This is a genomic window from Arthrobacter sulfonylureivorans (assembly GCF_047607445.1).
Taxonomy (GTDB): domain Bacteria; phylum Actinomycetota; class Actinomycetes; order Actinomycetales; family Micrococcaceae; genus Crystallibacter; species Crystallibacter sulfonylureivorans_A.
Genome location: NZ_JBLKRT010000001.1, coordinates 114,601 through 170,679, shown reverse-complemented (window position 1 = coordinate 170,679; position 56,079 = coordinate 114,601). Strand labels below are relative to the sequence as shown.

Annotated in this window: 55 protein-coding genes and 1 other RNA gene (2 of these 56 cut by a window edge); 17 read left to right on the top strand and 39 right to left on the bottom strand. The window is 67.5% G+C overall.

Annotated elements, in window-relative coordinates; translation table 11 throughout:
- Positions 1–39, bottom strand: partial view of a mycothiol system anti-sigma-R factor gene (gene rsrA / locus ACMX2H_RS00775; protein ID WP_136784606.1) — the 5' end (the start) only. 225 nt of this gene lie to the left of the window's left edge; 39 of the gene's 264 nt are visible here — the first part of the coding sequence; it begins with the start codon at positions 37–39; the stop codon falls past the left edge of the window.
- Entirely contained in the window at positions 36–740 is a 705-nt protein-coding gene (locus ACMX2H_RS00770) for a sigma-70 family RNA polymerase sigma factor (RefSeq protein WP_414958507.1), read from the bottom strand. The genes rsrA and ACMX2H_RS00770 overlap by 4 nt, the downstream gene beginning before the upstream one ends.
- Positions 741–1,071: 331 nt before the next feature.
- Here ACMX2H_RS00770 and ACMX2H_RS00765 point away from each other — a divergent pair, with 331 nt between their 5' ends.
- The 10 genes from ACMX2H_RS00765 to ACMX2H_RS00720 all read left to right on the top strand — a co-directional run bounded on the left by ACMX2H_RS00765 (position 1,072) and on the right by ACMX2H_RS00720 (position 10,532).
- On the top strand, positions 1,072–1,653 hold the full coding sequence (locus ACMX2H_RS00765) for a DoxX family protein (protein ID WP_414958506.1): 582 nt from the start codon (positions 1,072–1,074) through the stop codon (positions 1,651–1,653).
- Between the two features lie 11 nt (positions 1,654–1,664).
- A complete protein-coding gene (aroA, locus tag ACMX2H_RS00760) occupies positions 1,665–2,978 on the top strand; it encodes a 3-phosphoshikimate 1-carboxyvinyltransferase (RefSeq protein ID WP_414958505.1) in 1,314 nt (437 codons plus the stop codon).
- A 2-nt stretch (positions 2,979–2,980) separates the two neighbouring features.
- Positions 2,981–4,084 (top strand): ribosome small subunit-dependent GTPase A, encoded by a 1,104-nt coding sequence (gene rsgA, locus ACMX2H_RS00755; protein WP_414958504.1) that lies wholly within the window; start codon positions 2,981–2,983, stop codon positions 4,082–4,084.
- Positions 4,085–4,150: 66 nt separating this feature from the next.
- Positions 4,151–5,035 carry a histidinol-phosphatase gene (gene hisN / locus ACMX2H_RS00750; RefSeq protein ID WP_414958503.1) on the top strand — a complete coding sequence of 295 codons (885 nt, stop codon included), beginning with the start codon at positions 4,151–4,153 and terminating at the stop codon, positions 5,033–5,035.
- A gap of 25 nt (positions 5,036–5,060) precedes the next feature.
- Positions 5,061–5,819, top strand: coding sequence for a class I SAM-dependent methyltransferase (locus tag ACMX2H_RS00745; RefSeq protein WP_414958502.1), 759 nt, complete (start codon positions 5,061–5,063; stop codon positions 5,817–5,819).
- Between the two features lie 90 nt (positions 5,820–5,909).
- A complete protein-coding gene (locus ACMX2H_RS00740; protein WP_414958501.1) occupies positions 5,910–6,824 on the top strand; it encodes a metal ABC transporter substrate-binding protein in 915 nt (304 codons plus the stop codon).
- On the top strand, positions 6,821–7,600 hold the full coding sequence (locus ACMX2H_RS00735; protein WP_414958500.1) for a metal ABC transporter ATP-binding protein: 780 nt from the start codon (positions 6,821–6,823) through the stop codon (positions 7,598–7,600). The genes ACMX2H_RS00740 and ACMX2H_RS00735 overlap by 4 nt, the downstream gene beginning before the upstream one ends.
- A complete protein-coding gene (locus ACMX2H_RS00730; protein ID WP_414958499.1) occupies positions 7,587–8,483 on the top strand; it encodes a metal ABC transporter permease in 897 nt (298 codons plus the stop codon). The genes ACMX2H_RS00735 and ACMX2H_RS00730 overlap by 14 nt, the downstream gene beginning before the upstream one ends.
- Before the next feature lie 44 nt (positions 8,484–8,527).
- Complete coding sequence (locus ACMX2H_RS00725; RefSeq protein WP_414958498.1) at positions 8,528–9,253, top strand: metal-dependent transcriptional regulator; 726 nt, start codon at positions 8,528–8,530, stop codon at positions 9,251–9,253.
- A gap of 178 nt (positions 9,254–9,431) precedes the next feature.
- A complete protein-coding gene (locus ACMX2H_RS00720; RefSeq protein ID WP_414958497.1) occupies positions 9,432–10,532 on the top strand; it encodes a carboxylate-amine ligase in 1,101 nt (366 codons plus the stop codon).
- A 19-nt stretch (positions 10,533–10,551) separates the two neighbouring features.
- Here ACMX2H_RS00720 and ACMX2H_RS00715 read toward each other — a convergent pair whose 3' ends face one another.
- Positions 10,552–11,046: an AfsR/SARP family transcriptional regulator gene (locus ACMX2H_RS00715; protein WP_414958496.1), complete on the bottom strand. Its 495-nt coding sequence runs from the start codon at positions 11,044–11,046 to the stop codon at positions 10,552–10,554.
- A 536-nt stretch (positions 11,047–11,582) separates the two neighbouring features.
- Here ACMX2H_RS00715 and ACMX2H_RS00710 point away from each other — a divergent pair.
- Positions 11,583–11,954, top strand: a complete 372-nt coding sequence (locus ACMX2H_RS00710; RefSeq protein WP_414958495.1) for a hypothetical protein — start codon at positions 11,583–11,585, stop codon at positions 11,952–11,954.
- Positions 11,955–12,020: 66 nt separating this feature from the next.
- Here the strand turns inward: ACMX2H_RS00710 and ssrA are convergent.
- Positions 12,021–12,390: a transfer-messenger RNA gene (gene ssrA, locus ACMX2H_RS00705) on the bottom strand.
- A gap of 132 nt (positions 12,391–12,522) precedes the next feature.
- Between ssrA and ACMX2H_RS00700 the strand changes: the two genes are divergently transcribed.
- Positions 12,523–13,662 carry a carboxylate-amine ligase gene (locus ACMX2H_RS00700; RefSeq protein ID WP_414958494.1) on the top strand — a complete coding sequence of 380 codons (1,140 nt, stop codon included), beginning with the start codon at positions 12,523–12,525 and terminating at the stop codon, positions 13,660–13,662.
- Positions 13,663–13,735: 73 nt separating this feature from the next.
- On the opposite strand, the gene smpB is transcribed toward ACMX2H_RS00700, so the two are convergent.
- The 14 genes from smpB to prfB form a co-directional block, all read right to left on the bottom strand.
- Complete coding sequence (gene smpB, locus ACMX2H_RS00695; RefSeq protein ID WP_414958493.1) at positions 13,736–14,209, bottom strand: SsrA-binding protein SmpB; 474 nt, start codon at positions 14,207–14,209, stop codon at positions 13,736–13,738.
- A gap of 91 nt (positions 14,210–14,300) precedes the next feature.
- Positions 14,301–15,680 (bottom strand): peptidoglycan DD-metalloendopeptidase family protein, encoded by a 1,380-nt coding sequence (locus ACMX2H_RS00690; protein WP_414958492.1) that lies wholly within the window; start codon positions 15,678–15,680, stop codon positions 14,301–14,303.
- A 100-nt stretch (positions 15,681–15,780) separates the two neighbouring features.
- Positions 15,781–16,695, bottom strand: a complete 915-nt coding sequence (gene ftsX / locus ACMX2H_RS00685; protein WP_414958491.1) for a permease-like cell division protein FtsX — start codon at positions 16,693–16,695, stop codon at positions 15,781–15,783.
- Entirely contained in the window at positions 16,692–17,393 is a 702-nt protein-coding gene (ftsE, locus tag ACMX2H_RS00680) for a cell division ATP-binding protein FtsE (RefSeq protein ID WP_414958490.1), read from the bottom strand. Before ftsE ends, ftsX begins: the two co-directional genes overlap by 4 nt.
- Before the next feature lie 118 nt (positions 17,394–17,511).
- Positions 17,512–18,417, bottom strand: a complete 906-nt coding sequence (locus tag ACMX2H_RS00675; RefSeq protein ID WP_414958489.1) for an alpha/beta fold hydrolase — start codon at positions 18,415–18,417, stop codon at positions 17,512–17,514.
- Positions 18,414–19,166: a 3-hydroxybutyrate dehydrogenase gene (locus tag ACMX2H_RS00670; RefSeq protein ID WP_136784621.1), complete on the bottom strand. Its 753-nt coding sequence runs from the start codon at positions 19,164–19,166 to the stop codon at positions 18,414–18,416. The genes ACMX2H_RS00675 and ACMX2H_RS00670 overlap by 4 nt, the downstream gene beginning before the upstream one ends.
- A complete protein-coding gene (locus ACMX2H_RS00665; protein WP_414958488.1) occupies positions 19,159–19,803 on the bottom strand; it encodes a TetR/AcrR family transcriptional regulator in 645 nt (214 codons plus the stop codon). The genes ACMX2H_RS00670 and ACMX2H_RS00665 overlap by 8 nt, the downstream gene beginning before the upstream one ends.
- Positions 19,800–21,407, bottom strand: coding sequence for a class I adenylate-forming enzyme family protein (locus ACMX2H_RS00660; protein WP_414958487.1), 1,608 nt, complete (start codon positions 21,405–21,407; stop codon positions 19,800–19,802). The genes ACMX2H_RS00665 and ACMX2H_RS00660 overlap by 4 nt, the downstream gene beginning before the upstream one ends.
- Positions 21,404–22,633 (bottom strand): branched-chain amino acid ABC transporter permease, encoded by a 1,230-nt coding sequence (locus ACMX2H_RS00655; RefSeq protein ID WP_414958486.1) that lies wholly within the window; start codon positions 22,631–22,633, stop codon positions 21,404–21,406. The genes ACMX2H_RS00660 and ACMX2H_RS00655 overlap by 4 nt, the downstream gene beginning before the upstream one ends.
- Entirely contained in the window at positions 22,630–23,505 is an 876-nt protein-coding gene (locus ACMX2H_RS00650) for a branched-chain amino acid ABC transporter permease (protein ID WP_414958485.1), read from the bottom strand. Before ACMX2H_RS00650 ends, ACMX2H_RS00655 begins: the two co-directional genes overlap by 4 nt.
- Positions 23,502–24,389, bottom strand: coding sequence for an ABC transporter ATP-binding protein (locus ACMX2H_RS00645; RefSeq protein WP_414958484.1), 888 nt, complete (start codon positions 24,387–24,389; stop codon positions 23,502–23,504). Before ACMX2H_RS00645 ends, ACMX2H_RS00650 begins: the two co-directional genes overlap by 4 nt.
- A complete protein-coding gene (locus ACMX2H_RS00640; RefSeq protein ID WP_136784625.1) occupies positions 24,386–25,150 on the bottom strand; it encodes an ABC transporter ATP-binding protein in 765 nt (254 codons plus the stop codon). The genes ACMX2H_RS00645 and ACMX2H_RS00640 overlap by 4 nt, the downstream gene beginning before the upstream one ends.
- Positions 25,151–25,280: 130 nt before the next feature.
- Positions 25,281–26,486, bottom strand: coding sequence for a substrate-binding domain-containing protein (locus ACMX2H_RS00635; protein ID WP_414958483.1), 1,206 nt, complete (start codon positions 26,484–26,486; stop codon positions 25,281–25,283).
- A 419-nt stretch (positions 26,487–26,905) separates the two neighbouring features.
- On the bottom strand, positions 26,906–28,021 hold the full coding sequence (gene prfB / locus ACMX2H_RS00630) for a peptide chain release factor 2 (RefSeq protein ID WP_414958482.1): 1,116 nt from the start codon (positions 28,019–28,021) through the stop codon (positions 26,906–26,908).
- A 389-nt stretch (positions 28,022–28,410) separates the two neighbouring features.
- On the opposite strand from prfB, the gene ACMX2H_RS00625 reads away from it, so the two are divergent.
- Complete coding sequence (locus ACMX2H_RS00625) at positions 28,411–29,733, top strand: S8 family serine peptidase (RefSeq protein ID WP_414958481.1); 1,323 nt, start codon at positions 28,411–28,413, stop codon at positions 29,731–29,733.
- Positions 29,734–29,833: 100 nt separating this feature from the next.
- On the opposite strand, the gene ACMX2H_RS00620 is transcribed toward ACMX2H_RS00625, so the two are convergent.
- Positions 29,834–30,250, bottom strand: coding sequence for an ester cyclase (locus ACMX2H_RS00620; protein ID WP_414958480.1), 417 nt, complete (start codon positions 30,248–30,250; stop codon positions 29,834–29,836).
- 184 nt (positions 30,251–30,434) lie between these two features.
- On the opposite strand from ACMX2H_RS00620, the gene ACMX2H_RS00615 reads away from it, so the two are divergent.
- On the top strand, positions 30,435–31,316 hold the full coding sequence (locus ACMX2H_RS00615) for an alpha/beta fold hydrolase (RefSeq protein ID WP_414958479.1): 882 nt from the start codon (positions 30,435–30,437) through the stop codon (positions 31,314–31,316).
- A 58-nt stretch (positions 31,317–31,374) separates the two neighbouring features.
- On the opposite strand, the gene ACMX2H_RS00610 is transcribed toward ACMX2H_RS00615, so the two are convergent.
- The 7 genes from ACMX2H_RS00610 to ACMX2H_RS00580 all read right to left on the bottom strand — a co-directional run bounded on the left by ACMX2H_RS00610 (position 31,375) and on the right by ACMX2H_RS00580 (position 36,078).
- Positions 31,375–31,878 carry a pilus assembly protein TadG-related protein gene (locus ACMX2H_RS00610; RefSeq protein ID WP_414958478.1) on the bottom strand — a complete coding sequence of 168 codons (504 nt, stop codon included), beginning with the start codon at positions 31,876–31,878 and terminating at the stop codon, positions 31,375–31,377.
- Entirely contained in the window at positions 31,875–32,258 is a 384-nt protein-coding gene (locus ACMX2H_RS00605) for a hypothetical protein (RefSeq protein WP_414958477.1), read from the bottom strand. Before ACMX2H_RS00605 ends, ACMX2H_RS00610 begins: the two co-directional genes overlap by 4 nt.
- Before the next feature lie 64 nt (positions 32,259–32,322).
- Complete coding sequence (locus tag ACMX2H_RS00600; RefSeq protein WP_414958476.1) at positions 32,323–32,727, bottom strand: TadE family protein; 405 nt, start codon at positions 32,725–32,727, stop codon at positions 32,323–32,325.
- A gap of 49 nt (positions 32,728–32,776) precedes the next feature.
- Positions 32,777–32,965 carry a hypothetical protein gene (locus tag ACMX2H_RS00595; protein ID WP_414958569.1) on the bottom strand — a complete coding sequence of 63 codons (189 nt, stop codon included), beginning with the start codon at positions 32,963–32,965 and terminating at the stop codon, positions 32,777–32,779.
- Positions 32,966–33,059: 94 nt separating this feature from the next.
- Positions 33,060–34,001: a type II secretion system F family protein gene (locus ACMX2H_RS00590; protein ID WP_414958475.1), complete on the bottom strand. Its 942-nt coding sequence runs from the start codon at positions 33,999–34,001 to the stop codon at positions 33,060–33,062.
- Entirely contained in the window at positions 33,998–34,855 is an 858-nt protein-coding gene (locus ACMX2H_RS00585; protein WP_414958474.1) for a type II secretion system F family protein, read from the bottom strand. Before ACMX2H_RS00585 ends, ACMX2H_RS00590 begins: the two co-directional genes overlap by 4 nt.
- Positions 34,852–36,078, bottom strand: a complete 1,227-nt coding sequence (locus ACMX2H_RS00580; RefSeq protein WP_414958473.1) for a CpaF family protein — start codon at positions 36,076–36,078, stop codon at positions 34,852–34,854. The genes ACMX2H_RS00585 and ACMX2H_RS00580 overlap by 4 nt, the downstream gene beginning before the upstream one ends.
- Before the next feature lie 207 nt (positions 36,079–36,285).
- Here ACMX2H_RS00580 and ACMX2H_RS00575 point away from each other — a divergent pair, with 207 nt between their 5' ends.
- Positions 36,286–38,103 (top strand): ABC transporter ATP-binding protein, encoded by a 1,818-nt coding sequence (locus tag ACMX2H_RS00575; protein ID WP_414958472.1) that lies wholly within the window; start codon positions 36,286–36,288, stop codon positions 38,101–38,103.
- Between the two features lie 67 nt (positions 38,104–38,170).
- Here ACMX2H_RS00575 and fdhA read toward each other — a convergent pair whose 3' ends face one another.
- The 8 genes from fdhA to ACMX2H_RS00535 all read right to left on the bottom strand — a co-directional run bounded on the left by fdhA (position 38,171) and on the right by ACMX2H_RS00535 (position 46,134).
- Positions 38,171–39,385 carry a formaldehyde dehydrogenase, glutathione-independent gene (gene fdhA / locus ACMX2H_RS00570; RefSeq protein ID WP_414958471.1) on the bottom strand — a complete coding sequence of 405 codons (1,215 nt, stop codon included), beginning with the start codon at positions 39,383–39,385 and terminating at the stop codon, positions 38,171–38,173.
- Positions 39,386–39,467: 82 nt separating this feature from the next.
- Positions 39,468–40,253: an MIP/aquaporin family protein gene (locus ACMX2H_RS00565; RefSeq protein WP_414958470.1), complete on the bottom strand. Its 786-nt coding sequence runs from the start codon at positions 40,251–40,253 to the stop codon at positions 39,468–39,470.
- 353 nt (positions 40,254–40,606) lie between these two features.
- Positions 40,607–41,584 (bottom strand): glycosyltransferase, encoded by a 978-nt coding sequence (locus ACMX2H_RS00560; protein WP_414958469.1) that lies wholly within the window; start codon positions 41,582–41,584, stop codon positions 40,607–40,609.
- 3 nt (positions 41,585–41,587) lie between these two features.
- Positions 41,588–42,724, bottom strand: a complete 1,137-nt coding sequence (locus tag ACMX2H_RS00555; protein ID WP_414958468.1) for a glycosyltransferase — start codon at positions 42,722–42,724, stop codon at positions 41,588–41,590.
- Positions 42,721–43,896 carry a glycosyltransferase family 2 protein gene (locus tag ACMX2H_RS00550; RefSeq protein WP_414958467.1) on the bottom strand — a complete coding sequence of 392 codons (1,176 nt, stop codon included), beginning with the start codon at positions 43,894–43,896 and terminating at the stop codon, positions 42,721–42,723. Before ACMX2H_RS00550 ends, ACMX2H_RS00555 begins: the two co-directional genes overlap by 4 nt.
- Positions 43,893–44,276, bottom strand: coding sequence for a DUF2304 domain-containing protein (locus tag ACMX2H_RS00545; RefSeq protein WP_414958466.1), 384 nt, complete (start codon positions 44,274–44,276; stop codon positions 43,893–43,895). The genes ACMX2H_RS00550 and ACMX2H_RS00545 overlap by 4 nt, the downstream gene beginning before the upstream one ends.
- Positions 44,277–44,280: 4 nt before the next feature.
- Positions 44,281–44,946 (bottom strand): glycosyltransferase family 2 protein, encoded by a 666-nt coding sequence (locus ACMX2H_RS00540; protein ID WP_414958465.1) that lies wholly within the window; start codon positions 44,944–44,946, stop codon positions 44,281–44,283.
- 51 nt (positions 44,947–44,997) lie between these two features.
- Positions 44,998–46,134, bottom strand: coding sequence for a glycosyltransferase (locus tag ACMX2H_RS00535; RefSeq protein WP_414958464.1), 1,137 nt, complete (start codon positions 46,132–46,134; stop codon positions 44,998–45,000).
- Positions 46,135–46,420: 286 nt separating this feature from the next.
- On the opposite strand from ACMX2H_RS00535, the gene ACMX2H_RS00530 reads away from it, so the two are divergent.
- Positions 46,421–47,560, top strand: a complete 1,140-nt coding sequence (locus ACMX2H_RS00530; protein ID WP_414958463.1) for a glycosyltransferase — start codon at positions 46,421–46,423, stop codon at positions 47,558–47,560.
- A 27-nt stretch (positions 47,561–47,587) separates the two neighbouring features.
- On the opposite strand, the gene ACMX2H_RS00525 is transcribed toward ACMX2H_RS00530, so the two are convergent.
- From ACMX2H_RS00525 to ACMX2H_RS00505, 5 genes are all read right to left on the bottom strand, one after another.
- Positions 47,588–48,862 carry a glycosyltransferase gene (locus ACMX2H_RS00525; RefSeq protein ID WP_414958462.1) on the bottom strand — a complete coding sequence of 425 codons (1,275 nt, stop codon included), beginning with the start codon at positions 48,860–48,862 and terminating at the stop codon, positions 47,588–47,590.
- Positions 48,862–49,944, bottom strand: coding sequence for a Gfo/Idh/MocA family protein (locus ACMX2H_RS00520; RefSeq protein WP_414958461.1), 1,083 nt, complete (start codon positions 49,942–49,944; stop codon positions 48,862–48,864). The genes ACMX2H_RS00525 and ACMX2H_RS00520 overlap by 1 nt, the downstream gene beginning before the upstream one ends.
- A 2-nt stretch (positions 49,945–49,946) precedes the next feature.
- Complete coding sequence (locus ACMX2H_RS00515) at positions 49,947–51,041, bottom strand: DegT/DnrJ/EryC1/StrS family aminotransferase (RefSeq protein ID WP_414958460.1); 1,095 nt, start codon at positions 51,039–51,041, stop codon at positions 49,947–49,949.
- Positions 51,038–51,658, bottom strand: a complete 621-nt coding sequence (locus tag ACMX2H_RS00510; RefSeq protein ID WP_136784646.1) for an acyltransferase — start codon at positions 51,656–51,658, stop codon at positions 51,038–51,040. The genes ACMX2H_RS00515 and ACMX2H_RS00510 overlap by 4 nt, the downstream gene beginning before the upstream one ends.
- A gap of 64 nt (positions 51,659–51,722) precedes the next feature.
- Positions 51,723–53,012 carry a nucleotide sugar dehydrogenase gene (locus ACMX2H_RS00505; protein WP_414958459.1) on the bottom strand — a complete coding sequence of 430 codons (1,290 nt, stop codon included), beginning with the start codon at positions 53,010–53,012 and terminating at the stop codon, positions 51,723–51,725.
- 155 nt (positions 53,013–53,167) lie between these two features.
- On the opposite strand from ACMX2H_RS00505, the gene ACMX2H_RS00500 reads away from it, so the two are divergent.
- Positions 53,168–56,079, top strand: partial view of an FtsK/SpoIIIE domain-containing protein gene (locus ACMX2H_RS00500; protein WP_414958458.1) — the 5' portion only. The gene runs 982 nt beyond the window's last position; the window shows 2,912 of its 3,894 coding nt (coding positions 1–2,912); it begins with the start codon at positions 53,168–53,170; its stop codon lies off the right edge, out of view.

Here is a 56,079-nt window from a genome sequence, read left to right as displayed (position 1 = left end):
GTCGTCTTCGCAGTCGCCCAGTCCGTGGCAGTCGCTCATTTGACGTTCTCCTGTTGTGTCCCCACCGCCGCCGCGGCGTCTTTCCTGTCCTTGGTACTGCCCATGCCGCGTTCGTGCGCGTAGTCCGCAAGCAGCTCGCGCAACAGCTTGCGTCCCCGGTGCAAACGGGACATCACGGTACCAATGGGGGTGTTCATGATTTCCGATATTTCCTTGTACGCGAAGCCCTCTACATCCGAGAAGTAGACGGCCAGCCGGAATTCCTCCGGAATGGCCTGGAGGGCGTTCTTCACATCAGAATCCGGCAGGTGGTCCAGTGCCTCCGCTTCCGCAGACCGCAGTCCCGAGGAAGTGTGGGAGGCCGCCTGGAACATCTGCCAGTCCTCTACCTGGTCCGTATTGGACTGTTGCGGTTCGCGCTGGCGCTTCCGGTAGAGGTTGATGTAAGTGTTCGTCAGGATCCGGTACAGCCAGGCCTTGAGGTTGGTCCCGGGCTTGTACTGGTGAAAAGCCGAAAACGCCTTGGTGTAGGCCTCCTGCACCAGATCCTCGGCATCGCTGGGATTGCGTGCCATCCGCATCGCGGCAGAGTACAGCTGGTCCACATACTGCATGGCGTCGCGCTCAAAGCGGGCGCGGCGCTCTTCGGCAGTTTCCGTCTGGACGTCAACCTCGTCCGGCTGCCCCGTTGTTTCTGGGCTGCTGCGGTTTGTGGCGGCGTCCGAATTGTCAGTCGTCATTGGCTCCCAGTCTACGCTGAGCTTCACGACCCCCTGGGCCGGTGCCGCGCCGTCTACCGACCCCGCGGGGGCCGGCTCGGCAAGCGCTGTAGTCACAGGTTTTCCCTTCGTTCCGACACATGGTGGACCGGAGACAATGCACCGGTTGTTCCTCTGATGGGTAACACTCGATGCGGGACCGCTATTCCCTTCCGATGATGGACAAACCCTCAGGCAAGGTGTGCGGTGCCAACAAAAGTGCCAGACTAGTGTCCAGTGCCGCCTCCCCGCGGTCCGGCCGAGGGGAAAGGTACAGATTCCTTCGACGCACGCCGACGCCCAGGAGGCTTCCATGTCAATCGTCCGCCTTGCCGCCCGTCCGCTGCTGGCCACCAGTTTTATAGCCACCGGCATCGACCGCTTGCGCCACACAGAGGAAACAGCTGCCTCCTTGCGGCCGCTGGTTCAGCAGACAGAATCCGTCTTTCCCGCGGCAGGAGCGTTGGCCGGGCAAGAGAAGACGATTGCACGCGTCATCGGCGCAGCCCAGGTCGGCGCAGGCGTCCTGCTGGGCATGGGCAAGTTCTCCCGCCTTGCAGCGGCACTGCTGGCCGGCACCACCGCGGTTAACACGCTGGTGGAATACCGGGCTGCCGATTCCACCACTCCGGAAGCCAGACGAGACCGCCGCAACCGGCTCCTGAAGAACCTGTCGCTGGCCGGAGCGGTCATGCTGGCAGCAGTCGACACCGCCGGCAAGCCGGGCCTGGTCTGGCGTGCCGAGCATCTGGCGGCCGACGCCCGGCGCAACGTCCGCTCGATCAGCAAGGACGCGCGCCGCAATGCCGCGTCGATGGGCAAAGACGCCCGCAAGCACCTGAAGAAGGCAGAGCGCACCGTGCGGGAAGCCACCGCGGACGTGGTGGGATCCTGAACGAAATGCCCATGGTTGCCCAGAGCTGGCCGGCTCCCTATGCAGAGAAACCGATCGACGCAACGGTCCAGATCCCTGCTTCCAAGTCCCTGACCAACCGGTATCTGGTGCTCGCGGCGTTGGCCGACGGCCCGTCCCGGCTCCGCGCCCCGCTGCACTCACGTGACACCTTCCTGATGGTGGATGCGCTTCGGTCCTTGGGCGCCCGGATTACCGAGGCGGAGGGAGACGGCCGGTTCGGCCCCGACCTGCTGGTGGAGCCGATTGACCCGGCGCACCCGCTGGGGGGTGCCGGTATCGATTGCGGTCTGGCCGGCACCGTCATGCGCTTCGTGCCGCCGCTGGCAGCACTGTGCACGGGACAGGTTGAGTTCGACGGCGACCCGGCGGCACGGCGCCGGCCGATGTCCCCCACCATCGACGCGCTGCGCCAACTGGGTGTGGAAGTGGACGACAGCGGACGCGGCAGCCTCCCCTTCCGCATCACCGGCACCGGCAGCGTGCCCGGCGGTCATCTGGCGATTGATGCCAGCGCGTCCTCACAGTTTGTCTCCGCCCTGCTGCTGGTGGCTCCGCGCTTCCGCGACGGCCTGCATCTGGAGCACGTCGGCGAGCGCGTGCCGAGCCTGGACCACATCGCCATGACGGTCCGGCTGCTGCGCGACCTCGGCGTGGCCGTGGACGACTCCCGCCCGAACCACTGGGTGGTCTCCCCCGGTCCGATCCGCGCCTTCGATACCCGGATTGAGCAAGACCTCTCCAACGCCGGACCGTTCCTGGCCGCCGCGTTGGCCACCCGCGGCCGGATCAGGGTGCCGAATTGGCCGGCTTCCACCACCCAGGTGGGCGACGCCTGGCGGGACATCCTGCCCCGGCTCGGCGCCACGGTCACGCTGGAAGACGGGACGCTTACAGTAGTCGGCGGCGAAAAGATCACCGGCGCGGACCTTGCCGATACCAGCGAACTGGCTCCCACTGCGGCGGCCCTGTGCGCGCTGGCCGACGGCGAGTCCCGGCTGAGCGGTATTGCCCACCTGCGCGGGCACGAAACCGATCGCTTGGCTGCCCTCGTGGCGGAAATCAACCGGCTGGGCGGCGACGCCGAAGAGACGGCCGACGGGCTGCTGATCCGGCCCCGGCCGCTGCACGGCGGGTTGTTCCACTCCTACGAAGACCACCGCATGGCTACGGCCGGAGCCATCATCGGCCTGGCTGTGCGCGGCGTGGAGGTGGAGGACATCGGGACGACGGCGAAGACCATGCCCGAGTTCCCGCAGCTCTGGCAGGAAATGTACGCTGCCGCACCGGCACCCACCGAAGGCTGACGGTGGCGCGTAGTACTGGAAGCTGGGACGAGTCGGATGTGCGCATCCGCCCCAACAAGCGCGGCACACGTCCACGCACCAAGGACCGCCCCGCCCACGAAGACGCCGAGCTCGGCCGGATCGTGACCGTCGACCGTGGCCGCTACACCGCCGTCGTCGCCGAAGACACCCCCGAGGAGCGCACCGTCGTCGCGGCCCGCGCCCGGGAGTTGCGCCGCACTCCGGTGGTGGCCGGAGATTTCGTGGCCCTGGTCGGGGACGTGTCCGGCGAACCGGACAGCCTGGCCCGGCTGGTCCGGGTGGAGGAACGACGGACGCTGCTGCGCCGCAGCGCGGATGACACCGACCCGGTGGAGCGCGTGGTGGTGGCGAATGCGGACCAACTGATCATTGTGGTGGCCGCGGCCAATCCCGAACCCCGGACCGGCTTCATCGACCGGGCACTGGTGGCGGCGTACGACGCCGGGATCAGTCCGCTGCTGTGCGTGACCAAAGCGGACCTGAAGGATCCCGCCGAACTGCTGTCCAACTACACGCATCTGGACCTGCCGGTGATCGTCAGCCGCACGGCGGCCGTGGACGCTGCCGGCGTGGATACGCTCTCCGACGAGGGCCTGTCCGCCCGGCTAGATACCGAGGCCGTGGCAGAGCTGCGCGGTTACCTCGACGGCAAGGTCACCGTTACCCTGGGTCATTCGGGCGTCGGCAAGTCCACCATGGTCAACGCGCTGACCGGCGCCCAGCGTGCCACCGGCGGGGTCAACGCCGTCACCGGGCGCGGCCGCCACACCTCGTCGTCGGCGTTGGCGCTGAAAGTCCTGGACGCGCCGGCCGGCACCTGGATCATCGATACTCCCGGCATCCGCTCCTTCGGATTGGCCCACGTGGATCCCGACCGCATCCTGTCGGCCTTCCCTGATCTGGGGCCCGGCACGGCCGACTGTGCGCGCGGCTGCAAGCACGACGCGTCCGCCATCGACTGCGGTCTGGACGCCTATGTGGCTGACGGCGGTGCCGGCGACGCCGGGACGGTCCGGCTGGCGTCCCTGCGCCGCTTGTTGGGCGCCGAGGAACGGCCGGAGGCCAAGGAGCTCGGCACGGTCTAGGTTTGCCGCCCGGTTGCGGGCGCTGCCTCCCGCGTCCGCGCTGCACTTACCGATAGGTTGAAACCTATGACCCACGCTCCGCAAACCTACAACGACGATCTGCGCCTGGCCCACGTGATGGCCGACTCCGTGGATGCGCAGACCATGGCCCGGTTCAAGGCCCTCGACCTGAAGGTGGAGACCAAGCCGGACCTCACTCCGGTCACCGACGCCGACCGCGCCGCCGAAGAAGCCATCCGCGGGCAGCTCTCCCGGTCCCGGCCGCGGGATGCGGTGCTGGGTGAAGAGTTCGGCAGCAGCGGGCACGGCACCCGCCGGTGGATCATCGACCCGATTGACGGCACCAAGAACTTTGTCCGCGGCGTACCCGTCTGGGCCACCCTGATCGCCCTGGTGGACGAGGGACAGCCGGTGGTGGGCCTGGTCAGTGCGCCGGCACTGGGCAAGCGGTGGTGGGCCGCCAAGGGAACCGGCGCCTACACCGGGCGTTCGCTGGCCGCTGCCACTAGGCTGCAGGTTTCCGCCGTGGACCGGCTGGAGGATGCGTCGATGTCCTATTCCAGTCTGGGCGGTTGGAAGGAACGCGGGAACCTGGACGACTTCCTCGAGCTGACCGAATCGGTCTGGCGCACCCGCGCGTTCGGCGATTTCTGGTCCTACTGCCTGGTGGCCGAAGGCGCCGTGGACATTGCCTGCGAACCGGAGCTGAACCTCTACGACATGGCCGCCCTGGTCCCGATCGTCACCGAAGCCGGCGGCAGGTTCAGCTCGCTGGAGGGCGAGGACGGCCCGTTCGGCGGCAACGCGCTGGCTACCAACGGCCTACTGCACCAGACCGCACTGCACCGCCTGAACCCCGAACTGCGTGGCCAGCGCCCGGCCGGGTCGGCCACCGCGGCATACGACGACGAAGCAGCCGGCGGCACCGAAGCCGGCGGCGAGGGCCGGTAACCGGCCGCTGTACAAGGAGCACCACGTGGCACACGGCGGCCCCCGGATGGACGATGAGCGGCGCCGGGCCTACGGCGACACCTTCCAGCAGGGCGGCGAACACTACGACCGCATCCGTCCCGGCTACCCGGACGACGCAGTGGACTGGCTGCTGCCGGCCCACGCCCGCACCGCCGCTGATCTGGGTGCCGGCACCGGAAAGTACACCGCCGCGTTGGCCGCGCGGGGACTGCAGGTGATTGCGGTGGACCCGTCTGCCGACATGCTCGCCCAGCTGCGACGCAACCTGCCCGGCGTGGCCACCGTGGTGGGTACCGCGGAGCAGACCGGGATCGCCGATGCCAGCATGGATGTTGTCACTGTGGCCCAAGCCTGGCACTGGACCGACCCGCTCCGGGCCAGTACCGAGGCCGCCCGCATCCTGAAGCCCGGCGGTGTCTTGGGATTGGTGTGGAACCAGTTGGATACCGGCGTGCCGTGGGTACACCGGCTCACCCGCATCATGCATGCCGGCGATGTGCTCAAACCGGATTTTCGTCCCCGGATCGGACCGGAGTTCAGCGGACTGGAAGGGCACGACACCCACTGGCAGGACCCGCTCAGCACGCTGGATGTGATGGAGCTGGCCAAAACCCGCAGCTATTACTTGCGCGCCAACGAGGCAACCAGGACCAAAGTGTTGGCCAACCTGGACTGGTACCTCCACGACCATCTGGGCCACTCCCCCGGAGCACCGATCGGGCTGCCCTATCTGACCCACAGCTGGCGGGCACGGGCGGCCTGAGCTCCGGGACGCTGCCCCGGACGCACCCCGGGCGCCGTCACAGACCTGCCGCAGCTTGTCATCAGGCCAGCCGTCCGGCAAAATTTAGGCATGCCGAAATATTGGGTGAAGGTATGCCTGTTGGCCGTTGCCGCCGTGCTGGCGGTGGCCGGCTGCGCCCCTCCTCCCGCACCAACCGCCGCCGCGGCCGACGACCGGCCGCTGGTCCTGACCACCTTCACCGTGCTGGCGGACATGGCCAACAAGATTGGCGGCGGACACGTGGAGGTCATCTCCATCACCAAGATCGGCGCGGAAATCCACGGCTACCAGCCCACGCCGTCGGACTTGATCAAAGCGCAGGATGCCGACCTGATCCTGGACAACGGGCTGGGGTTGGAACGCTGGTTCGCGCGGTTCCTGAACGCAGTCCCGGCCCCGCACGTGGTGCTCAGCGACGGCGTGGAGCCGGTGAATATCACTGCCGGAAACTATGAAGGCCGCCCCAATCCGCACGCCTGGATGTCGCCGGAAGCCGCCAAAATCTACGTGGACAACATCGTGCGCGCCTTCAGCGACCTGGTGCCTGGGCACGCCGATGATTTCCAGCGCAACGGCGCGGCCTACCGCGGGGAACTGGACAAGCTGATGGACGGGCTGAAGACCGCCTTCGCCGATCCGGCGGCCGTTCCCGCCCTGGTCAGCTGTGAAGGGGCATTCTCGTACCTGGCCCGCGACGCGGGGCTGCACGAGGCCTACCTCTGGCCGGTGAACTCGGACGCCGAGGGCACGCCCCGGCAGATCAAAGAAGTCATCGGACAGGTCCGCGAACACCGGATCCCGACGGTGTTCTGCGAATCGACCGTCAACCCGGAATCGATGCGCCAGGTGGCGAAAGCCACCGGCGCCCGGTTCGTCACGCCGCTGTACGTAGATTCGCTCTCCGGACCCAATGGACCGGTGCCCACCCATCTGGAGCTGATCAAGCACGACATCTCCCTGATCAAGGAAGGACTGGCGCCGTGAGCACACACGTCATCCCGGCCGGGTCCCCTGCTATCTCCGTGGCCGGCCTGCATGTGGCCTATAACGACGTCGTCGCGCTGGATGACGTCAGCGCAACGGTGGCCCTGGGGACCATCTGCGGGCTGATCGGCGTCAACGGCTCCGGCAAGTCCACGCTGTTCAAGTCGCTGATGGGTCTGGCGCATCCCACCTCCGGCACCGTGGAACTGTTCGGTCTTCCGCCCCGGCAGGCACGGAAGTTGAATCTGGTCAGCTACGTTCCACAGTCCGAAGATGTCGATTGGACCTTCCCGGTGTCGGTGCGGGATGTGGTGATGATGGGCCGCTACGGCAGGCTGGGCCCGATGCGCCGGCCGCACCGCGGGGATCGCGAAGCCGTGGATGCGGCGCTGGAACGGACGGGACTGAGCCACCTGCAGCAACGGCAGATCGGCGAGCTGTCGGGGGGCCAGCGGAAACGTGCTTTTGTGGCCCGCGGCATCGCGCAGGACGCCGGGCTGCTGCTGCTCGACGAGCCCTTCGCAGGCGTGGACAAGGCCTCCGAAGCCGGCCTGATCTCGCTGCTGAAGGAGCTGCGCCACGAGGGCAAGACGATCCTGATCTCCACCCACGATCTGGCCGGCATTCCGCAACTGTGCGACGAGGCGATCCTGCTGCACCAAAAAGTACTGGCGCACGGATCGCCGGCGGAAGTGTTGACCAACGATAACCTGGCCCTGGCATTCGGCTCCGCGCTGATCGGCCCCGCGGAAGGAGCCCACCGTGGACTTGCTTAACTGGCTGCTGGAACCGCTGCAGTACGGTTTCCTGACCCGTGCCCTGCTGGTCACACTGGCAGCGTCCATCGTCTCCGCGGTGTTGTCCTGCTGGCTGATCTTGATGGGCTGGTCGCTGATGGGCGATGCGGTCTCCCACGCCGTGCTGCCCGGCGTCGCGTTGGCCTACATCATCGGCATCCCGTTCTCGCTCGGCGCGTTCATTTTCGGCGCGGCCGCGGTGGCGCTGATCGGAGGTGTGCGCTCCTCCACCCGGTTGAAGGGCGACACCGTCATCGGCGTGGTCTTCACCGCGTTCTTCGCGGCCGGCCTGGCGATCATCTCCAAAACCCCGAGCCAAACCGACCTGCAGCACATCCTGTTCGGCAACGTTCTGGGCGTCAGCGACGGCGAACTGCTGCAGGTGCTCGGCCTGGGCGCCGTCACACTGTGCGTCCTGCTGTTCAAACGCCGCGATCTCACCCTGTTCGCCTTCGACCGCGTCCACGCCCACGCCATCGGGCTCAACACTCGATGGTTGTCGGTGCTGCTGCTCGGGTTGCTGGCGCTCACCGTCGTCGTCGGCCTGCAGGCGGTGGGCATCGTGCTGGTGGTGGCCATGCTGATTACTCCGGGCGCCACGGCCTTCCTGCTGACCCGACGGTTTGACGCGATGCTCGTCATCGCCGCCTCAGTCACTGCCGCGGCCTCGATCGCCGGCATTTATGCCAGCTACTATCTGGACGTCGCGACCGGCGCGGCCGTGGTCCTGGCCCAGGCGCTGGTCTTCCTGGTGGTCTACCTGTCCGCGCCGCGAACCGGGGTAATCTGGCAGTTGGTACGCCGCCGGTCCGCCCGGCGGAGCGACGCCTTACAGCCGGATACCAGCAGCGCCACGCTGTAAGTCTGCAGTCCTTTGAGGACGTACGGAGAAAGGGTGAAACCGCAATGCCACCGGCCAAAAAATCCGCGCTCAGTAGCGGCTCGTCCAGTGTGCAGGACTACGTCAAGGTCATCTATGCCTTCACCGAGTGGCAGGACAAGCCCATCACGTCCTCCCAGCTAGCCGTGCGCCTGGGCGTGGCCAACTCGTCGGTCTCCGAGATGGTGCGCAAGCTGGTGGACCTGCAACTGGTCGACCACCGGCCGTACAGCGCCATTGAACTGACCAGCGCCGGCCGCCGGCTGGCACTGACCATGGTCCGCCGGCACCGGGTCCTGGAGACCTTTCTGGTCCAGGAACTCGGCTATGCCTGGGACGAGGTCCACGACGAGGCGGAGTTGCTCGAACACACCGTCTCCGACACTTTCATCAACCGAATGGCAGCCAAGCTGGGCGATCCACAGCGCGATCCGCACGGCGACCCGATCCCCGCCGCGGACGGCACAGTGCATGTGCCTCACGCCGTGCAACTGGAAGAACTCGACGGCGGGCACACCGGCCGCATCACCCGGATCAGCGACGCCGACGCCGATCTGCTGCGCTTCTTCAGCTCCGAGCAGATCAGGCTCGACGACCGCGTGGAGGTTGTTGGCCGGCGACCCTTCGGCGGTGCCTTGGTGGTGCGTTTTGGCCCCAGCGGATCCGCCCGCGAGCTTGACCTGGGCGACCAGGCGGCCGCGGCGCTGTGGGTGCACAGCGATCCGCACCCGGGCTGCCTGCTCGCCTCCTGAGTACGACGGCGCCCGCGCGCCTTGCGCTGGCCGGCGGAGGTTCAGGGCCCTCCCGAGCGCTCCCAAGCACCCCGCTGAAGGGGGATTTTCCGGGGTCGGGCCGTCGGGACGGCGCACATAAGCGGCTACCTATCGGTTAGGCTCGGCAATACCGACGTCGGCAGAAGAAAGGTGTCCCATGGCAACTCTGGGAATTGAGGAAGAATACCTGCTGCTGGATCCGGCAACCGGGATGCCCGTCCCGATGGCCGACAAGGTCGCCGAAAACCTTGAAGGATCGCTGCATGTTGCCCGCGGGGACATCCAGCGGGAGCTGCTCACTTGCCAGATTGAAACCGCAACCGCGGTCTGCGCCACGCTTACCGAAGCCGAGGAGTCGCTCCTGAACTTCCGCCGGGAACTGGATGCTGCTGCCCGGAAGACCGGCGTCAGGGCCGCTGCCACCGGCACCGCACCGCGGATCCAGGACGACTACCCGGAAGTCACGGACAACCAGCGCTACCACCAGCTCAAGGCCAGCGCGAAGGGCATTGTGGCCGACCAGTTCGTCAACGGCCAGCACGTCCATGTATCCGTCCCGGACAAGGAAGCCGGAGTGCAGGCCTTGAACCGGATCCGGCCGTGGATGCCGGCGGTGGTGGCGCTCAGCGCCAACTCACCCTACTGGCTGGACCGCGACAGCGGCTTCGGCAGTTGGCGGATTGTGCACTACCGCCGATGGCCGGTCCAGGGCTGCGCACCGGTCTTCCGCGACGCCGCCGACTACGAGCGTCGCATCCAGCGCCTGGTGGACTCGGGCGTCATTATTGACCGGGGTGTCCTCACCTGGCTGGCCCGGCTATCCGACCGCTACCCCACGCTGGAAGTCCGGGCGGCAGATGTACAGCTCGAGGCCCAGGACGCCGTGTTGATCGCGGCAGTAATCCGGTGCCTGATCACGACGGTGCTGGCCGATGAAGCTGCCTCGCGGACTTTCCTGCAGCCGGAGCCCGAGTTGCTGGATGCCGCTGTGTGGCAGGCCGGCCGTCAGGGCCTGTCCGACCGGCTGGTGGACCCGGAGTCGGGCCTGTTGCTGCCGGCGCGGGACGTGGTGGGCATGCTGCTGCGCTACATCCGGCCCGCGTTGGAGGAGGAGGGCGATTCTGCCTGGGTGGATGCCAGCATAGAACGGCTTTTCGCCACGGGAACCGGCGCCGAACGGCAGCGGAAGGCGATGGAGACCGGCGGTCTGCCGGCGCTGATGGATCTTTACGCGACGTCGCTGACCGCCGAGCCGTAGTCCGCGGCGCCGAACCCGGCTAGGTCAGCAAGGGCGCCATGATCTTCGTGATCTTGGCCGAAGGCTCCACGCCGAATTCCCTCCAGAGCCGGGACTTGAAGACTTCGAACGCCCGCAAAGCCTGGGCATAGTTGCCATCGGCAATGTGTGTTTCCAGCAACAGGCGCTGGGCGCTTTCCCGCAGTGGCTCAATGGCGATGGCGAATCCGGCCGCATCGTTGGCCTGATCGGTCTCGCCGCGCTCCAGGTACCGGCTGGCGAGACGTTCCAGCGCCGAGAGCCTCAGCTGCTTCCACCGCTCCTGCTCTGCCACGACCCAGTCCTCGTACCATCCGGGCAGCAGCTCGGCGGTGCGCAGTCGATCGAGCATGGCCGGCGGCAGGCCTGCACTCCGGTCCCCTTCCAGCGCAGCTACGCGCCGGCCGATTTCATGAACATCCACCACCACGTCCGGAGCGAGCGCCAGCGGATCCCGGCTTTCCACCAGCAAGCCAGGCAGCTGATGGGAGATCATCCAGATGGTCTCCCGCAGGCTCCCCGTTGCCTGCCGGTCGGGACTGTCAGGCCAAAGAAGCCCGGCCAAAAACGCTCGTGGCGCACTGCCGTACAAGGCCAAAACGGCGATGAGTCGCTGCTGTCGAATGGTTACTTTGACGGGAGTCGTCCCTCGGCGAATCTGCCATCCCCCTAGCAATTGGACTTCCCAGATGTGTTCTATTGCATTCATTTTTGTGCCCCCCAGGCATCTTGATGCGCACCCCAACCCACTGCCGAAACACCTTCCTGATCAGCTTCCCATCCTGTCCGGCGTTGTCAACGCAGCTAAAGGATTCATCCTGAAAATAACCTGAGTCCAATCCTTGAGAACGCCTTTCTGCTGGCGAAAGCTGAACGGAGCCCACCCGGTTGCGGCCAGCGCCCTTCAGTCAGCGTCCTGCAGTCACCTCCCACACGGCGCAGCCCGCCCCACAGCCAGGCGCTTGGCAACGTCGCCCCGGAAAACGGGCACAAAGTTGCGGCAGTCGGGGTCCCGGTCCATGGTTGTAGGTGATGATCACCAGACGCGAAGCGGCCCAGTTCCTCGATATCCCACCGGAGATGGCGAAACGCCACGGCATCCCGGCCCGCATATCGCAGGAGGAGCTTGCCGCGATGGATGAGAACCCGCCGGCCTGGCTGGCCCAGTCGCGTGCCAATCGAACCGGCAAGCGGCCTGTCTGGACAACGTTGGAATGCGTCATCTGCGGCCAAACGGAGACCGCCCGGCCGAAGAAATGGTGGCCGGAGTTCACCTATGTCTACTGCCAGCACCACGATCCCGGCGAGCTGCCGGAATTGCCGGCGGAATGGGTCCGCAGCGAGTATGACGGCATCGGCACCAGGTTCATCGGGGTCGTCGACGTGGCGCTGCCCGGTTCCTGAAAACAGGAACCGGCCCTGCGGCAGAAGCCAGGCAAAGAAAAAGCCCCGGAGAACCCGGGGCTAGATCAGTGGAGATGGGGGGAATTGAACCCCCGTCCGATGTTGTGTTGCCAGGACTTCTCCGGGCGCAGTTTGCGTCGGGTTTTCTTGGCCCCAACCATCCTGCAAACAGGTGGCTGACCCGGGCCCAGCCGTCTAAATGTTCCGAATACCCCAACGGCGAAGGTATTCAGCAGTGGCTCTCTTAATGACGCCAGCATCCGGGGCGAGAGCATCCCCGGGCTGACGGACTTGCAACGCTACTTAGGCAGCGAGTGCGAAGTCAGTGCGCTTAGATTCGGCACTTATTGGTTTGCAGAGAGCGTTTCCGAGATAACTCTGCATCCTCGGCCCGCTTCCCCTGGCGCGACTAACATCGTCGAAACCTGTCATCCCCGTATGTAGTTATCAAAATAACCATTTGTGCCGGTCAGTTACTTGTCCGGACCATCCAGTGTAACCCATCCGCTCAGCTGTCTATTCCCGTCCCGTTCTAGCCAGCATGCGCGGGCGAGATTACTCTCGAACCATGGTCGTGCGCGCAGCGGAAGGCACACCGTCGGGACCGGCGTCCATCTCGGCGACGTTCGGCGTCGAGGAAGAATTTCTGTTGATGGATCCCCGATCAGCACAGCCGGTGCCCACGGGGCCGGCAGTACGGGCGGCCCTGCGCCTGGACACTAACCCGGACTGGGTCAGCACCGAACTGCTCGACTGCCAGGTGGAGACCGCCACACCGGTATGCCGCACGCTGGCGGAGGCGGCCGAGGCCTTGCTGGACTTCCGCCGCGACTTAGCCACTAGCGCGATCGCTACCGGGGCAGCCGCGGCCGGAATCGGAGTGATTTTCGACGCCGATCTGCGGCCCGCGTCCGTGACAGACTCTCCCCGATACCGCGGCATCGCAGAACGCGCGCCGGCACTTGTGGCGGATCAGTACGTCACTGGCATGCACATCCACGTTGAAGTGCCCGACCCGGAGGTCCGGCTGCAGGTCCTTAACCGGCTGCGGCCCTGGCTGCCCCTGCTGACTGCGGTCGCGGCCAACTCGCCGTTCTGGCGCCATGCGGACAGCGGCTTCGCCAGCTGGCGGACCATCCTGTACCGCCGCTGGCAGATCCAGGGCTGTCCGCCGTTTTTTGCCGACCTGCATGACTACCGCGTCCGCGTGCGGAAGTTGTATGCCTCCGGTGTGGCACCGGACCCGGGACACATCTCCTGGCTCGCGCGGCTGTCGGACCAGTTCCCCACCATCGAGGTCCGGGCTTCCGACAGCCAGCTCACGGCCGCCGACAGCGTGCTGCTGGCCGGACTGGTCCGGGCGCTGGTCGCTACCGAACAGGCCGACGCCGTCGCCGGCAACCCCGCTGCCAACCACTTCCCCGAGCATCTGGACGTGGCGCTCTGGCAGGCCGCCCGGTACGGGCTGTCGGACAAGCTGGTGCATCTGGACTCGGCCACTCTTTGGCCGGCGTTCGATGTTCTGGAGCTGCTGCTTCGGCACATCGACGACGCCTTGGAACAACATGGCGACCGCGGTTGGGTGCATGAGCAGTGCGCACGGCTGCGGTTGGAGGGCAACGGCGCGCAGCGTCAGCGGGTGGCGCTGGCCAGCGGCGGACTGCCGTCATGGCTGGATTTGGTGAGCCGGTCGATCACGGCGGGCTGACGGTGCACGGGCTGACGGTGCCCCGCCCGACGGTGCCGGAGCGGCCGGACAGCCGCCCCGGAGATTCGTGGGATCAGGCCCCGCGGTTCTTTTCCCGCATGGCGCGCAGGGCCTCGCGGTTGTCCTGCTTCTCGCGCAGCGTCTGCCGCTTGTCGTAGTCCTTCTTGCCGCGGCCCACGCCGATCTCTACTTTGGCCAGGCCGTCATTGAAGTACAGCTGCAGCGGCACAATGGTGTAGCCGGATTCCCGGGTCTGGCGGGCGATCTTCTCCAGCTCGGCCCGGTGCAGCAACAGTTTCCGGCGGCGCCGGGCGGCGTGGTTCGTCCAGCTCCCGTTGAGGTACTCCGGAATGTAGACGGACTCCAGGTACAGCTCATTGTTGTAGAAGATGGCAAAGCCATCCACCAGCGAAGCCCGGCCCTCGCGCAGGGACTTCACTTCGGTCCCCATCAAGGCCATCCCTGCCTCGTAGGTATCCATGATGTGGTAGTCGTGCCGGGCCTTTCGATTGGTGGCCACTACCTTTCGGCCACTTTCTCTGGGCACGGGGTAACTCCTTCGTCGTCGGAACGTTCTATTATAACGGCGCCGGGGCGTTTCGTCCCGCAGCGCCCGCTGCGCCCGCCGCTGCGAGGCTTTAGAGCAGGCCCATCGGATTCACGAAGTCGCCGTTGACAATGGTTTCGAAGTGCAGGTGGCAGCCGGTGGAGTTTCCGGTGCTGCCCACGTAGCCGATCAGCTGGCCACGGGAGACGCTCTGGCCGGCGTACACCACGTATTTGTTGAGGTGGTAGTAGTTCGTGTCCAGCGCGTTGCCGCCGACCACGCCGTGGCTCATCGTAACGCTGTTGCCGCCGCCCCACACCGAGCCGTCCGCCCGTACCACCACGCCGGCGGCGGGTGCGTAGACAGGCGCGTTGCAGCCGGGTCCGTAATCGATCCCGCTGTGCAGGTAGCCGCCGGTGCCGAAAAAGTCGATGGTGCCGGGCGGGGTGGACCGCCAGCCGAACCCGGAGGTGATGACCCCGCTGGTCGGCGCGATCAAACCGAAGGACGACGGCGACGAGCTGACCTGCTTGGGCGGCTTGACCTTGGGAATGATCTGCGGCACCGGCTGGCCGTTGTTCCGCGCCGCCTGCTGTGCTGCCTTGATCCGGGCCTGCTCGCGCTCCCACGCTTCCTGCGCCTTGCGCTGCTCTTCGGCCTCGCGCCGGGCCTTTTCCTCCGCCTCGCGGCGCAGCCGTTCCTGCCGCTCCTTGATCTGCGCGAGCACTTGCTGCTGGGCCTGTTCGGTCTTGGCCAGTTCCTGCTCGATCTCCGGCTTGCGCGCCTGCAGGCTGTCCGACAGTGCCGAGGTCTCGGCAATCAACTGGTCGACCTTCTGCTTCTCGGCCGCCGCCTCGTCGCGGGCGGTCTGTTCCGCCGCCAGCGCTTCCTCGGCCTGTGCCTTCAGTCCCCGGATTTCCTCTTCCACGGCCTCCAGCCGCGCCTGGGAGTTCACGTTGGTGGCGTTCTGCTGGGACAGCTTGTTCAGCGCGGCGTTCTGGCTGCGCAGCGCTTGGTCCGCCAGGTCGATGGTACTGGCCAGGCTGGCATCGCCGTCGGATCCGAAGAACAGCGACAGGTTGGACGGCACACCGCCCTGTTTGTAGGCCTGGGTGGCGATCTGGCCGATGACCTTCTTGGTTTCTTTGAGCTCTTCGGCGTCGCTGGCCAGCTGCTGGTTGATCTTGTCCTTGGTCTGCAGGGCCAGATCCACCCGCTGGGCCAGGGCTGCCACCTTGTTCGCAGCTGCGTCCACCCGGCCCTCGGCCTCGGTGAGCTTCTGCTGGGCTCCGGGCAGCCGGCTCTGGTACTGCTTGAGTTCCTTGACCGTCTCCACGATGTCCGCGTCGAGGAACTCCAGGGAGTGCTCGATCTCTTCGATTTCCTGTTCCAGCGCCGCCTTGCGGTCGTCGAGGTCATCGGCCTGGGCCGGCCCGGCAGAGCCCAGCGAGAAGGCGAGCAATGCCGCCATGGCTGCACTCAGTATCCCCTGCGGAAGACATTTCTTCCGCGGCGTCGAACGGCTCACAGCCTGGCTCCCCATTGTCAAGTTCTGCTCACGTTTCATGATTCTAGACCTTCAGGTAGCGACGCAGGGTCAGCAGGGACGATATTCCTGCCAGGACAGCCCCCAAGAGCACCAGCGCGGGGCCGATGACCAGCATGGTGTTGGAGGAAATAAACGCAGTATCCGGGTACTGGCTGGCGAGCCAGTCGCCGATGAAGAAGTGCGCCACGGCCCACAGCGTGACCGAGGCCAGCAGGGCACCGACCACGGCGGCGATCACGCCTTCCAGCACGAACGGCAGCTGGATCACTGCCTTCGAGGCGCCGACCAGTCGCATGATGCCGGTTTCCCGGCGGCGGCTGAAGGCCGAGAGCCGGATGGTGGTGGCGATCAGCAGGATGGCGCAGACGATCATGATGACGGCGATGCCCACCGCCACCAGCGAAGCGATGTTCATGACGTTGAAGACCTTTTCCAGGATCTCCCGCTGGTCCACCACCACCTCCACGCCGGGCAGCGAGGAGAAGATTTCGTTGATGACCTCGTACTTCTGCGGATCCACCAGCGAGATCCGGAAGGACTCCGGCAGCTGGTCCGCGGTCACCGAATCAACAATCGGCGAATTCGCGAACTGGTCGCGGAAGTGGCCCAGCGCGTCGTCCTGCGATTCGTACAGGTAGGTGTCCACGTACTGCTCCACCGCCGGGCTGGTCAGCGTGGCCTCGATCTCGGCACGCTGTTCATCCGTCACCGGGCCGGACGCGCAACTGGCCGCCGTCGAGGTATCAACACACAGGAAGACGGCCACCTGGACCTTGTCGTACCAGTAGCCCTTCATCTGGTTGATCTGCATCTGCAGCATGCCCGCCGCGCCGACGAAAGTGAGCGAAATGAACGTCACCAGCACCACGGAGACCACCATGGACAGATTCCGGCGCAGGCCGGACCCGATTTCGCCGAGGATAAAAGCCAGTCTCATTTGGCCTCCTCCGGCTCGCCGAGGTAGATACCTTCGGCCTGGTCACGGACCATCACGCCGTCGCGCAGTTCGATTACGCGCTTGCGCATTTCGTTGACGATCACGTCGTCGTGCGTGGCCATCACCACCGTGGTGCCGTTCTGGTTGATCCGGTCCAGCACCTTCATGATGCCCATCGATGTGGTCGGGTCCAGGTTGCCGGTGGGTTCGTCGGCCAGCAGGATCCCGGGCTTGTTCACCACGGCCCGCGCAATCGCAACGCGCTGCTGCTCGCCGCCGGAGAGTTCGTGCGGCATGCGGTGGTCTTTGCCTTCCAGGCCCACCGTCTTGAGCACCTCAGGCACCGTCTCGCGGATCACCGCGCGGCTGCGTCCGATCACCTGCATCGCAAACGCCACGTTCGCGAACACCGTCTTGTTGGGCAGCAGCCGGAAGTCCTGGAACACGACGCCGATGCCGCGGCGCAGTTTGGGCACGCGCCAGCTGGGAATGTTGGCCACATTCTGGCCGGCGACATACACGGCGCCGCGGGTGGCACGGTCTTCTTTCAGAACCAGCCGGATGAACGTTGATTTTCCGGAGCCGGAGGAGCCGACCAAGAACGCGAAGTCCCCGCGGTCAATCTCCAGGCTGATCCTGTCCAGGGCAGGACGCGAGTTCTGATCGTAGATCTTCGTGACGTTATCGAATCGAATCATGACTACTTTGTGCCTCAGTGCCGAGGACGAGGGCCTGTGCTTGGGGGAAGAAACCTCAGCCTCTCGACTATAGGCACGCAGTCTTGGGTTTACCCTGCAGGGTTCCGGGTGTGTCGTTTCACCTGCTGGCCACCGCCTGCCGCACGGCACCGGCCACCGCGGCGGCGCCCGGGCTGTCCATCACGATCGTGTAGTGGTTCGTTTCGGGCACGTCGCGGACCTGCAGGTTCGGCAGTCGGCCGGCCCACTGCTGCACGTAGCCCGGTGTGTACAGGCCCGCCTCTTCGTTCAGCAAACCACGCGGCGCGCGCAGCAGCACGGCCGGCACCGCCAGCGATTCCAGCGCGTCCATCAGGGCGGCCCCGCCGTTCAGGTCGGCGGTGTCGCGGGCCATCGCCTCGTAGTTGGTGGACGGCCGCAGCAGCGGCGGTTCACCGGCCAGGTCGTAGTCAACGTAGTCCTCCACCAGCGCGTTCCAGTGGTCGGCGAAGGCCGGGTGCACGCGCCAGAAGTCCCGGTACGCTTCCCGGCTGGGGAAGGTCGCCGCCAGCCGTTCGGCCGCCGGTCCCAGCACGGACTGGATGACCTCGTCGTCGCTGAGCCCGGCGGGCACCTGCAGCGGCAGCCCGCCGTCCACCAGCACCAGCGACTGCACCAGCTCCGGGTGCCGGCGCGCCAGCACCACGGAGGCGAACGCGCCCATCGAATGGCCGACGACGACGGCGCTGCGCACCTGGTGGGCGGCCAGCACCTCGGCGAGGTCGTCGGCGTGGGCCGCCATGCCGAACGGGCCGGGCAGCTGGTTGCTGCGGCCGCGGCCGCGCAAGTCCGGGGCGATCAGCCGCACGCCGTCGAGCTCCTGCGCCAGCAGGCCCCAGGTGCGGTGCGACGCCGTCACACCGTGCACGGCCAGCACCGCCGGTGCCTCCGGGTTCTGCGGCCCCCAGACTCCGGTGCGCAGGGTGCCGCCGCGGACCGCGACGTCCAGCGTGGCGTAGGGCAGGGTTGCCGGTTGAGTGCTCATCGGCTGGACCACCCGCCGTCCATCGTGTAAGACGCACCGGTGACCATGCCGGCGTCGGCGCTGGCCAGCCAGCAGGCCAGCGAGGCCACTTCGTGCGGTTCGGTCAGGCGTTTGACCGCGCTCTCGGTGAGCATCACCTGGGCCACCACCTCTTCTTCCGGCAACTGGTGCAGCCGGGCCTGGTCGGCAATCTGCTTCTCGACCAGCGGCGTCTTGACGTAGCCGGGGTTGATGCAGTTGCTGGTGACGCCGTGCGCCCCACCCTCCAGCGCGGTGACCTTGGACAGGCCTTCCAGGCCGTGCTTGGCCGAGACGTACGCCGATTTGTAGGCCGACGCCCGCAGTCCGTGCACCGAGGAGATGTTGATGATCCGGCCGAAGCCGCGCTGGTACATGCCCGGCAGCGCCGCGCGGATCAGCAGGAACGGGGACTCCAGCATCAGGCGCAGCATCAGCCGGAAGTCCTCCGGTGCGAACTCCTCGATCGGGTTGATCCGCTGGATGCCGGCGTTGTTGACCAGGATGTCCGTATCCACGGTCGCCGTCTCCAGCGCCCGGGTGTCGCTGAGGTCCACCTGCCACGGGACGCCGCCGATCTCCTGCGCCACGCGTTCGGCGGCCGCGCCGTCCAGGTCCGCCACGGTGACCTTGGCGCCGCGCTCGGCCAGCGCCCGGGCGCAGGCCTCGCCGATGCCGCTGGCCCCGCCCGTGACCACGGCGCTGCGGCCCGTCAAAGTCTGTTCAGCCATGGAGTTGTCCTTCCGTCCCGTGCGGTTGTCCGGGGGCCAGCGCCCGCTCGATAAACTGCATCATTTCTTCGAAAACATGGTCTGGCACTTCCCGCGGAACGGGCTGCGCACCGTCGTCGTCCTCCCAGAGCACCCAGCGCATGCCGATCAGCTCGCCGATGCCCATCAGCGCCCAGGCCGCCACGTCCGGGTCCATCGGCCGGACGTCGCCGGTGGCCTGCGCCGCCTTGAGCCCCTCGATGTAGCCGTTGACAATCCGGGTGTAGTGCATCCGCAGTGCGCCCGGCGAGACGAACTCGGCCTGCCGGACTATCCGGTAGAGCGCCGGATGCTCCGCGGTGAAGCGGAAGAACGCCTTGAAGCCGGCGCGCTCGGCCTCCATCCGGTTGCCGGCCGACTTGGCGGCCTCGGTCATCGCGTGGCGGACCCGCCGGTTGAGGTCCTCGACCACTTCGTCGAAGATCGCCTGCTTGCCCTGGAAGTAGAGGTAGAACGTGCCCAGGCCGACGTCGGCCTGCTCGGTGATCTTGACGATCGAGGCGTCGTGGTAGCCCACCGAGGCGAACACGGTCTCCGCCGCCGCCAGCAGTTTGGCGCGGGTCCGGGTGCCCCGGGCGGTGCGTGGTGCAGCGCTCATGCGTCCTGCTCCGATCCTGCAGACGCCGCGGCCGATCCGGCGTGCTCGGGCTGCAGCGCGGCCTGCCGCAGCCGCCCCCGCGCCACCTTGTTCAGGGCCGTCCGCGGCAGGGTTGGCACAAAGTCAAAACGTCCCGGCACCTTGAAGGAGGCCAGCTGCGCCTTGCAGTGCTCGGCCAGCTCTTCGGCGTCGGTGATCCGGCCCGGGCGGACCACCACGTAGGCCAGTCCCGTCTCCCCCCAGCGTGGGTCAGGGACACCGACGACGGCGGCCTCCGCAACCGCGGGGTGTGTCAGCAGGGCCTGCTCCACCTGGGCCGGCGCCACATTCTCGCCGCCGGAGATGTACAGGTCCTTGATCCGGTCCACGATCCGGTAGAAGCCGTCCGCGGTGCGTTCCACCAGGTCCCCGGTGCGCAGCCAGCCGCCGGCGAGCGCCGCCGCCGTGGCCTCCGGATTGCGGAAGTAGCCGGCGAAGACGCCCGGACCCGAAACCAGCAGCTCGCCGGTGGCCTCGCCTTGCAGGATCTGGCCGGTGGCCGGATCCGCCACCGACACACTGACGTGCGGGTACGGCTTGCCCGCGTAGCCGATCATGGACGCGGCGTCTTCATTGGGCAGGCAGAGCACGTTCGGCGACGCCTCGGTCAGCCCGTAGCCCTGGCTCAGCGCCACGCCGCGCTTGTGCCAGATCCGCAGCAGCGGTGCCGGCATGGATGCCCCGCCGACGATGGCGTGCTGCAGGCTGGAGAGGTCGGCGGACGCGAAGTCGGGATGCTCGGCCAGCATGGCGTATTGGGCGGGCACGCCCATCATGGTGGTGACCCTGCGTTCGGCGATCAGCTGCAGCACCCGGCCCGCATCGAAGGTCCGTTCCAACACCACCGTGGCTCCGGTCCACCAGGCCAGCAGCGGCTGGATGTTCCAGCCGCCCACATGGAACTGCGGCAGCGCCGCCAGCACCACGTCGGCGCTGGACAGCTCCATGGTCCGGGACAGCGAGAGGTTGGTCCAGAAGCAGTTGGCATGCGTGAGGATGGCGGCCTTGCTCTGCCCCTCGGTGCCGGAAGTGAAAATCATCAGGAGCGCATCGTCGTCGTGCACCTCCCGCTGCACTGCGGCCTCGGCCGCCGTGCCGGCCGCCCGCCGGGTGGGACCCGGCACCTGCCGCTCTACCCCGGAAGGTCCGGGCGCCGCGGTGCGCGGCGGCAGCGGCAGCATCGCGGCGGCGGCCGCGGCGAGCGCATCGAACTCGTGCTCCACCAGCAGCAGCGCCGGGTCGGCCAGCTGCAGCTGCTCGGCGATCTCCCGCGGCGACAGCCGCCAGGACAGCGGCACCAGGACCAGCCCGGCCTTGGCGCAGGCGAAGAACAGCACCACGTGGTCGGCGGAGTTGCCGGTCAGGGTGGCGATCCGGTCCCCCACCCCGTAGCCGGCGGCGCGGAGCCGGCCGGCCAGCGCAACGGCCCGGGCGTCGAGCTCGCGGTAGCGCAGGACCACCCCGCGGTCGTCGATGGCCACCCGGTCCGGTGTGGACACGGCGCGGTCCGCGGTCCAGCGGCCCAGGGTGTGGAGCCCGTCCTGCTGGTTGTGCTGCTGGTTCACTCGGCATTCTCCAGTGCTTGGCGCTGCCGGGCGGCTGCCTGGCGGCGCTGGCCGCGGCTGAGGGTGGCCCGCTGCACCGCCCCGGTGATGCCGCCGGGCAGGAAGAGGACCACCAGGATGAACAGTGTACCGAGGATGAACAGCGGCTCGGAGAGCGGAATCCGCAGGATGTCCGGCAGGCCGGCGATGGCCTCGGACTGCGCCAGCGATGTGAGCCGCTGGTCCAGCAGTGTGTAGAACACGCCGCCGATGATGGCGCCCCAGCGCGACCCCACGCCGCCGAGCACCACCATGACCAGCAGGGTGATGGTGAAGTCGGCGGAGAGGCTGCGCGGCACGGCCCCGGACTGCAGCAGCAGGTAGACCATGCCCACCGCCGACGCCAGCACACCGCCCACCACAAACACCAGCAGCTTGATCAGGTAGGGCTGCAGGCCGATCACCCGCACGCGCAGTTCGTTCTCCCGCACGGCCGCGGCTACATGGCCGGCCCGGCTGAACTGCACCCAGGTCACCACGGCGAAGACCACCAGCAGCACGATCAGCGCCAGCCAGTACAGGTTGCGGGTGTTGGCCACGCCCAGCAGGGCTTCGGGCAGGTTGTCGGTGGCCAGGGTCAGGCCCTCTTCGCCGCCGGTGGCCTGGCCCGGGTTGCGGCCCACCAGCACGTGGCCGGCCTCGGCGAAGGCCAGCGTCACCATGGCGAACGGGATGCCGGTCACGCGCAGCCCCACCGCGCCGACCACGTGGGCCAGCACGATCACCAGCAGCAGGGTCAAACCCATGGCCGGCAACAGCGGGATGTCGAAGGTGTCCAGGATGACGCCGAGCCCGTACACCCCGGCACCGAAATACAGCGCGTGGCCGAAGGACAGCAGCCCGGTGACGCCCAGCAGCAGGTGGTAGCTGAGCGCCGCAGCGGCCATCAGCATGCACATGGCGAGCAGCTGCAGCGACCCCGGCGTGTAGGTGGGCCCGGGCAGCACGCCCGGCAGGGACAGGTTCAGCAGCGGCAGCAGCGCCAGCAGGACCACCCCGGCCCCGCCGGCGCCCCACTTGAGCAGGGTGCGGCCGCCGGCGGCAGCACCGCCGTCGTGCTGGCCTTTTCGGTTGCGCCGCTGCCCCGCGGTTGTGGCGGCCGGGCCGCTCTGCGCGGCGGAGCCGGCCGTTGCCTGCTGCGGGTTCGGCTGTGCTTCGGACTGCGGGTCGGTCTTGCTGGTGGTCATGATTTCCTCCCGAGCAGGCCGGAGGGCCGGAAGAGCAGGACAAGGGCCAGGGCCACGACGACGACGAAATCCCCGGTGCCGAAAAGGTAAAAGTTGGCGAACTGTTGCAGCAGCGCCACCACCACGGACGCGATGGCCGCGCCGGTGAGCGAGCCCAGGCCGCCGATCACGGTGACGATGAAGGCGAAGATCAGCAGCGAACCGCCCAGCAGCGGGGAGACGTACTGGAAGTAGTGGCTGGCCAGCACTCCGCCCAGGCCTGCCGCAGCGCCGCCGATGGCGAAGACCAGGGTGAAGGCTTTGCGGACGTCGATGCCCAGCGCGGTGACCATGGAGCGGCTTTCCACACCGGCGCGGATGATCATGCCGTAGCGGGTGCGCTTGAGGAAGAACACCAGGCCCAGCAGCACGAACACGGCGGCGATGATGGCCACGAAGCGGTCGTTCGCGATCTGCGCTCCGAGGATGCCGGTGGTTTCGCGGAACCACTCCGGGCCGGAGATGTGGATCGGGTCGGTGCCCCAGATGCCGTCGAACAGCGCGACCGACGCCAGCGAGAGGCCGACGGTGACCAGCACCTGTTCGATATGCCGCTCGTAGAGTTTGCGGATCAGCACGAACTCCGTGAAGGCGGCAAACAGCGCACCCACCACGGCACCTATCAGGAGCGAGCCGAGGAAGGTCCACCAGTTGTCCGCCCCGGCGCGGCGGGCGAATTCCCAGCCGGCGAAGGCGCCCAGGGTCAGGAAGGAGCCGTGCGCGAAGTTCAGCACGCCCATCAGGCCGTAGATCAGGCTCAGCCCGGAGGCCACCAGGAAGTACAGCGCGCCCAGGCCCAAGCCGGTGACGGTCAGCAAGACGATGGTGCTCACTTCTGTGCTCCGTTCCGGTCGGCTTCTTCGCCGTGCCCTGCGTCGGCGTGGACGCCCAGCAGCCGCTGGGTCAGGTCTTCGTTGTCCAGGAAATCCAGCGCGCTGTCGGTGGTGTGGACCACCTTGCCGCCGGAGAGCACTACTGCGCCGGCGGCCAGCTGGCGGACCACCTGCAGGTTCTGCTCCACCAGCAGGATCGGCACCGTCTCCGCGGCCCGTTCCAGGGTCTCGGCGACTTCCTGCACGATCTTGGGGGCCAGGCCCTTGGTGGGTTCGTCGATCAGCAGCAGCTTGTTCTCGTTGAGCAGCGCCCGCGCCAGCGAGACCATCTGCTGCTGGCCGCCGGAGAGCGTGCCGGCCATCTGCGCGGCGCGCTTGAGCAGGTCGGGGAAGAGTTCCTCCACCAGTTGGCGGCGCGGGGAGGCGTCCCGTTCGGCCAGCCGCAGGTTCTCCGCCACGGTGAGCTTGGAGAAGACCTCCCGGTCCTCGGGGACGTAGCCGACGCCGCGGCGGATGATCTTGAACGTGGGTTCCTTGTCGATCCGCTCCCCGTCCAGCGTGACGCTGCCGGTACGCGAGATCAGGCCGATCACGGCCTTGATGGTGCTGGTCTTGCCCACGCCGTTGCGCCCGAGCAGGGCGGTGATGCCGGTGGCCGGGACGGAGAAGCTGACGTCTTCCACCACCTGCTGGCCGGCAATGTGGGCGGTCAGGCCGGCAATTTCCAGTACCGGACGGGCGTTGCCTCCGGGCTGCGTGGCCGCCGGTTGCAGGGCCGTGGCCTGGGTTGTGGGCTGCGCCGTTGCATGCGCTGTGGCCGGGGCCGGGCCGCCGGTTGCTGCGGCGTTCGCTGCCTCCGGATGGGGCTGCGGTTGCTGGCTCATACGGGTTCTCCCAGGTAGGCGCTCTGGACGGTGGGATTGGCCATCACCGCGTCCGGGGTGTCAATGGCCAGCAGCTTGCCGTGGTGCATGACCGCCACCCGGTCCACCAGCCCGAGGACCACATCCATGTGGTGCTCCACCATCATCACCGTGCAGCCGCGGTCCCGGTGCATCCGGCGGATAATCGCGCTAAGTCCCGGGACATCGCCGGAAGCCACGCCGGCCATCGGCTCGTCCAGCAGGATGACGGCGGGATCGCCGGCCAGGAGCATGGCGATTTCCACCTTGCGCTTGTCGCCGTGGGAGAGGTCTCCGGCGGCGGTATGCAGCTTGTCCTCCAGCCCGACCTCGGCCACATTCTGCTGGGCGACCGACGTTGCGGAATCCGTCCGCGACGGGAACCGGAAAACCGACAGGCTTCCGCCGAGGGCGGCCTGCGCTGCCAGCCGGACGTTTTCCAGCACGCTCAGCCGCGGAAACAGGCTGGAGGTCTGGAAGGTCCGGCCCAGCCCGGCCCGTGCCCGGTGATGGATCGACGCCGAGGTGACGTCCGCGCCGTTGAGCTTGACGGCTCCTTCGGTGGGCTTGAGCACGCCGGAGATGAGATTGAACAAGGTGGTTTTGCCGGCGCCGTTGGGGCCGATCACGCCGACCATTTCGCCGGTCGCCACCGAGAATCCGACATCCTCAAGGATGCGGGCGCCGCCGATCTGCAGGCCGAGGCCGTGCACCAGGAGCGCGGGCTGATCTGGGGAGGTCATCATGTCACTTTCTGTGCGGTCGCGGACCGTGGTTGTTGCAGGGGTCCGAGCCCAGGGACGCCGCCCGCCATGTGGGTCGGGCGGCGCCTCTGGACGTGCGGTACCGGTCGCCGGAGCGGTGCGGCTGCGGTTACTTGGCTTCCGGCGGAGCCACTTCGTCTGCCGGAATCGCCTTGATCAGCTCGGGCACCCAGTCGCCGCCCTGCTCCACCAGCTTGGCCTGGTACATCTCCTGCAGCAGCGCGTGGTCGGAAGCGCGGACGGTCGTCTCGCCCTTCGGGCCGTCGAAGGTGTAGCCCTCCAGTGCGGCAACCATGGCGTCGACGTCGTTGCCGCCTTCCTTCACGGCCTGGACAATCATCTGGCCGGCAACAAAGCCGTCCGGGGTGAACAGGTCGGCCTTCTTGCCCTCGGCTTCGACCTTTTCGACCATGGCCTTCTCCACGTCGTTTCCGGCTGCGCCGGGGAAGTAGTGGTTCAGGAAGCTGATCTTGTCCGAAGCGGCGCCGTAAGCGCCGAAGGTGGCGGCGTCGCCCAAGCCGGTCACGATCGGAGCGGCATCAAACGCGCCCTGCTGGCTCAGTGCCTGCCACATGGAACCCGAGGTGGCTCCGGCCCAGGCAACGAAGACCAGATCGGGCTTCGCATCGATCAGCTGGCGGGCGAACGGGGTGAATTCGGTGGCGTCTTCGGGCACCAGGACGTCGTCGACCTCGGCGCCCTGCTCGCCGAGCACGGCCTTGACGGCGGCGAGGTTGCCTTGGCCGAACGCGTTGTCCTGGCCGAACACCACGACCTTCTTGCCCTTCAGGTCATCCACGAAGGTTCCCGCGGTGGCCACGTCCTGCAGGCTCTGGCGGCCGGAACGGAAGGTGTATTCGTTGATGCCCTGCAGCGCGTCGGTGGCGGCCGGGCCGGAAATGTACAGCACCTTGTTCTGCGCGGCCTGCTCGGCGAGCTTGAGTGCGATGCCGGAGACCACGGTGCCGGCCAGGATCTTGTAGTCCTTGCCGATCAGGTCCTTGGCGACGTTGACCGCCTTGTCGGGGTCGCCGCCGTCGTCGTGGTAGGTCAGGTTCAGCTTGGTGCCGTTGACCTCGCCGGTGCCCTCGGTGGCATAGTCGATGCCGGCCTGCAGGCCCGCATGGTAGGCCGCGCCATAGGCGGCAAGCGGGCCGGATTCGGAATAGACGATGCCCACGTTGATGCTCTCGGGCGCACTGCTCGCCTCGCCGGCCGCACCGGCAGTATCGCCGCCGGTAGTCGGCGCGCATGCGCTCACGGCAAGTCCGGTGGCCAGTGCTGCGGCCATCAGGAACTTCTTTGTTGCCTTCACTCCGATGCCTTTCGTTGAAGAATCTGCTGAGGAGAAAACTGGAACTGTCTGAACCTGATGGTCGGGTAACCCAAACCTGAAAGGTGATTCAGATTACAGCAAATCTATGGCGCGGCTCACAGCAGTGTCAACATCAGCGCCCGAGGACAAGGTCACGATTCGGTTGCAGAGCTAGGCCGGGCGCGCTGCAGAGCTCGCTCGGAGGCGGGGCTGCGACCCCAGGGTGAACCCGTCGCGGCCCCTTCCGTGGGCCTCGACTCCTGGGCTGCGGAGCTCTCCCGTGGTCGGGCCGCGGACCCGAGGTGACCCCCGTCGAGGGCCACCTCCCCGGGCCGCAACCCTTGTGCCGATCTGCCCCATTGACAGCGAAAGCCCGGCCGCTCCAGAGGGAGCTGCCGGGCTTTGGCGGGACGTTTGGGTTAGTTTTCAGCGTTGCGGCTATTGGCGCGCCAGCGGATGCCGGCGTCGATGAAGTCGTCGATCTCGCCGTCCAGGACGGCACCGGTGTTCCCGACCTCATGCTCGGTGCGCAGGTCCTTGACCATTTGGTAGGGGTTCAGCACGTAGGAGCGCATCTGGTCGCCCCACGAGGCCTTGACGTCGCCGGCGAGCGCCTTCTTCTCCGCATCCTGCTGCTCCTTCTTCAGCAGCAGCAGCCGGGACTGCAGCACGCGCAAGGCGGCGGCGCGGTTCTGGATCTGCGACTTTTCGTTCTGCATCGACACCACGATCCCGGTGGGAAGGTGGGTCAGCCGGACCGCGGAGTCGGTGGTGTTCACCGACTGGCCGCCCGGACCCGAGGAGCGGAACACGTCCACCTTGATCTCGTTGTCCGGGATGTCGATCGAGTCGGTCTGTTCGATCAGCGGAATGACTTCGACGGCGGCGAACGAGGTCTGGCGGCGGCCCTGGTTGTCGAACGGGCTGATCCGGACCAGGCGGTGGGTGCCGGCCTCCACCGAGAGCGTGCCGAAGGCAAACGGCGCCTTGACTTCGAAGGTGGCCGACTTCAGCCCGGCCTCTTCGGCATAGGACGTGTCCAGCACCTGCGTTGCATAACCATGGCGTTCGGCCCACCGGAGGTACATACGCATCAGCATTTCCGCGAAGTCGGCAGCGTCAACGCCACCGGCGCCGGAGCGGATGGTCACCACGGCCTCGCGCTCGTCGTACTCCCCCGAAAGCAAGGTGACGACTTCGAGTTCCGACAGTGCCTTCTTGAGCGCGTTCAGTTCGCTGGCGGCCTCGGCCATGGAGTCTTCGTCGCCGGCGTCCTGGCCCAGTTCCACCAGGACCTCAAGATCGTCGATCCGCGCCGCGAGCTTCTCCAGCCGCTCCAGTTCGCTCTGACGGTGCGACAGTTTGGACGTGATCTTCTGCGCCGCGGCCGGGTCGTCCCACAGATCCGGCGCGCCTGCCTGCTCGCTCAACTCGGCGATATCCTTGCGGATAGTCTCCACATCGGAGACTGCTTCAATGGAGTCATACGTGGCGCGCAATGCGCGGATTTCAGCGGGAAAGTCGATCTCAGCCATGGTTCTTCAAGCGTACGCCATGGCGGGGAATCCTCTCCCCCGGCAGGTCTGGACTTCGTCCAAGCCCCTCCGCGCGTAGGCCCGGCCGCTGCGATACCACGGCACCGGCCCCGTGGCCGATCCCGTTGCCACCACGGCAAAACTTGCCTGCTCTTCCTGCCTGCCTCTAGCTCCCGCGCGTAGCTTGCAATAACCTTTGGGAGTGCGAAGGTGCAGGTTGTTCACGCGCCGCGTACGGGGACGAGGGCATCCTGATTTACATTCCACCTTGTGGGGAGGCTGCAATGTCCAGTCAAAGTCACCGTCCGGCTCAAAGCCGGCGACAGCGGCACAAGCCCGAAAACCGGCAGGAAAGCCGGCCGCCGCATACAAAAAGATTTCGAAACCTGTTGGGGGCTTTCAGCGCGCTGGTCTTGGCCGCCGCAACAATTGTCGCAGCCTCCGGCCCAGCAGCAGCTGAGGAAGAAAGCGGCTACACCGTCGTCCTGAAGGACAACGTCACGAATGTCGACTCCACCGCCGCAGCGCAGGAGAAGAAATACGGGTTCACGCTCTCCAGCACCTATGAGCACGGGCTGAAGGGTTACTCGGGCACCATGACGTCCGCGGAGCAAGCAGAGCTCGGTGCCGATCCCGCCATTGCATTCATCGCGCCGGAGCGAAAATTCACCTTGGCCGACGACGAAGCGGATGGCCCTGAGCCACCCGCAGTCACCGGGTTCCTGCCCACGTGGTGGCTGCGGGTCGGCGGCACAGAGGAGGAGGCAGCTGATAACGGGACGGAGATCTCGGTCAATACCGCGGTCATCGACTCCGGCATCGACAGCTCGCACCCGGACCTGAACGTCGTTGGCGGCGTGGACTGCTCGTCCGGCACCGCGGTCGAAGTAACTCCCGTTGACCGGAACGGCCACGGAACGATGGTCGCCGGAGTTATTGCCGCGAAGAACAACACCTTTGGGGTGATCGGCACCGCCTACGGCGCACCGCTCTGGTCCGTCCGCGTGATGACTGACAGCGGCACGATCTCAGAGGCCGCCCTGCTGTGCGCCGCCGACTGGGTGGTCTCCACCCGCACGGATTCAGACGAGCAGAATGACATCCAGGTGGCCAACATCAGCATCGGCGGACCCGGCCAAGACCAGGGCCCCTGCGGCAAAGGAGTCGATCCGCTGCACCAGATGATTTGCCAGGGGGTCGAGCAGGGCATCACCTGGACGGTTGCGGCCGGCAACGCGGCCGCGGACCTCGCGACCACGGTCCCGGCCACGTATGACGAAGTGCTCACCGCCACCGCCATGGCAGACTACGACGGCCGCCCCGGCGGAAGGGCAACTCCGATCTGTAGCGGCGGGTCCGTTCCAAGCGCCGACGACGATTTCGCCAACTTCTCCAACTTCGCCACCCAAGCAGCAGACCAGCAGCACACCGTTGCAGGGCCCGGAGTCTGCATTACCTCCACCTACCCTGGCGGCCTCTACAACACGGCGCACGGCACCAGCTTCGCCAGTCCGGCAGTTGCCGGCTCGGTGGCCCGCTGTATCTATAGCGGGGTGTGCCAAGGCGGCGGGTCGTCCGTGATGCAACAATTCCTTGCCGCCGTCGAGCAATACAACAACGAGGAGCCTCGCTTCGGGTTCACCGGGGACCCGCTTCGGCCGGCGTCCGGCCAGTACTTCGGCTACCTCACCACGTCCACCCTAGGGTTCTAGGGGATCCCAGCGCGGTGCGTCTCTTCCGCGCCGGGACGAGGCCTTGCCGTGCTGCCGGGCGGGGGCACGAGCTCCCGGCCGGCAGCTGGAGCTATGGGAGCTACATCTGGACGGCGCCGGTCTGCTGAAGCAGCTTCAGCATGTCGGTCAAGCCCCAGTGCTCCACTACTTTCCCGTCCTGGATGCGGATGATGTCGATGCCGCTGAACTCCACCGTGTTGCCGGTGGCAGCCCTACCCATCAGTTCACCCTCGTGGGTACCGGTGAGGACGACGCGGGCCGCCTCCAGATCTCCGTCGACCATCGTGGGCTCGATAGCCTTCGCCTTGATGTCCGGGAATGCCGATCTGAACGTCTTCACGTAGAACTTGATGCCGTCCAGTCCGGACGGCTGCCCGGGCATGGGTTCTTCATGATCGGTGTAGTTTTCGCTGCCTAACTCGTCAATCAGGTCAAGATTTCCTTCCTCCATGACTTCCCGGTAGAACCGCTCAATCAGTCCTGATCCGCCAGCCATTTCCGATTCCTTTCCTCGGTTCTAAAAGCCCCCGGATTAAGGCTCCCACCGGAGCCACTGCGACACGCCGCTCACGCGTGGCTCTCCGGGTGCGTGCGACTCCAGCCCTAGCTGAAGAAGCGGGCTATTCCGGCCGCGGTGCTGTTAGGCTAATCGGGTTTTGGCGGGTTTGAACGGGGGAACCGTGTACGAGGAAAAGTCCTGCACTCTGGGTGATGGCCGCACGTTGGCCTACTTCGATCTTGGCGACCCCTCCGGCCCGCCGGTGCTGCACCACCATGGGGCCCCCAGCGGCAAGCTGGAAACCGCGTTCTTCAAACTCGGCGACGCCGCCGCCAAGGCCGGTGTGCGACTGCTGGCGGTGGACCGGCCGGGAATCGGCGGCTCAACACCCAAAGCGGGCCGCACCCTTCTTAAATGGGCCGACGACGTCGAAGCATTCGCGGACAGGCTCGGCCTGGAGAAGTTCAGCGTGATGGGGTATTCGATGGGAACCCCGTCTGCCCTCGCCTGCCTGCACCGTATTCCGCACCGCCTTAACGGCATCAGCATCGTCTCCGGATCCGGCCCCTCCGACATCCCCGGCCTGGCCGACGGCCGGTCGCCCGACGTCGCCCGGGTCCTCAAGTTCGCGCAGCACCGCCCGCGCCTGACGTCCGCCGTGCTGGCCTTTATGAAGTTCGGCACCCGCAGCCCGGAGAAGATGATCGCCGCGTCCGGCAAGAGCATGCCGGACGCGGACCAGGCAGTCGCGGCCCGGTCCGGAGCCGCACCCCGCTTCGCCGCCTTCCTCGCGGACGCGATGCGGAACGGTACCACTGGAGTGCGCGACGACATGAGGCTCGCCGCGTCGCCGTGGGGCTTCACCGTGGCAGACTCCGGTGTGCCGGCGTTCATCCGGCACGGAACGGTGGACCGGAATGTTCCGGTGGCGACGGCGCGCTGGCTCTCCGAGCGGTTGCCTTCCGCTCAGCTGAAGCTGGTTGAGGACGGCGGGCACATCTCCGTACTGGATGCCTCCGCCGAAACGGTCCTCGAGCAGCTCCACCAACAAGCGCTTCGGTAACTGCTCAACGACAGGCCGGGCCATAGCCAGCCGAACCGGTGCGGATTCCCCGTCCGCGTCAGCGCCTGAGCTCGGAGCGTGCGTCGCTGGACACGGTCACCGGAATGCCCGCGGGGACCAAGAAATTGACCAATGGTGGCCGGACTACCGCGCTCAGCTCGACATGGGCCGTGCGCCGCTCCGGCGAGCCGGTGCCATGGCCAACCGCCAACTGGTCGAATCTGCCGTAAGCATCCGTCTCTGACAAGTAGCGCAGGACCGATCCCCGCACGGATTCGGCGTCCAGCGATGGGACAGGAGCGCCTGAGCCAGCCTCGACGTCGGCCAATGCGAAAGTGTCTGCCGCTGCCAGCGCCGCCCCGTCCGCGACGGACAGCAGCTTCTTCGTTTCCACGTAGACGGTGGATGCTCCCATCACCACCGTCAGGATCAGCAGGCTCAATAGGACGAAGCCGATCAGCAGAACCATGACTTGGCCGCCGTCGTCATTCCTCACCTGCGGTTTGCCGGCTCCTGCACGGCCGCGCTTCGCTCTGGTGTGCGCGGCTGCTCCGGCCGTCATCCGTACCGCTCCACAACCTGCGTCGCCGAGGAGTTCACCGTGGCCATGCTGAGCCCAGTGCCGTGCAGCAGGGGCAGGGGCACCGAAATTGATGCCTGCGCCGTAACTGACGAGCCGGGTTCCAGACACGCCCCGTTGGCGCAGCTGATCCTGAGCTCCAGTTGATCCGGGTCAATACCGAAGTCTCCGGCAGCAAAGAGCGCTGCCTGATGCGCGGCCTGGCTTCCAGCAGCGGCCTCATCGGATCCGGCATACACTTTCGCCGCTTGGTCGGCCGCGTTCACCACCGCAAAAGAGGCGGCTTGGACTTGCGAAACGGCGATAACGAAGTAGACCACCGGCACCAAAAGCAACGTTCCCAAGAAGACGAACTCAACCACCGCACTTCCCGCCTCGCCTCCCCGCCCGTCGCTCAGGCAATCCCTGAGCCGCCGTCGCAGGCGGTCAGCGTGGGAGCGCCGCATGACCGTGGACTTCCAAGGCACCGCTCGGGCCGACAAGCCCCAGCGCCGGCAGTGGCGCGCGGACCGTGACCCGCATCGTCCGCACGCCGGACCGGAGCACCTCCTCAACGTGGACATCTTGCGCATAATCGTCGGTCAGCGCAGCGGAGATCAAGGCAACGGTCCGTTGCTGGGCGTCGGCCGCGCCTCGATCGGCCAGGGTTCCGTAGCGGGCACCGGACCCTGCGGCGTCAATCAGCGTGTTGCGCACGTGCAGGACCAAGGTCAACTGCATGATCGACACAAAGATCAGGGTGAGGACTCCGCCCACCAAAATGAAGTCCACGCTGGCCGAGCCACGATCGGTCTGGCGGCCCAGCGCATCGCCTGGACTACGGCAAACCACACATTCAGTTGACCGCCGCACGCGGCGGACCCAGCGACTCAATCCCACGTCAGGGCTGCGTCACGCGGCCAATTGCGTCATTGAACAGCCCTTCCAACGCAGGTTTGGCTAGAGCCAAGATACCGGCCACGAGGACTGCCGACATCAGAGTGATCATCACCCACCCGGGGACATCCCCGCGTTCGCCGTCGTCGGATCGAACCGAATTTCTCAAGCGATCCAGTCCCCCGCTCCACATCAGCTCCAGCGTGGCAACGACCCTGAGCGATAGTTTCGTCATGTCCTCGTTCCTTCCCAATATGCGATTTGGCTCATGAGGCTCCTTCTGCGCTTCACCATCCGAGATTGATCAGCGCAATGCCCGGATACACCGCAAACAGCACCGTCAGCGGTAGAACACCGAAAACGAGCGGCACCATCATGCCGATTTCCTTTTTTCCGGCCGATTCCATGAGATTTCGTTTCGCCATGTCCCGTACATCCTGCGCTTGGGCCCGCAAGACATCGGCCAGCGGGGTCCCGCGTTCAACAGCCACCGTGATCCCGTCGACGAAGCGCACCAGCGCGGGCAAACGGGTCCGATGCGAAAACTCCTGCAGCGCCGTCAATACCGGAGTACCGGATCGGGTCTGGGCAAGCACCACGGCAAATTCCTCGGCCAGTTCGCCGTGAGCGCTGCGGCAGACTCTCTCCAGTGCACCGGTCGCGCTTTCCCCAGCGCTGACTGCAAGTGCCATCAGTTCCGCCAAGCTGGGGAACTCTGCCAGCATCTTTGCTTCGCGGCGATGAATCTGGGCGGTCAAGAAGTAGTCCCGCAGCATGAAACCGCCGGCAGCCAGCCCCACGGTCAGAATGACTGCGAGTACTGGATCCAGCGAGCCTCCTGCCGCAGATGTCATCGTCCACGCGATGCCCATGAGGAAGCCCGCCGCCGCCCAGAGCAATTGCTCTGCGCGAAAATCCACCGTGCTCTGCTTGCGGCCAGCTTGCAGCAACCGCTTCGACAACAAGGTCGACCCGAAATTGAATTGCCCGAGCCAGGCGACCGAGTCACGAAGCACCGGGCGGAAGATTCGTTCCAAGGGGCCGAACGGCGTGACATTTGCCGGCGCGCTGTCCAGCAGTCGTGACTTCAGTTCAATCGCCTTTAACTGAGGCGCAATACGATCGGTAAATCTCGTGGGGCGGAAGAACGGCAACCGCATTACCGTCAGCCACAGGCCCGCACCCAGGGCCATGCCGACCAACACCGTCAAAGCCGCCGTGTGGCTCATCGGAGTACCCGTTCCTCTTCCGGGAGCGATCCGATGCGCAGCATGATGCGATAGCAAACTACCGATACCACCAGCCCGCTCAACAGGACGGCGGCTCCGGGCGCCGTGTTGTAGGCAGCCACAGCTTCCGGCCGTGTGGCCAGCAGCATCAATATGATCCACGGCGCAGCAACGGCGAGCCGGGCGGCATTGATCGTCCACGATTGGCGTGCCTCAAGTTCGCTGCGGGTCCTTGCGCTGTCGCGGAGGAAGTCCGCCAAGGTTCCGAGTAATCTGCCCAGATCGGTACCACCGACCTCCCGCGTCATGCGCAGCGCCTCCACGATCCGGTCAGCTACGGGATCAGACAGCCTGGCCTTGAGCCGTTCCAATGCATCGTCGAAATGACCTCCTGCCCGGTAGTCGGCGGCGAATCCGCTGAAGGCCGGCCGCAACTCCACCGGTCCGCGCGTTCCCAACTGAACCAGGGCCTCGGGCAGGGACAGCCCCGCCCGGATCGCGGACCGCAGATGGTCGACGACGTCCGGCCAGATTTCGCGGAGAGCGGCGGTACGGCGGCGTGCCCTCCATCGCACGAGAACGAGGGGGAGCCAGCCTCCGAACAGTCCGAAACAGGCTGCGATCGGGCCGGATGACGTTAGCGCGAAAACGACCAGGGAGGTTGCGGCGGCCATGCCTACACAGCTGGCCAGGAGCGCCTTCGACGAGACCTTCTCGATGCCGGCTTGGTTGATCACGAGTTGGAGCCGGCCAGGCCGTTGCTGCCGCGGTGCTGTGGCCGGTGGTTTTTCCCAGCAAGACCACCACACCAAAAACAGCCCGATACCGCCTACAAGTCCCGTCGCTGCGGTCATGGCACAGGTTCCAGCAACTGCATGACCTCGTATCCGGCACGCGCAAACTTTTCCTCGGCCGGACTCGCGGAAGGGCTGACTTCCAACCTGCCGCTTTGTCGACTGAAGACGGTGGACGTCTCGATAATGCCGTTTTCCACTCGGCGGCCCAGCGAGACGATCTCCACCACATGCCTCCGGCCGTCGGGCCTACGGGCACAATGGACGACAAGATCAATACAGGACGCCACCGTGGGGACCACGAAGGCGGATGAGATGTTCTGGCCCGCGAGCAGCGGCAGTGTACAAATCTTAGTGATTGCGTCGTGGGCACTATTTGCGTGGACCGTGCACATGCCGGGCATGCCGCTGTTGAGTGCCACGAGCATATCCAGACTTTCCGCTTCCCTGACCTCGCCGACAATCAACCGGTCGGGTCTCATCCGCAGGGCCTCTTTCACCAATCGGCGCAGCGGGATGGCGCCTTCGCCTTCCAGGTTCGGCTGCCGGCACTGCAGCCCGACAACGTCGCGCAGCGGCAACTGCAGTTCGAAAATCTCCTCCACCGTGACCACCCGCTCACGGCTGCCAATGGCAGCCGCCAGGCAGTTGAGCATCGTGGTCTTCCCCGCCTGCGTAGCTCCGGACACGAGGATGTTCAGCCCGCTGCTGACGGCCGCGGCGAGAAACCGGGCGGCTTCGGGAGTCAGTGAACCCAGATCCACCAAGTGCTCCAACCGGGAAGCGCGCGCGATGAACTTTCTGACGTTCACGGCCCAGTGCTGACGCGTGATGTCCGGAATCACCACATGCAGCCGCGATCCATCCGGCAGGGCGGCATCCACAAAAGGCGAGGACAAGTCCAAACGGCGGCCGGAGGACTTCAGCATCCGCTCCACCAAATCCCTCACTTGTTGTTGCGTGAGCGTCACCGATGTCAGCTCAGACTCGCCGCTTCTGGCTACATACACTTCCGACGGCGAGTTGATCCAAATTTCCTCGATGGAGGGATCGTCCAGCAGCGGCTGCAACGGCCCGAATCCGGCCACGGCATCAAAAATGTACTTGCGTGCACGGTCCAGTTGCCCGAGCGGCGGAAGGGTTCCCAACAGGGAGCGTTCGTCGTAGTCAGTCACCGCTGCTTCGACCAGGCGCCGGACCTCCGGGCCTTGGCGGGCAGGGTCCAACCCGCGTTGGCGGATCAGTTCGCGGACCTCACCCTCGACGATCCGGATGGCATCCATCCGTTCCCCCTTTGCAACCCCCAAGCGCAACCGCCCCGCAACGTTGAGACCGCGGGCAGTCGTTTGCAGTGAACCCTAGGCGACGTATCTTCCGGCGGGCTAGCCCCGGCAGGCGGATTGTGGAAAACCCGTCCCAACTTTCCTTCGTCTCTGGCCAGAAGCCCGTCGCGGGTGGTAATGGCGCGATGCAATAGGCTGAGGGGCAGTATGAAAAGCATCTTCGACGTCCTCGTGCCGCTGTTGCGTACCTTGCCGGCCGGCAGCCGGCGTTTCCTCACCGGCTACGGCGCGGCGTCCGCGGCGTTGGCCCTGCTGGACGTGGTCGCGCTGGGCCTCATTGCCGCGCTGCTGCCGGCTCTGGTGGGAAGATCCGACGCCGAGCTGCCGCTGGTCGGCAATGTGACCGAGAACGGGATGGCGCTGCCGATCCTGGTGTTCATCTGCCTGCTGATTGTGCTCAAAGGGATCTTGGCGGTGCTGCTGCTGCGCTTCGCGACCAAGCGCTTTGCCAAGCACGAGGTGGCCATCGGTGACCGGTTGTTTGCCGCCTATCTGGCCTCGCCGTGGGAGAAGCGGCTGGGACGCAACTCCGCCGAGATTGTGCGCTCCGTTGACGTCGGCGTGGGCATCACCGTCTCCGGCGTGCTGATGCCGGCGATGAGCCTGTTCGGCGAGCTGGGCACGTTGGCGGCGGTCGTCGTCGTGCTCTTCGTGGCGCAGCCGCTGATCGCGGTGGTGACCATGATCTACCTTGGCCTGGTGGCGCTGCTGCTGGCCAAGGTGATTTCGCCCCGCGCCGTCGCCATTGGCCGGGAAAACCGCGAATGGTCCAACCGGACGGCCAAGACCCTGTACGAGGCGCTGGGCGCGCTGAAGGAAATCACGCTGGCCGGCCGCGGACCCGAGGTACAGGAACAGGTGCACGGCACCCGCACCAAATCCTCGATCGCCCGCGCCGGTGCCATTCAGATCTCGCAGATCCCGCGCTACGTGCTGGAGACCGCGTTGGTCCTCGGCTTCGCGCTGCTCGGTGGGGTGGGCTACCTGACCGGCGGACCGGCCGGCGCCGTCAGCGCCGTGGGCCTGTTCGCCGTCGCGGGTTTCCGCCTGATTCCGTCGCTGACGCGGATGCAGGCGGTGCAGTCCTCGGTGAATACCAGCGCATCCTTTGCCCGGCAGATTGTCGAAGACATCCACGAGGGCGAAGCCGAAATGCACCGGCAGCGGGATGAGCGTCCGCAGCACGAACTGCCGGAGAACGCCGCGGACATTGAGCTGCGGGACGTTGCCTTCAGCTATCCGGGTGCGGCGGCTCCGGCCCTGCATGCGGTGAACATCAGGATTCCGGCCGGCAGCCATGTGGCCTTCGTCGGTGCTTCCGGCGCCGGGAAATCAACCATGGTGGATCTCCTGTTGGGGCTGCTCGAGCCCAGCCATGGACACGTCATGGTGGGTGGCGAGCCGATGGAGTTCGTGCTGGATTCCTGGCGGCGGCGGATCGGCTACGTGCCGCAGGAGGTCTCGCTCTTTGACGCGTCGATCGCGCAGAACGTCGCTCTGGCCTGGGACCGGGACCGGGTGGACCCGGAGCGCGTCACTGTTGCGCTGCGCCGCGCACAGTTGCTGGACACGGTGATGGAGCGCGACGGCGGTCTGGACGCCTTGGTGGGTGAGCGCGGTATGGCCCTCTCCGGCGGTCAGCGCCAGCGGCTCGGCATTGCCCGCGCGCTCTACGACAATCCCCGGGTGCTGGTTATGGACGAGGCCACTTCCGCCCTCGACACCGCCACCGAGGCCGCGGTAACGACGGCGATCCGGCAGCTGCACGGCGACGTCACCGTCATCACCGTGGCGCACCGGCTGGCGACCATCCGGGATGCGGACATTGTGTTCTTTATGCGCGGCGGGACGGTGGCCGCAGCCGGGACCTTCGACGAGGTGGTCGCCAGCGTTCCCGACTTCGCCGAACAGGCCGCGCTGGCGGGACTGGGAAAGACCGAGAAACCGGTGGACGAACGCCGCTAAGGCGGCGGTGGCTGCGCCCAGGTACCGGACCTGGGCGCAGCCACCGCTGTTTGTCTGGACAGCCGTCCTACGCGGGGACCATCCCGTGCGGATCGATGACGTACTTCTTGGCCGCGCCCTTGTCGAACGCCTGGTAACTCTCAGGCGCCTCGTCCAGGCTGATGGTGGTGGCGTTCACCGCCTTGGAAATGTTGGCCTTACCGGCCAGGATCAGGTCCATCAGCCTACGGTTGTACCGCTTCACCGGACACTGTCCGGTGGTGAACGAAAGCGACTTCGCCCAGCCGGTGCCCAGTTGCACGCCGATTTGGCCCACCTTGGCGTTCTCGTCGATGCCGCCCGGGTCACCTGTGACGTAGAGGCCCGGGATGCCGAGGGCACCGCCCACCTGGGTCACCGACATGATGTCGTTCAGCACCGTGGCTGGCGCCTCCGCGGCATTGGCGCCGTGCCCGCGGGCCTCGAAGCCGACCGCGTCCACGGCGGCATCGACCAGCGGGACGCCGAGGATTTGCTCGAGCTTGTCCGGCAGCGAGCCTTCCTGGCTCAGGTCGACGGTCTCGCAGCCGAAGCTTGCGGCCTGCTTCAGCCGGTCGGCGTTCATGTCGCCAACGACGACCGCCGAGGCGCCCAGCACATGGGCGGAGAAAGCCGCGGCCAGTCCCACCGGCCCTGCTCCGGCGACGTAGACCGTGGAACCTGTGGTGACACCGGCGGTAAAGGCGCCGTGGTAGCCGGTGGGGAAGATGTCGGAGAGCATGGTCAGGTCCAGGATCTTCTCCAGCGCCTGGTCCCGGTCCGGGAACTTGAGCAGGTTAAAGTCCGCGTACGGCACCATTACGTACTCGGCCTGCCCACCGATCCAGCCTCCCATGTCTACATAGCCGTAGGCTGCGCCGGGCCGGGCCGGGTTCACGTTGAGGCAGACGCCGGTTTTGCCTTCGTTGCACATCCGGCAGCGGCCGCAAGCGATGTTGAAGGGTACCGAGCAAATATCGCCCTCCTTCACGAAGAGCACGTCGTCGCCGGTCTCGACGACTTCCCCGGTGATCTCGTGGCCAAGTGACTGGCCAACCGGTGCGGTGGTGCGCCCGCGGACCATGTGCTGGTCACTGCCGCAGATGTTGGTGGTAACCAGCTTGAGGATCGCGGCGTGCGGTGCCTTCTGCTGGATTCCCATCTTGCTGGCAACTTCGGACGGCAGTTCCAGCTTGGGGTAGTCGATCGTTTCAACCGCAACTTCCCCTGGGCCCTTGTAGACAACTACACGATTTCCCGTCATGGTTTTCCCTTTCGTATTTATCCCTCAACCGCGCTCAAGCCGACGAGCCCGCGCAGCCGCGTTATTTCTCCCAGCGTGTTTTCTATCCTTTGTCGGAATGTGGTTTCTTGTCCTTCTCTGCCGAGACTGTCCGATCGTCGGCGCGCGGTTCGCCTTCCGGGACTTCGCGCGGGCGGGCCACCAAGTCGTAGGTAACGGCGGCGGCAACGCTGCCGATGAAGGGCCCGAGGATGTACAGCGGGTACTGGTACCACTCGACCGCGCCGCCGAAGATGGACTGCACCACGTTGGGGCCGAAGGTCCGGGCCGGGTTGAGCGACCCGCCGGTCAGCGGAGCCATCACAAAAATGGCGGCGGCGACAGCGAGCCCGATGATCAGGCCGGCCCAGCCCTTCGGTGCCCGCTTATCCACCGCCACGGCCATGATCGAGAGCATCAGCAGGAAGGTTCCCACCGCCTCCGCAACGATGCCTTGGCCGTAAGAGACGTCCGGCCCCAGCGCGGTCGCGCCTCCGCCAAAGTCCACCGCCCGGGTCCCGAATGACGCGACCAGCAGCAGGCTCCCGATCGTGGCTCCGACCAGCTGGGCAACGATGTAGGGAACCACTTCTACCCAGGAAAAGCGTCTGGTCACCGCCAGTGCGAAGGTCACGGCCGGATTGATGTGGGCACCGGAAACCGCCAGGAATGCATAGATGGCCACGGCAATGGCAATGGCGAATGCCAGGGAGATAAACCCGATGCCAGGATAGGTGATCTCCCCTGCGCCGACCGTGAACGCCGCGATCACCGACCCGACTCCGAAGGTCACCAGTATTGCCGTGCCGATCACTTCTGCTGCAAGCCGCCGCATTAAGGTGGGGGTCATTTTGCACCATTTCATGTAGATACGAGGAAATGTCACGAAAATGGAACGAGCTGGAAGTTTGAGCGAGTCTAGGCGGGCCCGCGGAAGGGCGTCAATAGGGGCTGGTGGTTGGCATCCTTTAACCACAGCCATCACGCTTGCGGCTGATTCAGCCCAGCTGCAGCGGCGGACAATGCGCCCGGCGGAGCGGCCGAGCGAAGCGGACCCTGCGAAGCGGCCGGTGCAGCGCGCGGCTCAGCGGACCCTGCGAAGCGGCCGGTGCAGCGCCCGGCGCAGCGGCACGGCGGACTGTCCGGCGGCGGCCCGCGGAGCGGCCCTGCTCCGGCGGCCGCGCGGCGAAGCGGACCGGGAAACTATCCCGCGGCGGCGTAGATCCCGGCCAGCCGGTGCACTAAGCGGACCGGATCGTGGTGTTCCTGGAGCCAGGTTCGCGCAGCCAGGGTGGCGGAGGTGCCGGCCGGGTCAGCCAGGGCGGCGGCGGCCGCAGCGGCCAGCGCCTCGGCGGAGTCGCCCTGTAGCACCGGGGGCGACTGGTAGTACCCCTCCCCCAACGGCATGACGACGGGAACGCCGATGCCCATGGCCTGCAGTTCGCTCATGGCCAGGATTCCGGCGCTCTGGCCGATCACTACGTGGGCCGACGCCAGCCAGCGCAGGTACTCCGGCTTGGGCATCTTCGGCACCAGGATGACGCCGAGCTCGGCCGCCTGCGGCGCGCCGTCGCCCCAGTCCAGCCCCTGCAGTTCCACGTCCGGCCCGACGGCGGCGCGCAGCACCCGCGCCAACTCCAGCTGCTGCTGGCCTCCCTTGGAGGAATGCCAGCGGGAGGCGAAAACAATGCGGGGCCGGCCTGCGGGCCACCACTGGGGCAGTTCCTCCAGGTCCACCGGGTTCGGCAGGTAGACCGCGTCGGACCGGGCGGACTCGGCGTGTTCGCGCAGGTCCGGGGTGGAGTACAGCACCGTGACCGCGTGGTCAGCGCCCCACTGCAGCGCGGGCCGGCGAGCGGGCTCGTAGTACTGGGTGCGGATGTCCGTGCCGTGGAAATGCAGCAGGAACGGTTTGACCGGGCGGGACCGGACGACGCCGATCCGCGAGCCGGAATGCACATGCAGCAGGTCCGACCGCAGGATGGCGGCCGCCCGCCGGGCTTGCCAGAGCGAACCGGCGGCGAGTTTCCCGGCGCGGGCGGCCGCTGACGGTGCTGCGCCCTCGGGCGGTATCGCGGTGAAGTGGCGCCATGGCCGCCCCTCGCGCCGGCCGTATTTGATCAAGGTGGCACCGACGTCGGCCGCATCATAGATGTGCAGGACGCGCGGGTCTGCGGCCACCGCTCAGGCCTCCTGCGGGGTGAACAGGCCGGCCACCGCGTGCTCCCAGCCCTTGATCTGGTGCTCGGAGGACAGCTCCCGGGCGGCGGCGTGTGCGTTCGCTTTCCAGCCGTCCACCATCTCCGGCGTCAGCGTCTTGAGCACCTCCACCAGCGCCGCCGGACTGAAGTCTGCGGTGACGGCGCCCAGCCCGTGCCGGCGCAGCAGGGTTTCCATCGCCGGCGATGGGCCGATGATCAGCCCGGTGCGGGCTTGGACCGCCTCGAAGAACTTGTTCGGCAGGGCGTGCGCCAGGTTGAAGTTGGTGGGCGGAATGATGGAGATGGCAACGTCGTATTCGGCCACGGTGTCCACCAGTTGGTCGTACGGGACCGGTTCACGGAAGCGCACCCTCGGCAGCTCCTCGCCGAGTGCCTTGAGCTCGGCGACGTAGGCCGGTTCGTTCGGCATCACGATCAGGTCCAGTTCCAGGTGCTCCGGCGCGCCGCGCATGGCTTCCATGATGTCTTCGATCTTGCGGTACCGCTGACCGGCGGAGCTGTAGATCATCCGGATCTTGTCGCCGGTGGGCCGCGGTTGCTTGTCCGCGTACGGGGCCGCGTTGGTGACCACCGAGGCCGCGACGCCGAAGTCCTTGGTGTACTGCTCCGCAATGCCCTCGGCCACCGTGGTGACGGAGCGGACCGCCGGCAGGTAGGTGCGGCAGAGCCAGCGCACGTACGGGGCCACCAGCGCCCGCCAGGCCGGCTTGTTGAAGTGTTCCTTCGGCGCGAATTCATGCAGGTCCGCGTGCACGCCGTGCTTCGGCTCAAGGCTCAGCGCCAGCGGCACGGTGTTGGTGTCGTTGGCCAGCACGGCGTCAAATTGCTGGCCGCGCAGCAGCTTGCGCGCCTGCGCCACGGCGGCAATGTTCCAGTACACGTCGGTGTAGCGCCGCAGGGCCAGCCGCTGCGGATCGCGCGGCCAGCTGGCCAACCCGGTGTCCAGTCCAATGTGTCCCGCGACGCCGTCCGGCGCCGGGCCGAACCCGCAGGTGAAGACCCGGTACTGGTCACGGAACAGTGTGATCTGCTTGAGCACCCGCGGGTCGCTGCGCAGCGGCGAGAGCGAGAGGATCAGCAGGGAGCGGGGTCCGGTCAACGAGGCTGCCTTCCGTCGGTTCTGTCGGGTGCCGGTGCGCCGGATGTTGCCGCACCTGCGGCCGCGGCGCGTGCCGTAGGCCGCATGCCGTGCAGCCGGCCGGCGGCGCTGAAAACGAGCGAGTTCAGGTTGGTCCGCGGCGGTGCTTCACGCCGGAGGTTCGCCAGCCAGCGCCGGGTCAAGGTGCGCTGCAGCGCCCCGGCGGCCGCCCGCCGTCGTACTTCTGCTGCTATGTCCGTGCCGGATACCGCATCGCGCAGCGCCAGCAACAAGCGTTCGTCCGGGGCGCTGAGCAGGTGCGGCGCGCCCGGTGCGGCTGCGGTCAGGGAACGCACGACGGCGGAGATGGCCTTCCGGTCCTCGGCTCCCCAGCTGAACTCCGCGCCTCGGCGGACGGCCGCGCTGATCACGTGGCCGCGCAGCAGCTTCACCGCGATGGCTTCGCGCTGGGCGGCGGGCAGTGCCGGGAACCAGGCGCCGGAAATCAGCGCGGTGACGTCCTGGAACTGGGTGTCCAGCGGCAGCACGGCGGACGTCACGCGTTCGTCCGCGTCCTGTCCCACCAGGTAGGCCGGGGCGTGGGCCGGGTAGGCGATCTTTTCACCGGAAAACCACAGCCGGAGGCCAAACTCCAGGTCCTCGCCGGTGCGCAGCCCCTGGCGCAGCCGCAGCCCGAGCCGATCGAGTGCCTCACGCCGGATCAGTCCCAGCGGCGCCGTCCGGTAGGCCAGCCGGTCGCGCAGCGGATCCACCAGCGCGCCGCGGAACACACGGGCGCGCGGAGTCAGGATCCGTGCGCCACCGCGGTAGCGGACCGGCGCGATGACGGCGGCAGCGCCGGTGGCCTGCGCAACGTCCAGCCAGGCGGACACCGCTCCCGGTTCCAGTGTGTCGTCCGACCCCATGATCCCGACGAACCCGGCACGCGCTTGGTCCAGGCCAAAGTTGAACGGACCGGCCGGGGACGGAATGCCGTCGGCCAGTTCGAGCAGCCGCACGGTCTCCGGGAAGCCGGCCAGTTGTTCGCGCACCGGCCCGGGGTCCATGTTGTGGCACACCACCGTGGCGCCCACCCGTCCCGGCGCGGCAGCCAGCACGGATTCCACCGCCCGCCTGACGGGCCGGTCCGCCGTGTGGACGGCAATGACGATTTCGGCTTCCGGAGCCGTCACGGGTTTTCCCCCGGCCGTGCCGCGTCATCGGGGCCGGCTGCCTCTTCCGGGCGCGGCGCTTCGTCCAGCGCAATCCGGCGGGCCAGCTTGGTAATCCGGGCCTCCAACTGGCGCGTCCGCTGGAAAGAGCTGGCCATGAAGATCAGGAAACACACGATGAGTCCGTACAGCACCAGGTCGGTGCCGCGGCCAATGCCCAGCGCATTCGCGGCGGCGGTCAGCATGCCGGGGAAGAACACGGACAGCGCCGCCAGCACGGCGAAGAGCATCAGCAGGATCCGGCGCACGGCCTGGTGGCGGGCATTTTGGCCGCCGCGCATGAGCGCCAGGGCGCCGAGGGCGACGGCCAGGACCAGGACAATTTGGACGACTATGAGCATGGGTTCACCGGAAGAAGAGGTCTGCGAGGATGTTGACTCCATTGAGCAGCGACTGCCCCTTGGATTTGGAATATTCCGTATAGACGATGTGTACCGGCTGCTCCACCACCCGGGCCTCGAGCGCGGAGAATTGATGGATCAGCTCGGAGGCGTGCGCCATCCGGTTCTGCGACAGGTGGATGTTGCGTACCACCTCGGCGGACAGCGCGCGCAGTCCGTTGTGCGCATCGGTGAGGCGGTAGCCGGTGGACAACCTGGACTGGACAGCGGCCGTGCGCAGCACCAGCCGCTTGAGTGCCGAGACCTCCCCCCGGCCGTCGAGGAACCGGGAGCCCAGCACCACGTCCGCCTCGCCGGCCCGGACCCGTTCCAGCATGGTGGCCGCGTCCTGGACCCGGTGCTGGCCGTCGGCGTCGAAGGTGATGACCGCGTCCAAGTCCGGATCCTGGGCGGCATATTCGAATCCGGTTTGCAGCGCGGCGCCCTGACCAAGATTCACCGGATGGACCACGACGACGGCGCCCGCCTTGCGCGCCATGGCGGCGGAATCGTCGCTGCTGCCGTCGTCAACGCAGACCACGTTCGGAAAGGTCTGCAGCAGCTCCTGGATGACCGAGCCGACAACGGTGGCCTCGTTATACATCGGCACGACGACCCAGCAGCGACTCACCCGCCTAGTATTCCACAATGGGAATGGTCCAGGCCGCAGCAGCACCGGCACCTAAGGCCGCCGCGGGGCAAGCGCCTGCGCTGCCAGATCCCGATAGTGGCCATCCAGCTCCCGGACGCTGCCGGCCAGGCTCCGCTGGTCGACCACAAACTTGCGGGCATCCCGGCGCATGGCCAGGTATTCGGCGCTGCCCAGCTGCAGCAATTGCTGCAGGCCGTCCTGCAGCTGGCGGAAGTCCGCTTCCGGCGCCAGCACACCCGTGACGCCGTCCTCCATCATTTCCGGAATGCCGCCGCTACGGTATGCCAGCACCGGGGTGCCGCAGGCCTGGGCTTCCAGCAGCACCAAGCCGGCAGCTTCCCGTGCGCCGCCGGCTTCCTGGCTGGGAGCCACCAGGATCTGTGCCTGCTGCATCCAGGCGCGGACACCGGCCCGGTCCTGTCTGCCCACAAAATCGATGTGCGGATGGCTGGCCGCGTGCTCGGCCACGGCGTCACGCAACGGCCCGTCGCCGATCACCACCAGCCGGTGCCTGGCTTTGCGCCACACGGCCAGTGAGGCGTCCAGCAGGTCACGGATGCCCTTTTGCATGTTCAGCGCGCCGACGAACAGCACCACCGGCGTCTCGTCGGACTGATGGCGGGTGGGTACAAAGTAATCGGTGTCCACGCCTTGGTAGTGCACATGGATTTTTCCGGTATCGAGTTCTAGGTCGGCGGCCCGCCCGGCCATGTAATTGCTGACCACCAGCAGACGGGAGCTGTGCGCCGCTGCGGACAGGACGTTGCGGTGGTGCCAGCGGGCCATCATGGTGTCCGCCGGATTCGCCAGCGACACCAGATCGGACCCGTGCATGGTGGTGAGCAGCGGGGCTCCGGAGACGGTGGAGGCCTTGACCGCCGGCTCCGACCAAGTGGCGAAGTGCTGGTGGATGATGTCCGGGTTAAAGCGGGTCACTGCCACGGCCATGGACCGCATGAACGCGGGCATCACCAGCTCGCGGCGGCGGAAGCCCAGCCCGGGAGCCGGGACAAAGTCGGTGACCGGGATCGTGACCGAAGAGTCCTCGATCTGGGCCACCAAGGTGAAGACGTGGAAGTCGTGCCGGTCCTTCAACCGCTCGGCGTGCGCCGTGGCGAAGTACGTTGGCGGAATCCGCAACGTGCTCTTGGTGATGGCGATCTTCACTGGGCTCCTGGACCTTTTCGGCTGCAGCCGGCTGCGTCCGGCTTCCATCGCCATCCTAGCCCGGCGTCCTGCACGCGATCTGGTGCTCCGACCTGCGCCAAGGTCGGCCAGCTGGGCTCCGGCAGCCAGGCTCCGGCCGCCGCGGGGTGGCCGCCGCGTGATGGCGGTGGGCGCTTAGGGTGCGGCGGTCGGCGCGCCCGGGTGCGCTGCCGCGCCGCCAGCCGATCGCCGGACGGTAATCTTTCACTGTCCGGCATTCGCCAGGCATCGGTGACAAGGAGCAGTAGTGGCCCAGCAGATCCTGTGTATCTCTTTCTCGGATATCCAGGCCGATTCCCGCGTGTTGCGGCAGCTGAAACTGCTGGCCGAAGCAGGTGAAGTCACCACGCTCAGCTACGGCGAGCGTCCGCCCGGCGCCACCCACCATCTGGGAGTCGACGCCTCGCTGCCGTCGCTTCCGCAGACGCCGCTGGGCGTCCTGCTGCTGGCGCTGCGCCAGCATTCCGCGGTGGAGCTCAGCGCTCCTGCGGTCAAGCAGGCCCGCGCCCTGGTTGCAGGCCGCCGCTTCGACCTGGTGGTGGCGAACGAGGCCAGGGCCTTGCCGCTGGCCCACGCTCTGGCCCAGGGAGCACCGGTCTGGGGCGACATGCACGAGTGGGCTCCGGAGGAACGCTCGCATGTGCTGCCCTGGAAGCTGTTGGTCGCCCCGTACATGCGCAGCATCTGCGCCAAGTACCTGCCGCGCACCACCGCGATCACGGCCGTCAACGCGTCCATCGCCCGGATGTATGCGGAACAGTTCGGCTGCACCGTCGAAGTGGTCCGCAACGCGGGGCCGTTCCGGCGTTTGGAGCCGTCCCCGCCGCTGCCCGGGAAGATCCGGCTGGTGCACAGCGGTGCCGCGGTGCCGGGCCGGAATCTGGAGGGAACCATCGAGGCGGTCAAGATGCTCGATGACCGCTTCACCCTGGACCTTTACCTGGTCAAGGCACGCGATGGCGGACGCTACTGGCAGCAGCTCAAGGATCTGGCTGCCAGCGACCCCCGCATCACCTTCCACGATGCGGTCCCGCCGGAAGAGCTGCCTGCAACGCTCAACGCCTACGACGTGGGGGTCTTCTCGCTGCCGCCGCAGACCATGAACCACCATTTCATGCTGCCGAACAAGTTTTTCGATTTCGTCCAGGCCCGGCTGGCCCTGGTGTTCAGCCCGTCCCCGGAGACCGCGGCCTTGATGCAGACCTACGATCTGGGCGTGGTGACCGAAGACTTCAGCACGGAGTCGCTGGCGCGCGCGCTGGCATCGCTGACCACGGAGCAGGTGGACAAGTACAAGTCCAATGCGCACGGCGCCGCCGCGGCCCTCAGCTCCGCCGAAGACGAGGCAGTCACCCGCGGCATCCTCGCCGCGGTGCTCACCCCCTGACCTACATCCGGGCCAGCCAGGCGCAGCTCAGCGCAGGCGGAAGGCCGCGGCTGCGTCGGCGATGGCTGTGGCCGCGCGGTTGCCGACGCTGCGCAGCGAGTAGTTTCGCTCCACCCATTCGGACAGCCGGCGGCGTTCGGCGTCGGACACGGGCTGTTCCAGGGCCGTGGCCATCGCCTCGGCCGCTTGGCCGGCATCCCAGTCCACGCTCTGCCCCAGCCTGTGGTCGGCGACCAACTGGCGCAGCGGTCCGACGCCGGCGTAGACAACCGGGGCTCCGCAGCTGAGCGAGACGAAGGCTTTGGTGGCGAAAGCGAAGTCATAGCCCCGGGCCGGCCGCACTGAGGCGAGCCCCGCGGTGGCGGTGCGCAGCGCCCTGGCGATGGTGCCGCCGTCGGCCGTTCCCATGAAACGGATGCGCTCCCCCGCCGGCGCCGCACGCCGGCGCAGCTCCTCCAGCTCTACTCCGCCGCCGTACATCAGCAGCCGGGCATCGGGGTAGCGGTCCAGGATCTTGAGGAAGCCGTCCACGAAGACGCCGGCGCCCTGGATTTCGGACATGGTCCCCGCGTAGACGAAGGTGGGGCCGGGATGAGGATCTGCGGGCCCGGCCAGGCTGAAGGTATCCGTATCGATGCCGGTGCCGACTTCCGCCACCTTGGCCCGCCCGGAAGTCAGCCGGGCCAGCGCCAGCGTCACGCCGGTGGAAATACTGAGCACGCCGGACGCGCCGGTGATCACCCAGCGCTCCACCGCGCGCAGCACCGCGACCACCCGCGGATCCACCCCGATCCCGGCCGCAGCGTCGGAGCTGACGTCCGCGGAGAAGTAGACGTAGGGACGGCGGCGCAGCGCGGCAGCCAGCCGGACCACCACGCCGGTGGTCGGCGGTGGTTCCACCAGCAGCAGATCGAACGGTTTCTGCGCCAGCAGGCGGAAGAACAGCGGAATGTCGAAGCTGGCGTACTGCAGATAGCCGCGCACCGCGCCGCTGGCATCACGGAGCACGGGCCAGCGCAGGATCCGGGCGCCGTCGCCGGCCGGGGCGCCGCCACCGGCCGGGGCACAGACGCCGGCCGTTGCCTCTTCCGAGGCACTGGCCGCCGCACCCTCCGAGGCCGCCGCCCCGGCACCGGCAGCGGCACCTCCCGCGGCGCGAAGTCCGCGCGGCGGCCGGGTGGTCAGCACCGTCACCTCATGGCCGGCCGCGGTCAGCGCCCGCACCGTAGCGGCCAGCCGGTACGCGGCGGCGCCGGCTTCCGGCAGGTAAATCCGGCTGGCCAGCAGGATCCGCAGGCCCATCAGGCGTGCAGCCCGACGGTGCGGGATTCCTTTGCGCTGGCGATCATCGCTTCGGCCACGCGCAGCGTGTTCAGCCCTTCCCGCATGGTGACGATCCCGGCGGCAGGACGCTCGGGGCGGTCACCGCCGTCGTGCTCCGCAGCCGCGCTGCCGTGGGCAGCTTCCGGCAGCAGCCCCCGGTTGGCCAGCACGGCGTCGCGGAACGCTTCGTGCTCCACCTTCAGCGGTTCGCGCTTGGGGATCGCCAGACGGGTGATGTTGCCTTCGGAGACGCCGCGGAAGTTGGCCACGGACTCCCACTCGGTGTTGAAGGTGCCGTTTTCATGGAAGGTCAGGTCGGCTGTCAGGGTGTCGGCTACGAACGCGCCGCGTTCGCCGGTGACCACGGTGACGCGTTCCTTCGTCGGCGAGAGCCAGTTGACCAGATGGCTGGTGATCACGCCGTTGTCCAGCAGTCCGGTGGCCGCCACCATGTCCTCATGCTCGCGGCCGGAGCGGATGGTGGTGTTGGCGCTGACCGAGGAATAGGCGGCCTGCGCCAGCCAGGCGGTCAGGTCGATGTCGTGCGTGCCCAGGTCCTTGATCACACCGACGTCGGCAATCCGCGCCGGGAAGGGACCCTGACGGCGGGTGGCGATCTGGAAGATCCGGCCCAGTTCGCCGGCTTCCAGCCGCGCCCGCAGCGACTGCAGCGCGGGGTTATAGCGCTCGATGTGGCCGACCGCGCCGACCAGTCCGCGGGCTTCGAACGCAGCAGCCAGCTTCTCCCCGCCGGCGACGGTGTCCGCGATCGGCTTCTCCACCATGGTGTGGACGCCGGCTTCGGCGAGGGCCAATCCGACCTCCACGTGCAAGCCGGTGGGCACCGCGCACATGGCGATGTCGATCCCGGCGTTGATCAGTTCCTCCACCCCGGAGTAGACCGGCAGGCCGGGCGCGGCGCCGTGCGGGTCGCCGTAGGCGTCGGCGACGGCCACCAGTTCCACGCCGTCGGTCTCGCGGAGCACGCGGGCGTGGTGCCGGCCCATCATGCCCAGCCCGATCAGTCCGGCGCGGAGCACGGTTTTCCCGTTCGCTGCCATGCTCAGGCTCCCGCCTTCGCCAGGGCGTTGACCGCGGTGGCGATCCGGTCCAGGTCCTCGGCGTCCAGCGACGGGTGCACCGGCAGCGAGAGCACCTCCGCGGCGGCGGCCTCGGTGGCCGGCAGGTCCGCGGTGATGTTGAAGGAGGGCAGCCGGTGGTTCGGGATCGGGTAGTAGACGCCGGAGCCGATGTTGTATTCGTCCTTCAGCGCCGCGGCGAAGCGGTCCCGCTCCCCCGCGCTGATCCGCACGGTGTACTGGTGGTACACGTGCACCGCCCCGGCGGCCACCTTCGGGGTTCCGACGCCGGCCAGGTTCGCGTCCAGGAACGCGGCGTTGGCCTGGCGTTGTCCGGTCCAGCCGCCGACCTTGCCCAGCTGCACCCGGCCGATTGCGGCGTGCAGGTTGGTCATCCGCGCGTTGAAGCCCACCAGTTCGTTTTCGTACTGGCGTTCCATGCCCTGGTTGCGCAGCAGCTTCAGCCGCCGGGCCACCTCGTCGCTGCCGGTGGACACCATGCCGCCTTCGCCCGAGGTCATGTTCTTCGTCGGGTACAGGCTGAACATGGCGAACTCACCAAACGTGCCCACCGGACGGCCATGCAGCGACGCGCCGTGGGCCTGGGCTGCGTCCTCGAAGAGCAGCAGTGACTTCTCCGCGGCCAGCGCCCCCAGCGCGTCCATGTTGGCCGGGTGCCCGTACAGGTGCACCGGCATGATCGCCTTGGTCCGCGGCGTCACGGCGGCAGCGACCGCCTCCGGGTCCAGGCAGTAGTGCTCCGGCTCGATGTCCGCGAACACGGGCGTGGCACCGGTCAGGGCCACCGAGTTGGCGGTGGCGGCGAAGGTGAACGACGGCACGATCACTTCGTCCCCGGGTCCGATGCCGGCGGCCAGCAGGCCCAGATGCAGGCCCGAGGTGCCGGAATTGACCGCCACCGCGTGCCGGCCGTCCAGCAGCACCTGCGAGAACTCCTGCTCGAAGGCGGCCACCTCGGACCCCTGGGCGAGCATGCCGGAGACCAGCACCGCGTCCACTGCGGCCCGCTCTTCGTCGCCGATGATCGGTTTGGCCGCCGGTATGAAGTCCTTGCTCACTGCTGTTCTCCTCGCGTTTCGTGGCCAACTTCCTGCAAGATGCCCGCTTCCTCCCGGTACTGCGCACCGGTGGCCGGGCACACCCACAGCGCAGGGTCCGCCGGGTCCTGGCCCAGCCGCTGCCCGGCCCGGCCCACCCAGCCGATCCGTTTGGCCGGCACCCCGGCCACCAGCGCAAAATCCGGCACGTCGCGGGTCACTACGGACCCGGCAGCCACCGTGGCCCAGGCGCCGATGGTCACCGGCGCCACGCAGACCGCCCGTGCACCGATCGACGCGCCGTCGCGGATCTCCACGCCCACCGGCGTCCAGTCGTCGGCGCTCTTCAGCGACCCGTCGGGCGAGACGGCGCGCGGGTAGGTGTCATTGGTCAGCACCACGGCCGGGCCGATGAACACGCCGTGGCCCAGCCGCGCCGGCTCGTACACCAGCGCGTAGTTCTGCACCTTGCAGTTGTCCCCGGCCTGCACGCCGGTGCCGATGTAGGCGCCGCGGCCCACGATGCAGTTTTCGCCCAGCACCGCATCCTCGCGGACCTGCGCCAGATGCCAGATTTTGGTGCCCTCGCCCAACCGGGCGGCGGCGGCCACATCTGCCGAATCGGCGATGAACGCCATAGCTTCCCTCTTTCCGCTCACGGCCGCAGCCGCCGTCGTCAATTCTTCTCCCGCGGCAGCGGGTTCAGGCCTTGCCGATCACCCGGTACGCCACGCCCGGCCAGCGCTCGGCCGAGCTGACCCGCCGGCCGTCGATGAACACCTTCACGCCGGGCAGGTCGTCGGGGCCTAACTCCGCATACGCGGCGTGGTTGGCCTGCACCACGGCGGCGTCGGCCGGCTCGCCCAGATGGTAGGGCGTAAAGCCCAGTGCGCTGAGTTCCGCATCACTGAACAGCGGATCATGCACGACAGCGGTGCCTCCGCGCGCGGTGATCGCCTCCACCGCGCCGAACACCCCGGAAAACGCCGTTTCCTTGACGCCGCCCCGGTAGGCCGCGCCGAGCACCACCACCCGGGCGCCGGCCAGGTCGCCGTAGGCACCCTCCAGCAGGCCGATGGTGTAGTCCGGCATGCCGGCATTGGCTGCGCGCGCGGCCGCCACCACCGTGGCCGACGGGTCGTTCCACAAATACAGCCGCGGATACACCGGAATGCAGTGCCCGCCGACGGCGATGCCGGGCTGGTGGATGTGGCTGTACGGCTGGGAGTTGGAGGCCTCGATGACCTGGTAGATGTCGATGCCGGCGGTGGCGGCGTAGCGGGCGAATTGGTTGGCCAGTCCGATGTTCACGTCGCGGTAGGTGGTCTCGGCCAGTTTGGCCAGCTCGGAGGCCTCGGCCGAGCCCAGGTCCCAGACGCCGTTGCCGCGCGCCAGATCGGGGCGCTCGTCAAAATCCAGCACGGCCTCGTAGAACTTCTGCGCCACGGCGGCCCCGGTCTCGGACAGCCCGCCGATCAGCTTGGGGTATTTGCGCAGGTCCTCGAACACCCGCCCGGTGAGCACCCGCTCCGGGGAAAAGACCACGTGGAAGTCCTGCCCCTCGACCAGTCCGGAACCGGCTTCCAGCATCGGCTTCCATCTGGTCCGGGTGGTGCCCACCGGCAGCGTGGTCTCGTAGGACACCAGCGTGCCCGGGGTCAGATGCCGGGCCAGTTCCTGGGTGGCGGCGTCCATCCAGCCGAAGTCCGGCTTGGCCTCGGCGTCCACGAACAGCGGCACCACCAGCACCACCGCATCCGCTCCGGGCACCGCTTCGGCATAGTCGGTGGTGGCACGCAAACGGCCGGCCGGCACCAGTTCGGCCAGCTTTTCCTGCAGCCCCGCCTCGCCCGGGAACGGCTCGGTGCCCGCGTTGACCAGGTCCACCACGGCGGCGTTCACATCCACGCCGATGACCTGGTGCCCCTTCGAAGCAAACTGGGCAGCCAACGGCAGCCCGATCTTTCCCAGAGCAATGACAGCGATCTTCAAGAGCTAAGGCCTTTTCTCGTTAGGTCAACGTGGCGGCCGCTTCCGGCCCAGAGTCAAGCGTATCGCTTGAACCGGCAGCCTTGAGGTCCGGACGTTATCCACAGCTCGGGTGGCCGTGGAGGAAAGGGCCGTGGCAATCTGTCTAGGTTCTTGTCATGGTCCTTCACCTGACCCTGGCGGCCGCGCCCGGGATCCCTGCCGCAGCGGCTGCCTGGATCGCCGGGAATGCCGAAGCGGTCTGCGGACTGCAGGCCGGAAGCAGCGCTGCCCCGCTGGATGCGTGGCTGCGCGGGCGGCTGGCCGGTGTTGCTTTCACTGTGGCCGGCCACAGCCTGGCTTCGCTGACCGCCGGGGCGCACCCGCTGGTGGACGGCGCCGTCGTGGTCTGTGCCCCGGAGGACGCCTCTTTTCCGCGGCGGGATACTGCCCCGCTGCCACCGCTGGTGCTGGCCGTGACCGCCGGGCCGGACGCCGGCCGGCTGTTCGGCCTGCAGCGCGGCACCTTCACCATCGGCCGGCACGCTTGCGCGGTGACGATCGCGGATCCGTCCTTGTCCCGGCTGCATGCCACGCTGGACGTGACCGACCGCCAGGTGCTGCTGCGCGACGCCGGGTCGGCCAATGGCATCATCTGCGGCGGCAAGCGTACCCGGCAGGTGGCGCTGGCGTCGGGATGCTCCGTGTGGATCGGCAACAGCCAGCTTCGGCTGGTCGTGGGCAGCGACCCCGGCGAACCGTTCCGACCCGACGCCGAGCTGTCCGATCCGGTCCCGGTGGCGGAAAAACGGCCGGAACCGCGGACCACCATGACCCTGCTGCTGGCCGGACTCCCGCTCATCGCCGGCGTGGCCCTGGCCCTGCTGACGGGCATGTGGTTCTTCCTGGTCTTCAGCGCAATGTCCCTGCTGGCCGCCGCCGTGCCGTACGCCGCCGGGCGCCGCCAGCGCCGACGCTACCGGGCGGCGGTGGCCGCGGCGGCGGAAGCCGATGCCCGCCGCCGTCGTCTGGCAGCCCCGGACGCCGCTGCCCTGACGCTGTCCCTGCTGCGTTGCGGTGCCCCGGTCCGCAGCCCAACAGCGCGGCCGCGCGAACACCAGCCGCGTCCGGACCATGTCTGGATACGTCTGGGGACGGCCAGCCTGCCGGCGCACATCGGCTCGGCGGAGGCACCGGTCGCGGAGCCTCCGCTGCTGGAAAATGTCCCGGTCTGCGTGGACTTGCTGGCCGAGCACGGGCTGAAGTTCGAGGGCACAGCGGCAGGGCTGGGCGGCATGCTGAGGTCGGCGCTGCTGCAGCTGGCCGCCCGGGCCGGTGGCAGCGCCCTGCAGGTGGTCTGCTATGCCATGCCGGAGCCGATCCGATCGTCGGCCCGGTTCCTGCCCGGGGTCGGGCTCGCGGAGCGGCCCGGCCAGCTGGCGGAGCTGCTGTCCGCCGGAAGCGGCGGCGCCGTGCTGCTGGTAGCCGGCCGCCATGCCGAGGCGGCCCGGGTGCTGGCGGACTGCGCTGCGCCGGCGGCGGTGCTGTGGTTCGGCGGGCCCGCCGGACCGGCGCCGCGGATCGTGGTGGCGGGGACGGAGAGCCTGCTGACCCGCGAGGGGCCCAGCGTCCGGTTTGCAGCCGACCTGGCTTCCACGGTGGTGCTGGACCGGTTCGCCCGGCGGGCGGCGGCAGTCTTCGGTGGCGGCGCGCAGGCCACAGGTTCCGTGCCCGCCAGCTGCCGGCTGCAGGCGCTGCTTCCACCGGAGCCACTCGCCCAGCGCTGGTCCCGCGGCGACCGCAGTCCCGGCCTGGCCGCTATGCTCGGCGCCGGCGCCGGCGGACCGCTGGCGCTCGACTTGGCCGTGCACGGGCCGCATCTGCTGGTCGCCGGTACCACCGGGTCGGGCAAGTCGGAGCTGTTGCGCAGCCTGGTCCTCTCGCTGGCCTTGGCCCGGTCTCCGGACGCAGTCAACTTCCTGCTGCTGGACTTCAAGGGCGGTTCGGGCCTCGGCCCGCTCGTCCGCCTGCCGCACTGCGCCGGCCTGCTGACCGATCTCACCCTTGAGGCAGTGAACCGGGCGCTGGCTTGGCTGCAGGCGGAAGTACGCCGCCGCGAAACGCTGCTGGCCGGCCTCGGCGTGAGCGACGTTGCCGACTGCACGCCGGGCAGCTTGCCCCGGCTCGTTGTGGTGGTGGATGAATTCCGGATGCTCGGCGAGGACGCGCCGCAGGCGCTTCCGGAACTGATGCGCGTGGCCACGGTCGGCCGCGCCTTGGGCATCCATCTGGTGCTGGCCACCCAGCGGCCGCAGGGTGCGGTGTCCTCCGACATCCGTGCCAATGTGACCGCCATGATTGCGTTGCGGACACAGAACGCGGCCGAGTCGCGGGACCTGCTTGACTCGCCGGCGGCGGCGGAGATCCCGGTGACTGCACGGGGCAGGGCTTTTCTGCGCATCGGCACCGGGGATGCCATGCCGTTTCAATCAGCCTCCAGCACCTTGCCGGTGCCAGGTTCCGATGCGCTCTTCCGGACCGTGGACGAATGGCTGCGGGCGGAAGACGTGCCGGCTCCGGACGACCCGCACGGCGCCGGGCAGCTCGAGCAACTCGTGGCCGAAGCCGCCAGTGCCGCGACCCGCCTGGGTTTGGCCGGCGCCCGGCAGTTGCTGCCGGCGCTGCCGGCTGAGCTGGCGGTCTCCGATCTGTCCGGTGACCGGTTCCCGCGCGACGCGGGCGGCAGCATCGCCATCGGGCTGCTGGATCTGCCCTCACGGCAGCGGCAGGAGCTGTTGCGCTGGCTGCCGGAGCGCGACGGGCATCTGGCGATTCTCGGCGTCGACGGCGGCGGACATCGGGAGTTCCTGCGGGCACTGGCCGCCCAGGTCCTCGGCAGTCCGGCGGAGCGGCACTGCTATGTGCTGGACGGTGACGGTTCGCTGGGGCCGGTGTGCGGCGCGGCGCGCACCGGAGCCTACGTCGGGCCGGAGGACGTCGAGCGGGCGGCACGGGTCCTACGCCGGCTGGCCGGCGAGGTCTCCTCCCGGCTGGGCGCCTTGGCAGCGGCGCCGGATCCGGGCGGACCGGC

Bases quoted from the DNA above. Each gene is read 5' to 3' on its own strand.
- ACMX2H_RS00770 (WP_414958507.1), bottom strand. From the start codon at position 740: ATGACGACTGACAATTCGGACGCCGCCACAAACCGCAGCAGCCCAGAA.
- ACMX2H_RS00765 (WP_414958506.1), top strand. From the start codon at position 1,072: ATGTCAATCGTCCGCCTTGCCGCCCGTCCGCTGCTGGCCACCAGTTTT.
- aroA (WP_414958505.1), top strand. From the start codon at position 1,665: ATGGTTGCCCAGAGCTGGCCGGCTCCCTATGCAGAGAAACCGATCGAC.
- hisN (WP_414958503.1), top strand. From the start codon at position 4,151: ATGACCCACGCTCCGCAAACCTACAACGACGATCTGCGCCTGGCCCAC.
- ACMX2H_RS00740 (WP_414958501.1), top strand. From the start codon at position 5,910: ATGCCGAAATATTGGGTGAAGGTATGCCTGTTGGCCGTTGCCGCCGTG.
- ACMX2H_RS00725 (WP_414958498.1), top strand. From the start codon at position 8,528: ATGCCACCGGCCAAAAAATCCGCGCTCAGTAGCGGCTCGTCCAGTGTG.
- ACMX2H_RS00720 (WP_414958497.1), top strand. From the start codon at position 9,432: ATGGCAACTCTGGGAATTGAGGAAGAATACCTGCTGCTGGATCCGGCA.
- ACMX2H_RS00715 (WP_414958496.1), bottom strand. From the start codon at position 11,046: ATGATCTCCCATCAGCTGCCTGGCTTGCTGGTGGAAAGCCGGGATCCG.
- ACMX2H_RS00710 (WP_414958495.1), top strand. From the start codon at position 11,583: ATGATCACCAGACGCGAAGCGGCCCAGTTCCTCGATATCCCACCGGAG.
- ACMX2H_RS00700 (WP_414958494.1), top strand. From the start codon at position 12,523: ATGGTCGTGCGCGCAGCGGAAGGCACACCGTCGGGACCGGCGTCCATC.
- ACMX2H_RS00690 (WP_414958492.1), bottom strand. From the start codon at position 15,680: ATGGCGGCATTGCTCGCCTTCTCGCTGGGCTCTGCCGGGCCGGCCCAG.
- ftsX (WP_414958491.1), bottom strand. From the start codon at position 16,695: ATGAGACTGGCTTTTATCCTCGGCGAAATCGGGTCCGGCCTGCGCCGG.
- ftsE (WP_414958490.1), bottom strand. From the start codon at position 17,393: ATGATTCGATTCGATAACGTCACGAAGATCTACGATCAGAACTCGCGT.
- ACMX2H_RS00675 (WP_414958489.1), bottom strand. From the start codon at position 18,417: ATGAGCACTCAACCGGCAACCCTGCCCTACGCCACGCTGGACGTCGCG.
- ACMX2H_RS00670 (WP_136784621.1), bottom strand. From the start codon at position 19,166: ATGGCTGAACAGACTTTGACGGGCCGCAGCGCCGTGGTCACGGGCGGG.
- ACMX2H_RS00665 (WP_414958488.1), bottom strand. From the start codon at position 19,803: ATGAGCGCTGCACCACGCACCGCCCGGGGCACCCGGACCCGCGCCAAA.
- ACMX2H_RS00655 (WP_414958486.1), bottom strand. From the start codon at position 22,633: ATGACCACCAGCAAGACCGACCCGCAGTCCGAAGCACAGCCGAACCCG.
- ACMX2H_RS00645 (WP_414958484.1), bottom strand. From the start codon at position 24,389: ATGAGCCAGCAACCGCAGCCCCATCCGGAGGCAGCGAACGCCGCAGCA.
- ACMX2H_RS00640 (WP_136784625.1), bottom strand. From the start codon at position 25,150: ATGACCTCCCCAGATCAGCCCGCGCTCCTGGTGCACGGCCTCGGCCTG.
- prfB (WP_414958482.1), bottom strand. From the start codon at position 28,021: ATGGCTGAGATCGACTTTCCCGCTGAAATCCGCGCATTGCGCGCCACG.
- ACMX2H_RS00620 (WP_414958480.1), bottom strand. From the start codon at position 30,250: ATGGCTGGCGGATCAGGACTGATTGAGCGGTTCTACCGGGAAGTCATG.
- ACMX2H_RS00610 (WP_414958478.1), bottom strand. From the start codon at position 31,878: ATGACGGCCGGAGCAGCCGCGCACACCAGAGCGAAGCGCGGCCGTGCA.
- ACMX2H_RS00595 (WP_414958569.1), bottom strand. From the start codon at position 32,965: ATGTGGAGCGGGGGACTGGATCGCTTGAGAAATTCGGTTCGATCCGAC.
- ACMX2H_RS00590 (WP_414958475.1), bottom strand. From the start codon at position 34,001: ATGAGCCACACGGCGGCTTTGACGGTGTTGGTCGGCATGGCCCTGGGT.
- ACMX2H_RS00585 (WP_414958474.1), bottom strand. From the start codon at position 34,855: ATGACCGCAGCGACGGGACTTGTAGGCGGTATCGGGCTGTTTTTGGTG.
- ACMX2H_RS00580 (WP_414958473.1), bottom strand. From the start codon at position 36,078: ATGGATGCCATCCGGATCGTCGAGGGTGAGGTCCGCGAACTGATCCGC.
- ACMX2H_RS00575 (WP_414958472.1), top strand. From the start codon at position 36,286: ATGAAAAGCATCTTCGACGTCCTCGTGCCGCTGTTGCGTACCTTGCCG.
- fdhA (WP_414958471.1), bottom strand. From the start codon at position 39,385: ATGACGGGAAATCGTGTAGTTGTCTACAAGGGCCCAGGGGAAGTTGCG.
- ACMX2H_RS00565 (WP_414958470.1), bottom strand. From the start codon at position 40,253: ATGACCCCCACCTTAATGCGGCGGCTTGCAGCAGAAGTGATCGGCACG.
- ACMX2H_RS00545 (WP_414958466.1), bottom strand. From the start codon at position 44,276: ATGCTCATAGTCGTCCAAATTGTCCTGGTCCTGGCCGTCGCCCTCGGC.
- ACMX2H_RS00525 (WP_414958462.1), bottom strand. From the start codon at position 48,862: ATGGGCCTGCGGATCCTGCTGGCCAGCCGGATTTACCTGCCGGAAGCC.
- ACMX2H_RS00520 (WP_414958461.1), bottom strand. From the start codon at position 49,944: ATGGCAGCGAACGGGAAAACCGTGCTCCGCGCCGGACTGATCGGGCTG.
- ACMX2H_RS00510 (WP_136784646.1), bottom strand. From the start codon at position 51,658: ATGGCGTTCATCGCCGATTCGGCAGATGTGGCCGCCGCCGCCCGGTTG.